Here is a 57,369-nt window from a genome sequence, read left to right as displayed (position 1 = left end):
ATCAGTGGTCGTGCCGTGGTTAGAGGTCGAACATTGCACAATAGCGGCGCTGGTGGTTTTGCGGGATGTCATGGATTCAAACCCTCCAGTGAACTGCGAACCGTCTAGCACGGCCTCAATGCTTGTGACCGGGAGCGGAGTGGTCATGGTCATGATTGTGCTCACTGTGGTCGTGGCCGCTGTGGTCCTGACGGCCTGTCGTGGGTTGCAGGCTGCAGATGTTCTCGTCAGCCTCCGAGTTCCAGTCGATTCCGACTGTGGCGTGTTCGATGCTGAACTGCTCTCGCAGCACCGCCTCGACGCGCTTGACCACAGCTCGCGCCTCCTCGTCCACGTTGGGTCGAACGTGTAGCGTGGCCATCGTGCGACCGGAAGTGAGTTGCCACACGTGAACATGGCTGACAGCCGCCAGGCCGGGCACAGTGCTCATCAGGCCTTGTTCCACCTTTTCCGGCGAAGCGTCCTCTGGCGCACCCTCCAACAGGATATGGATCGACTTGGCCAGGAGCTTCCAGGCGCTGCGCAGAATCAACGCCGCTACTAGAACCGACAGGATGGGGTCGATCGGAGTCCAGCCGGTGAAGTAGATGACGATCGCTGCAACGATGGCGCCGACAGAGCCGAGCAGGTCACCCATCACGTGGAGGATGGCACCTTTCACATTGACGTGATCGGTTTCGCCGCGGGTCATGATCCACAGCACGAGGACGTTGATCAGTAAGCCGAGCACGGCGACGATCATCATCGGGCCGGCGAGGATGACGGGCGGCGCCTGCAGCCGCTCCCACGCCTCGTAGGCGATCCATGCGACGATCGCGAACAGGGTCACGGCGTTCAGGAAGCCGGCGATGACCTCGAAGCGCAGGTAACCGAATGTGCGTTTGCTGTCGGCTGCGCGGCGACCGAATCGGAAGGCAGCGTAAGCCAGGGCAAGTGCCACGGCGTCGGTCAGCATGTGGCCAGCATCGGCAAGTAGGGCTAGCGAGCCCGACAGCACGCCGCCGACAGCTTCCACGAGCATGAAGCCGAAGATCAGGAAGAAGGAAACCAGAACCTTGCGCTCGTTGGCGCTCGTCACTGTGGGGGTGTGGTCGTGATCATGGTCGTGACCATGGTCATGTGCATTGGATTGGGACATGGGCGCCTCTGCTGGTTGAGTGTTTGACTATGGCGAAATATAACACATGAATATGTGTTCATGTGATATATTTTCGCTCACCCTTCTCAGCCTCCGAAGCCATGCGTTGTGATGCCGCAACGAGAAAATGTGCCTATCCTTTCGGCCAGATACGGTGCAGGTCATCCAGAATCAGCTGGTGATGGTGCCTGCCTTGGTCTGCGTGTGTGCGTAAATGAGGGTGATCCGGCGGCAAGCTGGGGTGGTCATGCGCCACGTCAGAAGGGTCGCTGGCCGGCCACAGCCAGAGCGTCAGCGCCACGCCGGCCAAGCCGACCAGGGACATGACAATGAAGGTCGATGGCAAGCCCATGACCGCGCCGAAGCGGCCGGCAAGTGGGTAGCAGATGAGCCAACAGGCGTGCGACAGCGCGAAGTGTGCCGCGAAGATCGCAGGACGGTCCTCGGCATGGGCCGAGCGGCGCAGAAGACGGCCGGATGGCGTTTGCGCCACGCTGTAGCCAAAGCCGATGATCAACCACAGCGGCAGCAACAATGCATAGCTCGGCAGCAGTGCGCCGATCCCCGTGCCCACGACCAGTACGGTAGCGCCGGTGAGCATCGCGGTTCGGTCGGCCACCTTTTCCAGTAAGGATGGCAGAACGAAGGCTGCCACCATCGAACCGCCTCCGAATGCCGCCAGTGCCGACGCCACTTCGACCTCGCCTAGGCCAAAGCGCGCCTTCACGAGAACCACCGTGTTCACGATCACCATGGCGCCCGCCGCCGAGACGGCCAAGCTGATCGCCAGCAGGCCCCGCAGGCGTGGCGTAGCGAGATAGATGCGTGTGCCGCGGGTCGTGCGATCCCAAATGCCGCGGCGCGGTCCGGGAATAGTTGTGGGCAACCGCACGCTGACCACGAGCGCGGCTGAAACGAGGAAACCGAGCACTGTTCCCGCGAACAGGTTGTGAAAGCTGATGACGGTCAGCAGCGCAGCAGCCAGCATCGGGGAAATCAGGCTTTCCAGGTCATAGGCCAGCCGGGACAGCGACAGCGCCTTCGTGTAGTCCTCTTCATCGGGAAGGATGTCCGGGATAGTGGCTTGGAAAGTCGGCGTGAAGCCGGCGGATGCCGCTTGCAGGACAAAGATCAGCAGATAGATCTGCCAGACCTCGGTGACAAAGGGCAAACAGATCGCGACAACCGCTCGTACCAGGTCCAGCGCTACGAGCAATGACCGTCGCGGGAACTGGTCGGCGAAGGCCTGTGCGACTGGAGCGACTCCCACATAGGCCAGCATCTTGATAGCCAGCGCCGACCCGAGCACCGCACCTGCATCGGCCCCGGCCAGCTCGTAGGCAAGTAGGCCGAGCGCTACCGTCATCAGGCCTGTGCCGACGAGTGCGATCACCTGCGCGGTGAACAGGTGGCGGTAGGTGCGGTTCTTTAGGACGGAGAGCATCGAGAGACCTCAGAGCAGTCTGGTTAGCGCCTTCATTTCGGCTAGAACGGAGTCCTCATCATGAGATAGGCAGTGGTCGATGTGGTCATGGATCAGGACGCGCTTGGCCGCTGTGACGGCGCTCTCCACCGCAGCGAGCTGGCGAGCGATGTCCAGGCAGGTTTCTTCTCCTTCGATCATCCCGATGACGTGTCGCAGATGACCCTCGGCGCGCTTGAGCCGTTTCACGAGATCTGGGTGGCTGGTGTGCTTGTGCATCTCTTTCATGCAGCAATCATATCCCCCCCCGGGGGATATGCTCAAGGAGTCTGCATAGCTGTTTGCGCAGTGGATTAGCCCCACCTCGCCTCTCGATGTCTTGCGCCCGACGCCCTCTCTAAGGCGATTGGTGCTCAAAGGATGTAAGGTTTTCTTTCCCATTCATATGAATAGATATACAATTGTTCATATCTAAGCCAGTGAACAGTGGCTTTTCAACGACAAGCACTTGCTCGGAAAGAGAACACCCAGCCGGGGGTAAGTACTGATGCAACACCGATGGAGAATTGAATGCTTCGCAAAGACATACGCAAGGGATGGATATGGGCGGTATCCACGCTTTGGGCCGGCACCGTGCTAGCCCAGCCAGTAGCCGCCCCTCACGTCCCATCCAGACCAGACAGCCACATGGTCGCCCAATTGTGGGAGTCAGCTTGGCAGCGGCAGCCAGAAGCCGCTGGAGAAGGCGCCTGGCAGCAGGCCGCCCAAGCACGCCAAGAGACGGCCGGCAGTTGGGTGGCAGGTCCGATGGCGCTGGAAGCCTCCACCAAAACTGATCGGTTCAACAACCGCAACGGACAGCGCGAATATGAAGTCGGGGTGGCTATTCCCCTTTGGATGCCTGGTGAGCGCGCCTCGTCGGCACGCTGGGCGGACGCGGAAAGCCTCGCGCTATCCAGCCGGATGCTGGCCGCCAAGCTACGCACGGCCGGACAGGTTCGCCAGGCATGGTGGGCATGGCAGCGTGCCCAGGCCGAATTGGTGGCGGCGCAGGATCGCACCCGCAGCGCGGACGAGTTGGCGCAAGATGTGGCTCGCCGGGTTCGCGCGGGCGACCTGGCGCAAGCCGACAGAAACCAGGCCGATGGCGCCTTGGCGTCGGCTCGTAGTGCCCTGGCCATTGCTCAGGCCGAAGAAATCACGCAGCGCGAGGCGTTGTTGGCACTGACCGGCATCGAGAGTATCCCGTCGCAGGCCGATTCCGCGCAGCCGGAGCAGTCAGGTGTCCGAGTTCAACCGGCATCGGCACAGCCGTCCGGCGCGTTGTTGGGTAACCACCCTGCGCTGCTGGAACTGCAGCACAAGGCGCTGGCGGCCCGCCGCTCTGCGGAACTGGTGTCCCATCAGAAGTACGCCAACCCCGAACTGACCCTGGCGACCACGCGGGATCGGGGCGGCTACGGCGAACGCTACAACCAGACGATCACGGTGGGTGTGCGCATTCCCTTCGGTACGGGTAGCCGTCATACCGAGCAATTGTCCAGCGCCAATGCGCAGGCACTGGAGGCTGAGTCGGCACTCGCGGCCCAGCGCACCCGGCTACTCTCGGAAATTCGAACTGCCCAATCGCGCGAACTGGCAACCAGCACCCAGATGCAGGCCGCTTCGGAGCGCCAGCGACTAGCCCAACAAACGCGCACCTTCTACCAAAAGTCGTTCGCGATGGGCGAGACGGACATGCCGACACGCCTTCGCATCGAGCAGGAGGCCACCGAGGCCGAGCGCGCGGCGCTGCTCGCCAAGGTGGAGCATGCCGCGGCCATCTCGTCCCTGTTGCAGGCACAAGGCACGCTGCCGCAGCCGACCGAGACTTTCACTGACATCTCCGGCACGCGCTGATCGGCGCGCGCTCAACCATCCTGGAACCTTAGAAATGTCGCAATCCTCTTTCTGGCGTGCAGCTGCCTTGTCCAGCCTCCTGCTTGGCAGTAGCGCAACGTGGGCCGGCGACGGCCATGACCATGGCGAAGCCGCTCCTGCCCCCGCAGCGGCCGCGCTTCCGCGCTTTGCCGCAGTTTCCGATGACTTCGAACTGGTGGGTGTGCTGAACGGCCAGCGTCTCACACTCTACCTCGACCATGCTGCCGACAACCGGCCGGTGACCGATGGCGAGCTGACCCTCGAGCTGGGTGGTCAACAGGTAAAGGTCAGCTCACACGGGGTTGGAGAGTTCGAGGCCGATCTGACTGAGCCGCTATCCGATGGCGAGACCTCAATCATGGCCACTATTACTGCGCAGGGCCAATCGGACCTGTTGACGGGCGTTCTCGATGTTCATAGCGAAGACGCCGAACACGAGCATGCCGTCGCATCCGGCCGTGTGGTCGTACTAGGTGGCGGTGCCGCAGTCCTCGGCGTCGGTGTCCTAGCGTGGGCGCTGCGCAGACGTACACGCACCAACGGTGCACTGCGAGGTGCAGCATGAAGCGCAACTTCCGTTTCCTAATGACGACGGCCATGGCGGCTGCATTGGCTCTGGCTGCTCCCGCGTTCGCTCACGACGGCCATGACCACGGCGACGAAGCGCCGGCTGCGTCTTCCAATGGCCCCCAGCGCCAGCCTGATGGCAGCGTGTTTCTTCCGAAACCGTCGCAACGTCAGATCGGTGTACGCACCCAGCTGATCAAGCAGGAGCCCTTGGCCCGCAGCCATGAACTGGCTGGCAAAGTAATCATGGACCCGACGACAGGCTGCAAGGTCCAGGCAATGGTAATGGGCCGGCTGGTGCCCGGGCCGGATGGTCTGCCGCAGATCGGCCAATCCGTGCGCAAGGGCCAGGTGCTGGCTTACATCGAACCGGCCAGCGGTGTGCTGGAGCGCTCAGGCCAGATGGCCCAGGTTGCCGAGCTGCGTGCGGGCCAAGCGCTCGCGCAGAAGCGCTTGGCCCGGCTGCGCGAGCTGTCGGAGACCGTGCCCCGCAAGGAGATCGAAGCAGCCGAAAGCGAAGTGAACAGCCTGACCGAACGCGCCCGCGCCTTGAGCGGGGGCCTCGCCGGCAGGGACGTACTGAAGGCCCCAGTCAGCGGCGTCATCGCATCCAGCCCCGCAGTTGCCGGGCAGGTCGTGGATGCGCGCGAACTGGTGTTTGAGGTGGTCGATCCGACCCAACTGCGCATCGAGGCGCTTGCCTACGATCCGGCAATGGCACAGAACCTGGCCGGTGCTGCACTCGCAGTAGGCGGTCAGAAGGTGCCGCTGAGCTTCGTCGGTGCCGCCAGCAGCCTGCGCGAGCAGGCCCTGCCCATGCTGTTCAAGGGCACCAGCGAAAGCCTCTCGCGCTTGGCGGTCGGTATGCCGGTGGTGGTCTTCGTGCAAGAGGCGACGACGGTACCTGGCTACCGCGTGCCTTCCGGTGCGCTGATGAAGAACCCTGCCAACCAGAACATCGTCTGGGTCAAAGACCAGGCCGAGCGCTTCGAGCCGCGTGTCGTGAACATCACTCCTTTGGATGGTGCATCCATCGCTGTCACTTCGGGCCTGGCGGACGGCGACCGCGTGGTTGTCGAGGGCGCGTCCCTGATCAATCAAGTTCGTTGAGGGGCACCATTCCATGTTCAAGTGGCTTCTCGAAAATAGCTTACGAAACCGGCTCCTGGTCATCATCGGGGCGCTGGTGCTGATGGCGTATGGCGCGTTCACCCTGACGCGCACGCCGGTAGATGTCTTTCCCGATCTCAACAAGCCGACCGTCACTCTCATGACGGAGGCTGGCGGCATGGCTGCCGAAGAAGTCGAGCAACTCATCACGTTCCCGCTCGAAACGGCCATGAACGGCCTGCCCAGCGTCGAAAGCGTGCGCTCGGTCTCCAGCGCCGGGCTTTCCTTCATCTACGTGACATTTGACTGGAAGACCGACATCTTCCGGGCGCGCCAGATGGTCTCCGAACGCCTGACGTCCATGGAGGAAGGGCTAGCCCCGGGCGTGACGCCCACTATGGGGCCAATCAGCTCAGTGATGGGCGAGATCATGCAGATTGCAATCCCCATCGGTGCCAAGCCCTCAGGGCAGAAGACCGCAGCCCCGCCGCTGTCGGCCATGGACACTCGCGAGTACGCGGACTGGGTGCTACGCCCCCGGCTGATGGCCATACCTGGTGTTGCCCAAGTCATCCCGATCGGAGGCGAGGTCCGTCAGTTCCAGGTCCAGCCCAACACCACGCGAATGTCAGAGCTGGGCGTGACTGCGTCCGATCTGGATGCGGCTCTCAAGGGCTTCTCCGCGAACACTTCCGGCGGCTTCCTGGAGATCAATGGCCGCGAGTACCTGATCCGCAACCTGGGCCGCACGTCCCGACTCGACGACCTGCGTAACCTGCCTCTCGCGGTGCGTGCGGGCCAACCCATCCTGCTCCACCAGGTCGCCGATGTTCAGTTTGCGCCAGCCATCAAGCGCGGCGATGCGGGCTTCGAGGGCCTGCCAGCCGTGATCCTGGGCATCCAAAAGCAGCCCACGGCCGATACGATTGCACTGACCCGCTCGATCGAGTCAGCGTTGGCGGACATGAAGGGCTCACTGCCGGCTGGCATGGCCGAGCCACAGGTGACCTTCCGACAAGCCAACTTCATCGAGGCGTCCATCAGCACGCTGCAAGGCAAGCTCATCGGCGCATCGGTCTTCGTGGCGGTGATCCTGTTCTTCTTCCTGGGCACTTTGCGCCCCCTGGTGATCGCGTTGACCGCGATTCCTGCCTCGATCTTCGTGACCGGGCTGGTGTTCCACTATTTCGGCCTATCAATCAACACCATGACGCTCGGTGGGCTGGCGATCGCCATCGGCGGTCTCGTGGACGATGCTGTGGTCGATGTGGAGAACATCATGCGGCGGCTCAAGGAGGACCGCACCCGCCACCCTGAGAACCGGCTGACGCCCCTGGTCATCGTTGCCAGGGCCTCGATGGAGGTTCGCTCGGCGATTCTCTACGCCACGATGATCATTGTGCTGGTGTTCCTGCCCCTGTTCGCGCTGCCGGGGATGGAGGGGCGCTTGTTCGTGCCGCTGGGCATCGCCTTCATCGTCTCCACGCTGGCCTCGCTGCTGGTCTCTGTGACGGTCACTCCGGTGCTTTCGTACTACCTGCTGCCCAAGATGAGGACGCTGGACCATGGCGACACTCGGCTTCTAGCCTGGTTGAAGACGCGCTATCAGGGCGGCCTGCAGCGGGTCTTGCAGCGGCCGCGTGCCGCCCTTGGCATGGCCGCTGTGGCTGTCACACTGGCTGTCGCCGCGGTGCCATTCTTCCCGACCACGTTCCTGCCCCCGTTCAATGAAGGAACGTTGCTGGTGGGCCTGCGCCTGAATCCCGGTGTGACGCTGGCCGAATCTTCGGCGCTTGCCCAGCAAGCCGAGCTGCTGGTCGCGCAGGTGCCAGAGGTGCAGCACGTGGGCCGGCGCAGCGGACGGGCCGAGCTGGACGAGCATGCCGAAGGCGTGCATGTCAGCGAGCTGGACGTGGGCCTGCTGCCCGCCTCGGAGCTAAAGCGCTCCATGGAGGAGATCACCGCCGACATCCGTTCGCGTCTGGCTCACTTGCCCGGCTCCATCGGCATTGGCCAGCCGATCTCGCACCGCATCGACCACATGTTGTCGGGGGTGCGCTCGCAGATCGCCATCAAGGTGTTCGGCGAGGACCTGGACGTCCTGCGCGGGCAGGCGGATCTGCTGCGCGCCAAGCTGGCCGGAATTCCGGGGCTTGCTGACCTGGAGATCGAAAAGCAGGTCCTAGCGCCGCAGATCAAAATCCGCGTGGATTATGCGGCGGCGGGACGCTACGGCGTGGCCGCACCGCAAATTCTGTCCACGCTGCAAAGCCTGGTCGAAGGCGAAAAGATCACCGAGGTCATCGAGGGCAACCGCCGCTTCGCGCTGGTGGTTCGCCTGCCCGAGCAGGCGCGGTCGATTGAGGGCTTGAGCCGCATCCTCATCGACACGCCCATGGGTCGGGTCCCGTTGTCGCGCCTTGCCACCATCGAAGACAGCGACGGCCCCAACCAGGTCAGCCGCGACGATGGCCGTCGACGCATAGTTTTGTCGGCCAACGCTCAGGGACGGCCGCTGTCCGAAGTAGTGGCCGACATACGCAGCGTCGTCCAAGAAGTGCGCTTGCCCGAAGGCTACTTCATCACGCTGGGCGGCCAGTTCCAGGCACAAGAGGAAGCCTCGCGACTGGTGGGCCTGCTGTCCATCGTCTCCCTGACGCTCATGTTCGTGGTGTTGTACACGCGCTACAAGTCGGTCGTCCTATCAGCGCTCATCATGGTGAACATTCCATTGGCCCTGGTCGGCGCCGTGTTGGGGCTGTGGCTGTCTGGCCAGCCGTTGTCCGTGGCCGCCCTGGTCGGCTTCATCACGCTCGCGGGTATTTCTGTGCGCAACGGCATCCTGAAGGTGAGCCACTACCTCAACCTCATGCGCATGGAGGGCGAGGACTTCGACCAGAAGATGATCGTGCGTGGCTCGCTCGAACGGCTTTCCCCGGTTCTGATGACCGCGCTGGTCACGGCCTTCGCGCTGGCCCCGCTGCTGTTCGAGGCGTCCCGACCCGGTACTGAGATCCTGCACCCCGTCGCGGTGGTGATCTTCTCGGGGCTGGTCAGCTCCACGCTGCTAGACACCTTCCTTACACCCGCCATGTTCTGGCTGTTCGGCCGCAAGCCTGCCGAACGCCTGCTGGACGACCGCGACGCGGAGGCATTCTGATGCAACGCCTTCTGTCACCCGATTTCAACCACCGTAACCCTATAGGAGCTTTCATGTCTGTTCGATTTCGTTCCCTCACGGCCGGCACCGCCCTCGCCCTGGCATCCGTCACCGCCTTCGCCGCAGGCGACCATGACCACGCGCATGACCACAAGCCGCTGCATGGTGGCGTCGTGACCGAAGTCCGGGACGTGGACTACGAGTTGGTCGTTCAGCCCGCAGCAGCGCAACTCTACCTGCGCGACCACGGCAAGCAGGTCAATGTAAGCAACACCAAAGCCAAGCTCACACTGTTGACCGGCTCACAAAAGCAGGAGGTGCAACTCACGCCTGCCGCGGACGGAAGCCGCCTCGAAGGCAGCGGGACCTTCGCCGCAGCCAAGGGCACGAAGGCCGTCGTCCAAGTCGAACGTGGGGGCAATACCGCGAGCGCCCGGTTCGTTCTGCCGTAGTGTTCAACGTGATCGTCAGGGAACGAGCTGTAATCTGGCGACCACCTGACAAAAGGCGCGACATAGGCGCTCACTATTTCCTCAAAAACTTTGGAGATGTAAATCATGGAAATGCATTTCGACGTCATTGTTATCGGTGCCGGCCCAGGCGGATACATCGCGGCCATTCGCGCTGCCCAATTAGGCATGAAGGTCGCTTGTGTAGATGCCTGGAAGAACAAGGACGGAAAGCCAGCACCTGGCGGCACCTGCAACAACATCGGTTGTATCCCTTCGAAAGCGCTACTGCAGTCGTCAGAGAACTTTGAACAAGCCAAGCACCACTTTGGCACGCACGGCATCTCCACGGGTGATCTGCGCATGGATGTGACCACGATGTTGGAACGTAAGAATCAGGTCGTGAAGTCCAGCAACGAAGGCATCCTTTATCTGTTCCGCAAAAACAAGGTCCAGTTTTTCAACGGCCTGGCGTCTTTCACCAGGACTGTCGATGGTGGCTTCGAGGTGAGCGTCGCCGCCGATGAGGCTGTTACCTTGGTGGGCAAGCAGATCATCGTTGCCACAGGCTCCAACGTGCGGCCACTCCCCAACCTACCGTTCGATGAGCGGGTCGTGCTCTCCAACGACGGCGCGCTGGACATCGCGGCCGTGCCCGATCGGTTGGCCGTCATCGGTGCCGGCGTGATCGGCCTGGAGCTGGGCTCCGTTTGGCGCCGCCTGGGGGCGGATGTCACGATCCTCGAAGGCTTGCCCAGCTTCCTGCCAATCGTCGACCAAGCCATCGCCAAGGAGGCGAAGAAGGCGTTCGACAAGCAAGGCCTGAAGATCGAACTAGGTGCGAAGGTTCGCGAAGTCAATGCAACCGAGGCTGGCGTGACTATTCACTACACCGACAGCCAGGGCCAGACGCAGTCCTTGCAGGCAGACAAAGTGATCGTGGCTATCGGCCGTGTGCCCAACACCGAAGGCCTGAATCCGGCCGCCGTGGGACTCCAACTGGATGAGCGCGGCGCCGTGCTGGTGGACGATGAATGCCGCACCAGTGTGCCCGGCATCTGGGCCATCGGTGACGTGGTGCGTGGCCCGATGTTGGCGCACAAGGCGGAAGAGGAAGGTGTCGCAGTGGCCGAGCGCATTGCCGGCCAGCACGGTCACGTCGATTTCAATACGATCCCCAACGTCATCTACACCAGCCCAGAGATTGCCTGGGTAGGCCGCACCGAGCAGCAGCTCAAAGAGCAGGGCACCGCCTATCGAATCGGTTCCTTCCCGTTCATGGCCAATGGCCGCGCGCGTGCGCTGGGCGACACGCCGGGCCTCGTCAAGGTGATCGCCGATCCTGCCACTGATGAGATACTCGGCGTGCATGTGGTCGGCCCGCAGGCCAGTGAACTGGTGGCCGAGGCCGTGATCGCCATGGCGTTCAAGGCCAGCAGCGAAGACATCGCCCGCATCTGCTTTGCCCATCCGACCCTCTCCGAGACGTTCAAAGAGGCCTCGCTGGCCGTGGACAAGCGCGCGCTCAACTTCTGATTGATCGGAAGCGGCATCCAAACCACCTCACCGAACGCAGCTGCGGGCGGTGGGGCGCATATCGCCATGGAACGTAGGCCACGCCGCAACGGCATGCTATGCCCAACAGTTACTCGTCGTTGTGGTCTTCCGCGATGTGGGTGGCCATATCCAGCAGCACCTGGTTCACGTGCTTGTCCGCCACCTCATAGAAGATCTGTTTGGCTTGGCGCACGCCCTTGACCAGGCGAGCACCGCGCAGCAGCCGCAGGTGGTGGCTCACCAGCGACTGCGAGAGTTCGAGGGTTTCAGCGATGTCCCCGACCGAGGAAGAGCCTTTCATGCAGCACAGCATGATTCTCAGCCGGGACGGGTCACCCAGGAGGCGGAATGTCTCAGCCAAGATGGTCACGTCATTCTGTGACAGCGATTCCAAATCGGCGCTGGGACCCTTCGGTGGGGTACTGAATGGCTTACTTGTATTCATTTTTAAAATATTTCCTAACCTCGAATGGCTGTTTTCGCCCTTCAGAATTAACAAGGCAGCGGCCGCTTAGGCGCGCGCAGCAAAGAACCAGTGCGAGCCTGGCAGGCAAGGCCTCCGTTCCCCGTGCACCGGGTCATTTCTGAAACCTGACAGCATCCGAAAAAGCGCTTGACCTTCCCACGATGGTAAACCCTAAGCTCCCTCCATGTCGAATTTCAACTATGGGAAGCACACCATGAGCATGGCAACAACGAGTAGTGCTGGCGCCCAAGCAGCGGCAATCAGCCTGCCCATCGAGGGCATGACCTGCGCAAGCTGTGTCGGCCGAGTCGAGGCCGCCCTTGCCAAGGTCGAGGGCGTGGCAAGCGTGTCTGTCAATCTCGCCACCGAGCGAGCGGACATTCGCCTGAACCGTCCTGTCGATCGCATGGCGCTGATCCAGGCAATCGAGAAGGTAGGGTACGACGTGCCTCAGGGCACCATTGAGCTGGCGATCGGAGGCATGACCTGCGCTTCGTGCGTGGGCCGCGTCGAGAAGGCGCTCAAGGCGGTACCGGGCGTCACTGAGGCTGTGGTCAACCTGGCGACCGAGCGCGCTACCGTACGCGGTGTGGCGTCCGTGCAGGATCTGATCGCTGCTGTCGATAAGGTCGGCTACGAGGCAAGCCCGGTCGATACTGGCATGCAGGCCGACGAGGAAGCCGCCGAGAAGAAGGATGCCGAGCGCGCCGAACTCAAGCGCGACCTGACCCTGGCCGCCGTGCTGGCGCTGCCTGTGTTCGTGCTTGAGATGGGTTCGCACATGATTCCTGGCATGCACGAGTGGGTGGCTTCCACCATCGGCATCCAGCAGAGCTGGTATCTGCAGTTCGTGCTGACCCTGCTGGTGCTCGCCATTCCGGGCTGGCGCTTCTACGAGAAGGGCTTTCCGGCGCTGTTCCGCCTGGGGCCCGACATGAACTCGCTGGTCGCGGTCGGCACGGCCGCGGCCTTCGGCTATTCAATGGTCGCCACCTTCGCGCCCAGCCTGCTGCCGGCCGGCACGGTGAACGTCTATTACGAGGCGGCCGCGGTCATCGTGGCGCTGATCCTGCTGGGCCGGTTTCTTGAGGCACGGGCCAAGGGCCGCACCTCCGAGGCCATCAAGCGCCTAGTCGGCCTGCAGGCCAAGGAGGCGCATGTGCTGCGCGACGGCCGCATCGTGGACATCCCGATCAACGACGTGGCGCAGGGCGACATCGTGGAAGTGCGCCCCGGCGAGCGTGTGCCGGTCGATGGGGAGGTGACCGAGGGCCGCAGTTTCGTGGACGAGTCGATGATCACCGGCGAGCCGATTCCCGTCGAAAAGGCGGAAGGCAGCACCGTGGTCGGCGGCACCGTCAACCAGAAGGGTGCGCTGACGCTGCGCGCGACCGCCGTGGGCGGCCAGACCATGCTGGCGCAGATCATCCGCATGGTCGAGCAGGCGCAAGGTTCCAAGCTGCCAATCCAGGCCGTGGTGGACAAGGTGACGCTGTGGTTCGTGCCCGCCGTCATGCTGGCCGCCGTGCTGACCTTCCTGGTTTGGCTGGTGTTCGGCCCGTCGCCCGCGCTGTCCTTCGCGCTGGTCAATGCCGTGGCGGTGCTGATCATTGCCTGCCCGTGTGCCATGGGCCTGGCGACGCCGACCTCCATCATGGTCGGCACGGGCCGAGGCGCCGAGATGGGCGTGCTGTTCCGCAAGGGTGAAGCCCTGCAACTGCTCAAGGACGCCAAGGTGGTGGCTGTGGACAAGACTGGCACGCTGACCGAGGGTCGCCCGGTCCTGACCGACCTGGAGATTGCCGACGGGTTTGACCGCAACCAGGTGCTGGCGAAGGTCGCCGCTGTCGAATCGCGCTCGGAGCATCCGATCGCACGCGCCATCGTCGAGTCAGCCGTGGAAGGTGGCATCGCGCTGCCGACGATGACAGACTTCGATTCGGTCACGGGCATGGGCGTGCGCGCCACCGTGGACGGCGCGCGTATCGAGGTCGGTGCCGATCGCTTCATGCGTGAACTGGGGTTGGATGTGGGCGGCTTCGCTCGCACGGCGGAGCGCCTGGGTAACGAAGGCAAGTCGCCGCTGTACGCCGCGATCGACGGCCGGCTGGCCGCTATCATCGCCGTCGCCGATCCGATCAAGTCCAGCACGCCCGCGGCCATTGCCGCGCTGCACCAGCTCGGCCTGAAGGTGGCGATGATCACCGGCGACAACGCGCGTACCGCGCAGGCCATTGCCAAGCAACTGGGCATCGACGAGGTGGTGGCCGAAGTGCTGCCAGAGGGCAAGGTCGAAGCCGTGCGCCGGTTGAAGGCCAGCCACGGCCAGATCGCCTACGTGGGCGACGGCATTAACGACGCCCCAGCGCTGGCCGAGGCAGACGTGGGCTTGGCGATAGGCACCGGCACTGACGTGGCCGTTGAATCGGCGGATGTGGTACTGATGTCGGGCAACCTGCAGGGCGTGCCCAATGCCATCGCGCTGTCCAAGGCGACCATCGGCAACATCCGCCAGAACCTGTTCTGGGCATTTGGCTACAACACGGCCCTGATCCCGGTGGCCGCGGGCGTGCTGTACCCCGCCTATGGCGTCCTGTTGTCGCCGATCTTCGCGGCCGGCGCAATGGCACTGTCCAGCGTGTTCGTGCTCGGCAACGCGCTGCGTCTTCGCCGCTTCCAGCCGCCGCTGGCGGCCGACACCGCTCAATGAGAAAGGAGGAACATGATGAACATCGGTGAAGCATCCAAGGCCTCGAAGGTCTCGGCCAAGATGATCCGCTACTACGAGCAAATCGGCCTGATCCCTCCGGCTGACCGCACCGACTCGGGCTACCGCGCCTATACCCTGGACGATGTCCATCGGCTGCATTTCATCCGGCGTGCTCGCGACCTTGGCTTCTCGGTGGCTGAGATTACGGATCTGCTAGGACTTTGGAATGACAAAGCGCGTCAGAGTGCCGACGTAAAACGCTTAGCCCAGCAGCATATTGACGAGTTGGACCGGCGTATCGAGAGCATGCTGGAGATGGCTGACACCCTCAAGGCGCTAATCCAGTGTTGCGCCGGTGACGAACGGCCCGACTGCCCGATTCTTCACACGCTTGAGCAGCCCGATACTAGCGATGACAAACCTGAGCCGCGCACCGGTGCTGTGCCGCGTCGCGCGCGAACCAACACATCGGCAAAAAAGCCGCGTTCACATTGATCGGCTAGGAGAGACATGCCTAAGATCACCGTCTTGCCCCATTCTGAACTGGCGCCCGAGGGAGTCGAGCTAAACGTGCCAACCGGTATCTCGATCTGCGAGGCTCTGCTGGACAACGGCATCGAGATCGAGCATGCCTGCGACATGAGCTGTGCATGCACGACCTGTCACTGCATCGTGCGCAAGGGGTTCGATTCGCTAAACGAAGTCGAGGAGTGCGAGGACGATCTGCTCGACAAAGCCTGGGGACTGGAGGCGCAGTCGCGCCTGAGCTGCCAGGCCATTGTTGCGACCGAAGACCTGATCGTCGAGATCCCCAAGTACACGATCAACCACGCCAAGGAGAACCACTAGGGCCGGGTATGCGGTCGCAGGAGCAGGAATGTGCTGGTGAACGCCGAGTGGAGGCTGTACCACCTGATGACCTACTGAGATCCAGATGCTTACACACCGTTGCGCTACTGCTTGTTAGGCTAAAGAGGTCGCCAAAGTCTTTCGATGACGGTCAGTGCTACGGCCAGTCCCTCGAAAGTCATACAGGAGAAGTCCAGCATGTCTGCGCCCAAACACGCCACGCTATATCGGATGGTCATGCCCGGCCATACCTGCCCCTATGGGCTGAAGTCGCTCGATCTGCTCGAACGCAAGGGCTACAAGGTTGAAGACAAGCATCTGGCGAGCCGGGAGCAGACGGATGCATTCAAGAAGGAATATAGCGTTGAGACTACGCCGCAAGCCTTCATCGACGAGCAGCGCGTGGGCGGCTACGACGACCTGCGAAAATTCTTCGGTATGTCCGTGAAGGACAAAAACGCTGTGACCTACACCCCAGTAATCGCACTGTTCGCCATGGCTGCTGCGATGGCGCTAGCGACGGGCTGGGCGGCCTCCGGCCAGTTCTGGGGCATGCAGGTGGCGGAATGGTTCGTGGCCTTTGCCATGTGTCTCTTGGCTCTGCAGAAGCTCAAGGACGTGGACGGCTTCACGACGATGTTCCTCAATTACGACCTGCTCGCCAAGCGCTGGGTTCGGTATGCCTACTTCTACCCGTTTGCGGAGGCCACCGCGGGAGTTCTGATGGTCGCGGGCGTGGGGATGTGGGTGTCGATTCCGTTGGCGCTGTTCATCGGGACCGTCGGGGCCGTGTCGGTTTTCAAGGCGGTCTATGTCGATCGCCGGGAACTCAAGTGCGCCTGTGTGGGCGGGGACAGCAACGTGCCGCTGGGCTTCGTGTCCCTGACCGAGAACCTGATGATGGTGGCGATGGCCCTGTGGATGTGGGCCAAGGTCGCCTACCTTGGGATGCACTGAGCGCCGCGCCAGGTACGGCGCAGCGCACGTGCTCGCATCGGCCGTCCTGTGTGCAGGCCGGCCACGACGCGGTGTTACTGCGCGCGCGGCGGGAAGCCAGCTTCGCTCAGGGCCGCGGCGATCTGCTCTTGCGAGGCCGAGGTCTGGACCTCGACACGGCGGGTCGGCGGGTCCGTGACGATCTTGGCGTTGGGGTCGATCGTTTGGATCGTTTTCGTAACGGTGCGGGCGCAGCCGCCGCAGGTCATGTCTTCGAGATGGAATTGCATGGAAAACTCCTTTCGGGTTGGGGTGTTTGAAGTCTGGTCCTTGCCACGGTTGGAAGGTCAAGCGCTATTTGCATCCCCGCTACACCAATCGGCCGAATGCTCATAGGGCAAGGCCGTGGTGCTCTTTACCCGATCCAGCACGAAGCTTGTCTTGCAGTCCTGCACGCTGGGGTGCTTGAGCAGCGTGTCGAGCACGAAGCGAGAGTAGTGAGCCATGTTCCTGACGACCACCCGCAGCAGATAGTCCATGTCGCCGGTCAGCGCATGGCATTCCACGACCTCCGGCCATTTCTGGACCGACGCGCGGAACACGTCCATGGGATTGCGCTTGTGCGAGTCGGAGTGCTTTTCGAGACGCACGTTCAGGTAGGCCGTGAGCGTGAGGCCGATCTTCTCCGAGCCGCTGCTCGGCCCGGTGTTCTTCGAGTTCATCGAGCGCAAGGGCAACTACCGCGAGGGCTTCGGCGAAGGTAACTTCGGTGCCTTGTTCGAGTCGATGGAGCGCGACCAGATCAACCGCGGCGCGCTGGAAATCAACCCAGCCTGATTCGGGCTTTCCCCCTGAAGGCATAGCACCTTCCGCATCTCGCGAGCCCCGGTGGGGCTCGCACTATTTTGGCAAGCGGCCTCCACGATGCCCATTGGCCCTCGTGCAGCTTGCACCATTCATCTCCTCACAATCGAACATCACCACGGCACGGTGCAGGCTTCTTTGACTAATATATGAACACATGTATAATTGTTTATTCAATATTTGGCCTCAGCTCGACTGGTGCTACAGCAGGCGTGCATCTCGTCCCCCGAATCAACATGGATCATGGAAGGACAAGACTATGGAACTTCGTCACTTGCGCTGCTTCATTGCGGTTGCTGAGGAACTCCATTTCGCCCGCGCTGCCGAGCGGCTGCACATCGAGCAGTCTCCACTGTCACGGGCCATCAAGGAACTGGAAGAAGAACTGGGCGTGATGCTGTTTGCCCGCACCACGCGCAGCACTCGGCTGACCCGTGCGGGCGAGCTGTTTCTGGAGCACGTGCGCCGCGTGCTCTCCGCCTTGGAGCAGGCACGCGATAGCGTGAAAGCGGCAGCAAACGGTTTTCATGGCCAGTTGCGCGTGGCATTGTCCGACGGCATCACGCCGTCGCGCCTTTCTGCGTTGCTCGTACTTTGCCGCCAGGAAGAACCCGAGGTCGAAATCCGGTTCTTCGAGGTGCCCCTATCGCAACAGATCAAGGGGCTGCATAGCGATCTGTATGACGTAGGGTTTGCTCAATCCGACGAAGTGGGCGACGGTATCGTCGCCACGCCCGCATGGAGCGATGCGCTGATGGTGGCCGTGCCAGCTCGGCATCCGCTTCTGGCCCACAAGCGCATCCCCTTGGATGAGTTGCTTCGCTATCCACTGGTTCTGTGCGATCCACAGGCATGTGAGGGCCATGCCAAGCAAGTTGAACGGGTGTTGCGCCGTGCGGATGTGGAGCCACTGATTGCAGAGAGGGTTTCGTCCACCGACCTGATGATGGCCCTAGTCTCGGCCGGTTTTGCGCTCGGCCTAGCAGGCAGTGCACACATTGCCGCCAGCCGTGAGCCGGGTGTAGTGGCCCGGCCGCTAGCTTCGCGCGTGTCGCCCCTCACGACCTATCTGTTGCGGCTGGACGGAGATCCGTCCGACGAGTTGGCGCGGTTTATTGAGCGCGCACAGGCCATCGAACAGCCGGAAACCCCCAGGCCCATACGAGGCCGTAATCCCGATCACCCGGAGGAACTGACGCCATGAAGAAGATCATCCCATTCTTGCTGGTTGCCGTGTTGACTGCCTGCGGCCAGTCCGATGGGCCACAGAAGTCCGCCGGTTCCGCAGCCAACATCCCGACAGTGGAAGAGCTGGCGGCCAACCCCGAACGGCTCAAGGAACTGCGCCAGCAGTGCAAGACCGACCGCCCCAAGCTGGGCGACGTGTTGTGCAACCGGGTGGCCGAGGCCACGCGCAAGCGGTTCTATGGCGACGGGGAAACGCCCTACACACCGCCGAAGGAGCCGCCTAAGTTTTGATCGTGGCCGCTTCGCCACGAATATTGGATTTCCTGACCGACACGCCGCAACGCGCCTGCGCTTGCGACGTTTTTCGTTGGCTCGCCACCGCGCTAATTCTTTCTTTTTGCTCGATCTTTCTGCTTAAAACGGTCTTTGACCGGCACTGACGCGGCACCGATCCTGACGCCTCCGGCACGTCCTTGTGCCGCTTTTTCCATGAGGAATCGGCGCAGGAGAAATCGGAGGCCAGGTCATGCAAGGGACGAACGTGCTGTTCGGTCAGATCGCCGTGGTATTCGGCATCGTGATCGCCGGAGTGTGGGGTGCCACACAATGGACAGCAGCAGCCCTTGGCTATCAAGTACGCCTTGGCTCGCCCTGGTTCGATCTTCTTGGCACGCCGATCTATCACCCGTGGAAGCTGTTTGAGTGGTGGTTTTCTTACGGCGCCTATACCCCGGAAATCTTCGACACCGGCGGAGCCATCGCTGGCAGCAGTGGCATGGTCGCCGTGGCCGTCGCCATTGCCATGTCGGTCTGGCGCTCGCGGCAGGCACGCCTTGTCACGACCTACGGATCGGCCCGCTGGGCGAACGCGCATGACATTCGCAAGGCGGGCCTCACGCAGCCAGAGGGCGTGTTCCTCGGCCAGCACGACCGCCAGTACCTGCGCCATGAGGGGCCAGAGCATGTCCTGACGTTCGCACCCACGCGCTCGGGCAAGGGCGTCGGCCTGGTGGTGCCGACGCTGCTTTCTTGGCCCGCGTCCGCCGTCATCCACGACATCAAGGGCGAGAACTGGCAGATCACCGCAGGCTGGCGCTCGCGCTTCTCGCATTGCCTGCTGTTCAACCCCACGGATGCGAAGTCGGCGGCCTACAACCCGCTGCTGGAGGTGCGGCGCGGCGCGCATGAAGTGCGCGACGTGCAGAACATCGCGGACATTCTGGTCGATCCCGAAGGCGCGCTGGAGAAGCGCAACCATTGGGAAAAGACCAGCCACGCGCTGCTGGTCGGCGCGATCCTGCATGTGCTCTACGCGGGCGAAGACAAGACGCTGCGCGGCGTCGCCAACTTCCTCAGCGACCCGGCCAGCCCGTTCGAGCTGACCTTGCATCGAATGATGACCACGCCCCACTTGGGCGAGGGGCCGCATCCGGTAGTCGCGTCGGCGGCGCGTGAAGTGCTCAACAAGTCGGACAACGAGCGTTCCGGCGTGTTAAGCACCGCCATGTCGTTCCTCGGCCTGTACCGCGATCCCACGGTGGCCGAAGTCACCTCGCGCTGTGACTGGCGCATCGCCGACCTGATCGCGGCCGAGCATCCGGTGTCGCTGTACCTGGTGGTGCCGCCTTCGGACATATCGCGCACCAAACCGCTCATCCGCCTGATCCTCAACCAGATCGGGCGACGCCTCACCGAATCGCTGGACGGCAGCGACGGCATCGAACGCCGCCACAAGCTGCTGCTGATGCTCGACGAGTTCCCGGCCCTGGGGCGGCTCGACTTCTTCGAGACAGCCTTGGCCTTCATGGCGGGCTACGGCATCCGCAGCTTCCTCATCGCGCAGTCACTCAACCAGATCGACAAGGCGTATGGACAGAACCATTCCATTCTCGACAACTGCCACGTCAGGGTGACGTTCGCCACCAACGACGAACGCACCGCCAAGCGCATTTCCGAGACGCTGGGCACTGCGACCGAGCTGCGCGCGCAACGCAACTACGCGGGCCACCGGCTCGCGCCGTGGCTGGGCCACCTCATGGTGTCGCGCCAGGAGACGGCCCGCCCGCTGCTGACGCCGGGCGAGGTGATGCAGCTTCCGCCGGACGATGCCGTAGTGGGGTTCTAGGGATTTTCCGTCCAAAAACGACAAAGTGCTCTGGAGGCCACGCCGTCCGCGGCCTCCAGAGGGGTATTACTTTTTTGGCGCTTCACATAGCCAGTCACAATAAATCAATCACTTAGCAGTCTGAATGTCGCATTTGGACGGAAAATCCCTAGAACCCCGCCTCAGAGCAGTTTGGTCAGCGCCTTCATTTCGGTCAGAACGGAGTCCTCGTCATGGGACAGGCAGTGGTCGATGTGGTCGTGGATCAGGACGCGCTTGGCCGCCGTCACCGCGCTTTCCACCGCCGCGAGCTGGCGGGCGATGTCGAGGCAGGTTTCTCCCCCTTCGATCATCCCGATGACGTGCCGCAGATGCCCCTCGGCGCGCTTGAGCCGCTTCACCAGGTCGGGATGGGTGGTGTGCTTATGCATGTCTTCCATGCTGAAATCATATCCCCCCAGGGGGGATACTGCCACTGGATGTTAGATCAACGGCTGCTTGCCAGGCGGGGGGAATGGTCGCCGAGCCAGGCTAAGGCAATTGCCCGGAGCGGCATCCCGGCCGTGGTGAGACGCGAACACAAATGTGTACAACAATTCACACGAAAACATGTTCATGTGTTATATTTTGAGCCACAGTCAAAGACCCAGTTTCCCGAGGCCCCATGTCCCAATCCCACGCACATGACCATGGTCACGATCACGACCATGATCATGACCACACCCCGACCGTGACCAGCGCCAACGAGCGCAAGGTCCTGCTGTCCTTTTTCCTGATCTTCGGCTTCATGGTCGTGGAGGCCGTCGGAGGCGTGCTGTCGGGCTCGCTGGCCTTGCTGGCCGACGCGGGCCACATGCTGACCGACGCCGCGGCGCTCGCACTGGCCTACGCAGCATTCCGGTTCGGCCGCCGCGCGGCCGACAGCAAGCGCACCTTCGGCTACCTGCGCTTCGAGGTCATCGCCGGTTTCCTGAACGCCGTGACCCTGTTCGCGATCGTCGCTTGGATCGCCTACGAGGCGTGGGAGCGGCTGCAGGCGCCGCCCGTGATCCTGGCCGGCCCGATGATGATCGTCGCCGTGCTCGGCCTGCTGGTGAACGTGCTCGTGCTGTGGATCATGACCCGCGGAGAGACCGATCACGTCAACGTGAAGGGGGCCATCCTGCACGTGATGGGCGACCTGCTCGGCTCGGTCGGCGCCATCGTCGCTGCGATCGTCATCTACCTCACGGGCTGGACGCCGATCGATCCCATCCTGTCGGTCCTGGTCGCGGCGCTGATCCTGCGCAGCGCATGGAAGCTGCTCGCCAAGTCGATCCACATCCTGCTGGAAGGCGCGCCGGAGGATGCTTCGCCGGAGAAGGTGGAGCAAGGCCTGATGGGCGCCGTGCCGGGCCTGGCGGCCGTCAGCCACGTTCACGTGTGGCAGCTCACCTCCGGGCGCACGATGGCCACGCTGCACGTTCGCCCCAACGTGGACGAGGAAGCACGCGCCGTGGTCAAGCGCGTCGAAGCGGTGCTTCGAGAGCAATTCAGCATCGAACACGCCACGGTCGGGATCGACTGGAACTCGGGCACCGACGAGAACGTCTGCAGCTTGCAGCCCACGTCGGAGCGTCAGGACCACAGCGGCCACGATCACAGCGGTCATGACCACAGCGGGCACGACCACAGCGGCCATGATCATGGCAATCACAAGCATGGCGGCGGGCACAGCCACGGCCATGACCACGACCATTCCGCTCCTGGTCACAGGCATTGAGGCCGCGCGAGCCGGCTCGCACTCCACTTGAGGATTTGCATCCATGACGTCCCGCAAAACCACCAGCGCCGACACCGCGCAATGCTCGACCACCAGCCACGACGCGGCGACCGATGCCCTCGCAATGTCGCAAAGTGACGTCGCTGTTCTGGCCGAGACCTTCCGCCTGCTGGGCGACCAATCGCGATTGAAGATCCTGCTGCAGTGCATGCATGGCTCGGTCGCCGTGGGGGACATCGCCGAAGCGCTCGACCTGTCGCAGTCTCTGGTCAGCCATCACCTGCGGCTGCTGCGCGGTGCGCGCCTCGTGCGCGGCGAACGCCAAGCCAAGCACATCTTCTACAGCATCGCGGACCAGCACGTCAGCCAGGTGCTGCAGGACATGGCGGTCCACATTTCCGAGGACAAAGCCGACGACTGACCAGGCCCAAGCACCCAGGCGAATGGCAGGTTGCGAGGCGCCGGTACCCACGCCGCCGGTTAGCCTCAAGGACGTCCTCGATGCGGCCTGGGCGCAACACCCTGAATGGGGTTCTAGGGATTTTCCGTCCAAAAACGACAAAGTGCTCTGGAGGCCGCGCCGTCCGTGGCCTCCAGAGGGGTATTACTTTTCGCTGACGGGTAAATATCCCTCGATTGAGCGCATAAGCTCCTCCAGATCTGGCAATTTTTCGCTCAATTCGAAGTGGTAAGTCCCCTTGAGGTTAATGTTGTGCCAGGCCACAGGGGATGCCTGTTTGACGATATCTATTCTCTTGGTATCTCCTTGGTATTCGAAGCTGGTCAACAGCTGGCTGAGTATCCTGGAGTTGAAGTAAACGATGGCATTGGTGACCAGGCGAGCGCACTCATTCCATAGCTGGATTTCTTCGTCTGAACTGCCCCGGAACTGATCCCCATTGACGCTGCTCACGGCCCGACGCAGTTGGTGATAGGCCTCTCCCCGGTTCAGCGCGCGCTGAACATAGTTTCTTAAACTGGCATCATCGATGTAGCACAGTAGATAATTCGCTTTCACCAGGCGATTGTATTCCGTCAGGGCTTCCAGCAGCGGGTGATTGCGCTTGTACTCCGAGAGCTTTCTCACCAAGGTGGCTTGCGTTGTTTTCCGCTGCTTAAGTGATACTGCAATCCGTTGGATGGTATCCCAGTGCTGCGCAATACGATGGGTATTGATTGGCTTTTTTAAGCACAGCTGAATTCGGTGTTCTTTGTCTTCCTTGACATCAAACATGTCATTGATCACTTTGCCAACCTGGGCATAGCGTGGGGCAAACTGGTATCCGAACAGATCCAGTAACGCGAAGTTCACATGGTTCACCCCATGGGTATCGGTTGAGAGCACATCCGGAATGATGTCTGACGTATTGCTCATCAACAAATCAAAGATGTAGTGCGATTCATGTTCGTTGGCGCCGATCACTCTGGCGTTGATCGCAGCGTGATTGGCGATCAAGGTCATGGCAGAAACACCTTTTTGAGTGCCAAAGTACTTCGACGAATAACGGGTTTTGAAGGTCTCGCGCCGGGCTTCGAACTTTTGACCATCGGCACTGGCGTGGATCACATCTTCCTGGATGTTGTAGTACCGGAAGATGGGTAGCTTGGCTGTCGCGTTATTGATGTTGTCGTTAGCAGCATTCAATGTTTCCAGGCGAAGATAGTTCGCCTGGATAGTGCTGAGCTGATCATAGGTACGATCAGAGATCTGTGCCATGCCGTAAATGCCTTGATTGGTTGCATTGCCGACCAGAATTGCCAACAGGTCATATTCATGGGAACGGCTTCTGGATTGGGAACCCAGCACATGAGCGAAGCAGTCAATGAAACCGGTGTCACGATCAACCATGCGCAGTACATCCGCAATCCCCGTTGTGGGAATTTGCTGGAAGAAGGGATTGTTGACCAGATGATGTTTGCTGGCCGAAGGCAGGCGCCAGAAGCGTTTACCCTGCGGATTACGCAAGATGATATTCCGGTTGTCTTCCTGTTCAAGATATTCGCCGACTTCGTACAAACGGGTATCCAATTCCATGGCCATCTGTTTGATCAGCTTTTCAGGCTCCTCCGCTAATTTTGTAAAATGGCTCTGTTGAAGCAGCGTATATTTGTTTTTTCGCCAATGTTCCCCGTCGATCAGGTCGGCGTCGAGTGCCCGGTATTTAGTGATATCAGGCAGCGTCAGCTGGCCATTCAGGCGATCAGGAATCTGTTGATAGAGGAACCACTCATAACGATCGATCAGGATATTCCCTTCACCATCCAGCAGGAATTCACGTGATTTTTTGGAAAGGAGTCTGGTGTCGGCAGTTTGCAACTGAGCGTCCTGGCCGTTGAGTTCGTTTTGTGTTTTCGCCAAGGCGGCCGCTAAGTGCTGGGTGCCGTCGCAGCCTTCGAAGCGCAGACATAGGAACAACTCTCGCAGCAAACCTTTCCGCAGACTTTCTTTCTCGTCGCAGTACTGCCACATGGCTTCATCGACCGATCGTCGCTGCTCGTTCAGGAAGAGACATACAGATTCCAGATCCCTTTTGGTCAGCAGGCTCAGTGCTTGCTGTCTTACTGTTGCAAACGGTAGTTGCAGATCAATGCTGTCATCAATGAACAGGTGCAGTACTTCAGCTGCCTTGCTGACATTTTTAGCTGCTTTTTGCCAATCCTTAAACACCGCTTCCTGCGCATAATCCTTTGCCTTCTGTTTGGTCTGTCTGACATGATGCACAAAGCCATCGGCAATACGTTCCAGCGCTTGCTGCCATCGCGTTTGAAGATAGCACAATAAATACAGCCATTGGCTGCCTACGGTTTGACGTTTCAGTTTGGCACCGTAGTAGTCGACTTTCTCTGCCAGGTGTTGCAGATTTTTCTGCGACAGTGATAGCGTGCTCAACAGCAGATCCACTTCCGGCATCCAATGCTGGATATGGCGATAGACAATCAGTTCTTTCTCCAACTCGGTTCCGGTGAAGTTACGAGCCGATTGTCGCAACTGTCGGAACGGCAGTGGACCTGTGCCGTTCACGAGCTCCGCCAGTGCTTGCTTAAGACCGCGTGACATTGCACGCTCAAGGTGCGCGGCCATGTGTTCCTGTTCGTCTCCCACCACCTGACTGATGATCTTTTGCAGCGTGCTGTAGGCAGGGATTGCGATCTTCTGCCCCGAACAATATTCAATGGCCGCATCGAAGAGGTGCCTAGGCGCTGTCCAGGCTCTGGCTTGCTGGGATAAGTAATCTCTCAACGCCGCTCCATGGTCTTTGACATTCCAGCGCTGGTAGTTGCAGAGCTGGAAAACACGTTGGTAAATCCGTTCGTTCTCTTTTGGCGTGAGATTAAAGGGTCTACAGCCTGGGCCTGGTAGAACGGTTTGATAAACGTATTTGAGGTCCTGCTTGATCTGATGAAAGCCGGGATTCAGCACCACCGGCTTGGCTTTGAAATAGCCCAGCAGTACCACCAGCATGTAACGCTGGCCCCGATGACGGAGGCTTTTAGCGATCGCCAGTTCCTTATCGTTCAGCGAGAAAAAGAAGCGTTGGTCGGCGGAGGTGAAAGCGGGGGGTCCATATAACTCATCTTGTTCTGCCTCGGACAAGATTTGGACACGTTCTTCGAATGCCATGGATTTAGCCCAAAAAGACTAAATCTTACTCAAACAGAGCCCAAATAGGGATCTCGAAAAAAGTAATACCCCTCTGGAGGCCACAGACGGCGGGGCCTCCAGAGCACTTTGTCGTTTTTGGACGGAAAATCCCTAGAACCCCAGCATGTCGGCATGCATCGCCAGCCCCTGCTTGGCTGGCGGCGGCCAGTTCACAGCGGAAAACACGTCTTTTCAAAGGGGGCTGTGCAGCGCGGCAAGACAGAGCAGGCGTTTTAAGGTAAATTTCATCAATTCCTTCAACAGGTTGAATCGTATGTCGGATCCGCACTCGGTGATTGTCTGTCCGGCCTGTGACTTGCTGATCGAACGCAAGTTGCTGCCGCTGCGCCGTCACGCCCATTGCCCCCGCTGTCATCAGCATCTGTATGGGCGCTATGCCTTTCGCCCTTCCCAGTTGATGGCGCTGACCATCACCGGATTCCTGTTGCTGCCTTCCGCGTTTTTTGAGCCTTTGATCTATCTTCGTCTGGCGGGCGTGAACTCGGACGCCAACCTGATCAAGGGAATTATGATGCTGTATGCCGAGAGCGAGCTCTGGGTGGCAACACTGGTGCTCTGGTGCGCCGTGCTGGCGCCGACAGGGCTGCTGCTCGGGATCTTTGCCCTCGCCTCCGGCCTGGCCAAGCGCTGGCATCTGCTGGCGTGGACCCTCAAAGCGGTCGAGGTATTTCGCCACTGGGCCATGCTGGAGGTGTACATCGTCAGCCTGCTGGTCGCCCTGTTCAAGCTTATCGACATCGCCGACGTGCGCCTGGGAGGCGGTCTGCTGAGCCTGGGTTGTCTGATGCTGCTCAACATGACGTTGCTGATCCTCTTTGATCCTGCCCCTTACTGGGAGCGGATTCCGCTGCAACATGCCTCCCGGGAGCCGGACCATGTCCCCGATCAGCGCCCGTGAACTGGGGCTTTGCCGCTGCCATACCTGTGGGTTGCTGGTGCGCCATCAACACGGCATGAGCTGCCCTCGTTGTCATACCCCCTTGCAGATGCGCATTCCCCATTCCCTCGCCTGGTCATGGGGCCTGCTGGCGCTGGCCACCTTCATGTTGTTGCCTGCAAACCTGCTGCCCATCACCCACTTCTACAACAAGGGATTATTGCAGTCCGATACCATTTTCAGCGGTATCATGGCGCTCTATCGCAGCAAGATGTCCGGCATCGCCACCATAGTACTGACCGCGAGCATCATCGTGCCCATCGGCAAGATCCTGGGTCTTGGCTGGATCTGCTGGCAGTTGCAGCGCAGCAAGCCGGTGCGCCGCAAACGCCAACTCGTCATGTACCGCATCATCGATTTCATCGGACGCTGGTCCATGCTGGACCTGTTCGTCATCTCGCTGATGGTGGCCCTGGTGGATCGCGGCGTGCTGCTCAATGTGCGTGCCGGCCCCGGGGCGACGGCGTTCGCCGGCGTGGTGGTGCTCACCATGATGTCGGCCAGGATGCTCGATACCCGCCTGTTGTGGGACAAGGCGGCCCGTTAATGTTTTTTGTGTCGAACGCGCTGTGCATCACAGCCAATGTAAGGAGTCGGTATGGTCGGGGCTGAGCCCGTCATTGAGAAGCACCGCTGGTTATCACCGGTCTGGTTGCTGCCCTTCATCGCCCTCTTGCTGGCGGGAGGCTTTCTCTACCAGCAGTGGACGAGCAGTGGTCAACTCATTCGCATCAACTTTGCCCAGGGCAACGGTATCTTGCCGGGCAAGACCCAGTTGCGCTATCAGGGGGTCGCCATCGGCGTGGTCCAGGAGCTGGAACTGGCACAGGATGGTCGCAAGATTGCGGTGCTGGCCAAGGTGGACAGCCGTGCCCGCTCCCTCATACGCAAGGGCTCCGACTTCTGGCTGGTGAGTCCGAAGGCGTCACTGACCGAGATCTCCGGCCTGGACACCCTGGTGTCCGGCAACTACATCAACCTGCAACCCGGACGGGAGAACAACCCGCTGGAGGATGAGTTCGATGCCCTGGATGGCCCTCCCCCTGGTTATCAGGCCCAGGGGCGAACCCTGCACCTGACAGCCGATTCTCTGGGGTCGGTGGGCATCGGTGCCAAGATCTATTTCCGCGGGCTGGAGGTGGGCAGTGTCATCAACACCCGTCTTGGGGAAGAGAACCAGAACGTGATCCTGGATCTGGTGATCGAGCCGCGCTTCGAGCACCTCGTCAAGGCGGATACCCGCTTCTGGAACATCAGCGGCATCAAGGGCTCCTTCAGCTTGGCTGGCGTCAGCGTGGAGGCGGGCAGTCTCACCTCCATCCTGAGCGGCGGCATTGCGTTTGACTCCCCCAAGGATTCTCCCGTGGCGCAAAAGGGGGTCAACTTCATCCTCTACAAGGGGCTGGCCGAGGCCGCCCGGGGTGAGCGCATCACCATCCAGGCGGGGACTCTGCCCATCAAGGAAGGGATGCCCATCCTCTATGAGGGCATCGAGATTGGACGCATCGACCCCATTCGCCTCACCGAACAGGGGCGGAGCGTGACGGCCCTCATCAACCCCGAGCAGGCGTTCCGGGTGACCGGCAAGAGTCGTCTGGTGTGGGAGACGGTCTCTCTCTCCCCTGCCGGGATCAAGCATGCGGATCGCCTGCTGGCCGGGCCCGCCATTCGTCTGGACTATGAACCCGGTAAACGGGTCAACACCATGACCCTGGAGAGCCAGGCACAGCGCGGCGGCATCAAGCTGACCCTGCAGGCAGAGGATCTCGCCGGTTTGAGCGAAGGGGCTCCGCTCTGGTTCAAGGGGTTGCAGATAGGTCAGCTCGGGGCACTGACCCTGGATGCCGGCGGCAATGCCAGTGTCGAGTTGCTGGTGAACGAGCGTTATCGCCATCTGCTGCAACGGGCTCGCTTCTATCGCGCCGCCCCCTTGCAGGTGGAGGCGGACCTCAGCGGTATCAAGGTGGAGACCAGCCCGGCCAGTGCCTGGTTGGCGGGGGGCATCAAGCTGGTACAGGCCCCGAAGGGTGACAGGATTGACCGCCTCTACCCCAGCCAGGAGCTGGCCCTGCTTGGGAGCCGCCATGCCAAAGCGGTCAGCTGGACGCTTCGTGCCGCTCAGGCTGATGGGATCGGTGTGGGCTCCCCCGTCCTCTATCTGGGACTGGAAGCGGGCAAGGTCAAGGCGCTGGATGCCGATGATCGCGGGGTGGCCATCACCCTGGAGATCGATGCCATCTATGCTCCTTTGCTCAAGCAGCAACCTCAGTTCTGGAAGAAGGCCGCCATCGACGGCAAGATCCGGCTCGACGGCGTGCAGGTCAAGATGGGGAACCTCGCCACCCTGCTGCGTGGTGCCATCGAATTCGACAAGCTGGGGACAGGTCGCAGCAGTCATCAGCTCTTTGACAGCAAGGAGCAGGCAAGCTCCCAGGTGCGTACCCTCACGCTCACGGCGGATCACAACCCGGGTCTCGGGGTCGGCAGCCCCATCCGCTATCGCGGAGTGGACATCGGCAAGGTGGAGCAGGTGGAACTGGATCCGACCCTGGGCCAGGTAAGCTTCAAGGCCGAGCTGAATGAGCAATATGCCGCGCGCTTCCTGCAATCCGGGGCGCGCTATGCACTGGTGCAGGCCAAGGTCGGGCTGGGAGGCGTTGCCCACCTCGATACCCTGATCAAGGGGGCCTTTGTGGAGGCGACACCGGGCCGAGGGGCTGGCAAGGAGACCTTCCCCTTGAGCCAGAGTGGCCCCGCCGGTCTTGCCCTGACCCTCAAGAGCCCCTCCGTCGATGGCATCAGCGTGGGCAGCCCCCTGCTGTTTCGCAAGATGGTGGTGGGCAGCGTCACCGGCGTGACCCTGGCCCGGGATGGCAGCGAGGTGCTGATCGATGTGAATGTGGATGGACAGTACGCCCATCTGATACGCGCCAACAGCCGGTTCTGGAATGTCTCCGGGGTCAAGGCCGATATCGGGCTGACCGGTGGCACCATCGAGGTCGAAACGGTGCAAAGCCTGCTGGCGGGCGGGATTGCCTTCAATACGCCGGAGCGGGAGATGGGCGCGACCGTCAAGGCGGGCCATCGTTATCCGCTTCATGCCAAGGCAGAGAAAGAGTGGCTGGAGTGGAGTCCCCGCATCTTGCCCTGAGTTATTCCCCTGCTCGTCAAAAACCGGCCTTGTGCCGGTTTTTTTATGGCCTCATGGACTCTCCCATCAAGAAGGGCGGCGCACTGTGGTAAGATGTCGCCCCTCATTTTGGGTCAGCGAGATTGCGCCGTGCACGACAACACCTACCTCCCCGATCACTTCCTGCGTCACATTGCGGAGTTCATGCCATCCCATCTCTCCATGGAGGCATTCGTGGCGAGTTGCCGGCAGCCGCTGCGGCGCAGCATCCGGGTCAACACCCTCAAGATCACGGTATCCGAGTTTGTCGCCCGCATGGCGCCGCTTGGCTGGCAGCTGGATCCCGTGCCCTGGTGTGAAACCGGCTTCTGGCTCACCCGCAGTGATGAGAGCGTCCCCCTTGGCAACACGGCCGAGCATCTGTGCGGCCTCTTCTATATTCAGGAAGCGAGCTCCATGTTGCCGGTGACGGCGCTCTTTGCCAGTGAGCAAACCAGAGGGGATGGCATGTTGCTGGACGCGGCCGCCGCCCCTGGCTCCAAGACTACCCAGATCGCGGCGCTGATGGAGAACCGCGGCATGCTGATCGCCAACGAGTTTTCCAGCAGCAGGCTGAAAGTGCTGAGCGCCAATATCCAGCGCTGCGGTGTGACCAACGTCGGCATGACCCATTTCGATGCCAAGGTCTTTGGCCAATGGCTGCCTGAAACCTTCGACGCCATCCTGCTCGACGCCCCCTGCTCCGGCGAGGGGACGGTGCGAAAAGATGAAGACGCGCTGCGCAACTGGAGTCTCGAGAGCATCGACGAGATTGCCGCGGTGCAGCGTGGCCTGCTGGAGAGCGCTTTTCACGCCCTCAAACCCGGCGGCGTACTGGTCTACTCCACCTGCACCCTGAGCCTGCAAGAGAATCAGGCCGTCTGTCAGTCGTTGCAGGAGAAGTTCGGTGATGCCTTCAGCTTTGACTCGTTGGCCGATCTCTTTCCGGGAGCGGAGAAAGCCTGTACACCGGAGGGATACTTGCACGTTTGGCCCCAGATCTTCGACAGTGAAGGATTTTTCGTCGCCCGGTTGCGCAAGCATCACTCCGTGCCCAACACCATGTTCAAACCGGGCAAGCTCGGCAAGTTCCCCTTCTCGCCGCTGCCAGAGAAAGAGGCTGGCCCCATGCTGCGGGAGATTGAAGGGAATTTTGGCATCGTGCCCCATGGCCAACTGTTTGGCCGCAATGACGAGATCTGGCTCTTCCCTCACGCCTTCGAGCAGGTACAGGGGAAGCTGCGCTTCGATCGCATCGGCATCAAGCTGGCTGAGACCTTCAAGAAGGGATATCGATTGACCCATGAATGGGCTCTGGCTTACGGCCATGAGGCGAGTAAGGGATGCGTCGAGCTGGATGCCTCCAATGCCCGTGAATTCATGATGGGACGAGATGTCTGGCCAGAGCAGGATGCCGGGACTGGGGAAGTGATCGTTCGTTACCAGGGGCACCCGCTCGGCATGGGGAAATGGGTGGGGAGTCGCATCAAGAATGCCCTGCCCCGGGAGCTGGTACGGGATAACAACCTGTTCAATGCGTGAGAGTGGGGTCGCTCGAGCAAAAATAGCGCCTGTTCGAGTCTGAAAAAAAACCACTCTGGTTGAACTTTTATCCGGTTCTTGAAATGCCTAGAGCCTTGTCTAAGCTTAAGGCTATCTGCATACCAGTTAGCGCACGGCTCTGCAAGGAGCCAATTCCCCTATGCCAGGTACAAGGAATTCGTACCTGGCTTTTTTTGTCTTCCTTTTTCAATCACGCCGGTTCGATACCATCGTCTATTCGAGTATGTCTGCCGACTCGGGGATATCGCTCTGCTGCGCGTTGGTCGTTTGTTGCAGTTCGTGCTGATAGAGCAGATCGATTGCCTGCTCGATGATGGAGGCCTGACTGTCTTCCAGTTGTTGCCCCAGCATGGCCAACCTCTCTGCATGACGATTGCTTATCCAGCATTGCAACCGGCTGTGGGTTTCCTGCTTGCGCTTCACGTGCTGGCGCTGCCGTTCGGCATTCTCTTGCGCAGCGCTTTTCTTCAATTCCTGGCTATCGTGACCTTCCGACATGTCTACATCGTGAATGTTATCTCTCATTTTTCATTGGCATCTTCTACGAAAGTAAATCGGATTACGACTCTCCCACCGTTATGATGTCTGTGGAGGACGACATGAATATATCACCAGATCAACAGGATATCATTTAACATAAAAAATGGAGAGGCGCGGTTCTCTATAACAACCCATCCAGGGCGTGATCGGAGAACTTGTGGGCATCGTCGAAATATTCCTGCAAGGTGCGCATGTCCTTGTGTCGGGTCACCTCGATGATCTTGTTCATCGGCTTGCCCGCCGTCACCGCCGAGGTGATGAACCCCCGCCGCAAACTGTGGCCACTGACGTGGAGATCGTCGATGGCCTGGCCGGTTCGCCGCTTGATCATCAAGTTGATACCTTGCGGCCCCAGGGGATCTGTCATCAGCTGTCCCCAGCGATTCATTCGACGAAACAGGGGGCCCTCAGCAATCCGGCTTTTTTTCAGCCATTGTTGCAGTGCAGAGACCGGGCAATACCGGGTTCCTGGAATGAGTGCTATCTCCGATTCATGGAGCTGATGTTTGCTTGGTTTGAGACAAAGGCGTATCCCCTGCCCCACAAACTGCACGTCATTCACCTCGATCCTGGCCGCTTCCGATCGACGCAAGGCGCCACTGAACATCAGGAGCAACAGGGTGTAATCTCGAAGCCCAGCCAGGTTGCTGGTGTCTATCTCGTCCAATACGCAGGCCAATGGTTTCAGGGTCAGCGCCCCCGTTTTGCGTTTGCGGTTATCACCGAGCCGTACTATGCCCCGCATCATCTCCTTTATCTCCGCATGCTCTGTCGGCATGGGGTGGATCCCCTTCTGCTTGAAGGCATAACGAATGCCGGCAAGCCGTCTTACCAGGGTGGCCGGTTTGCGAGGTTCCCCGTTGCGAAGTTCCCCCTTTCCTTCTTCCTTGTCCAGCCAGACCCAGTTGGCCAGGATGCCGTCGGCCTGATCCGCCAGAAAATTCATGATGTCGTGATGTGTTGTCTGCAAGGGATCCAGCCCATGGAGTTGGCACCAGGAGACAAAGATACGGGTATCTGCCTGATAGGCATTGAGGGTGGAGTCGGCTTTAGCGCTGCGCAGGAAGCGTCTTGCCCGGCTGTTCAGCTGAGGATCGAAGACGCTTTGCAAGGATTGCTGAACTGGGTTTTGAAGGCTTGGGTAGTTCACTTAACTCTATGATTTAAAGCGGAGTTTCGGTGGATCTTACAGGATCATTCAGATCTATCAAGTATCGATAATGAATATTATCGATACTTAGGAAGAGTACTTTTAACCCATTTCAGCTCCCTCATTTATTTCTCAAGTACCCTGTCATCCCTGCTCCGTTTTATCAGGATTGTGGATTTAATCTCATCAGTATCCACCGCAAAAAGTGAGAGATAACAACTTGGCATGGTTGTTTTTGGATGGGTAATGATAGTGCTGATTGTCATAGTAAAACGCCCCGCTATGCGGGGCGTTGTCTGTTATCGCTTTGCCAACTTGAACAATTCGAAGAAATTGTGGCTGGTGGCCTCCGCCAATTCGGCGAGCGGTATCTGGCGAAGATCCGCGATAAATTGGGCGACGTCGCGAACAAAGGCCGGCTCATTCTCCCTCCCCCGGTGGGGAACCGGTGCCAGATAGGGAGAGTCGGTTTCAACCAGCAGTCGCTCCAGGGGCAACGCCTTGACCACGGCCTGCAGGGCTGAGGCGTTCTTGAAGGTGGCTATCCCCGAGATGGAAATATAGAACCCCATGGCCATCGCGGCCTCGGCCATCTCGAGGGACTCGGTGAAGCAGTGCAGCACTCCGCCCACCTGTTCGGCCCCCTCCTCTCGCATGATCCTCAAGGTGTCTTCCTGGGCATCCCGGGTGTGGATGATGAGCGGTTTGTTCAGTGCCCGGGCTACACGAATATGTTCGCGGAAAGAGGCTTGCTGTACATCCTTGTTTTCCGGTGAATAGAAGTAGTCGAGCCCGGTTTCGCCGACGGCCACCACTCTCTCATCGGCCGCCTGAGTCATCAGCAAGTCAGCATCCACCCCGGGATCCTGATTGAGCGGGTGGACACCACAGGAGGCAAACACCTGGGGATAGGGAGCGATGGCCTCCATCATGGTCGGGAACTGGGCCTGGGTCACACTCACGCAGAGAAAATATCCCACGCTCTGCTGCGCCGCCTTGGCCAGGACATCGGCCATGTCGGTCTGCTTGGAGCCATAACTCAAGCGATCGAGATGGCAATGGGAATCAACGAGTAACATAGACAACCTTGTTTATAACCAGCGATTGAGCCAGTTCATCAAATGGATGGTGGGATTGGAAAGCTGTCCAGGCTGACAAGCCTCTTTCAGCACAACCAGCTGCTGTTCAGCTTCCAGGAGCCGTTCGCTGGAATGTCTCTCAGCCAGTTGCTGGCTGAGTGATGCAAGATCCGGCATCGCCAGTTGATGATGACCGCAGCCAGCCTGAAGCTTGAGGGCATCGCACAGGAAGAGCTGCAACCAGTGCAGCCGGACCTGATTATCCTCGGCCAACTGGGCGCAGACATTCGCCGCACGGGTGGGGGCCGATGCCAGCGAGACAAATCCGTCGAGCAATGCCCGTCTGGCATCATCTTGCTGTGCTTCGATATAGCTCAGCACCCGCAGCGGCGCACCCTGGCAGATCCGCACCTGGGCCTGGGTGGCCTGATGGCCCTGCTCGGCGAGCCAGGCAAGGGTCTCCCCCTCAGAGGGGAGCTGGCAGACATGCTTGTGACAACGGCTCAAGATGGTGGGGAGCAGGCGAGATACCCGGGATGCGATGAGCAGCAACAGACTGTCGCCAGCCGGCTCTTCCAGCGTCTTCAGCAAAGCATTGGCGGCAGACTCCGTCATGCGCTCCGCCTCCTGAATGATCACCGCCTTGCCGCGACCGAGCTGGGATGTGCTCTGGAGGCGGCTGCAAATCTCCCGGATGGCTTCGACACCTATGGTCTTGCCCTCGGGCCCCAGGGTGCCAAGATCCGGGTGATGCCCCTTCTCAAACAGTTGGCAGGAGTGGCACTGACCGCAGGGTTCACCTCGTTGTGGATGCTGACACAGGTGCAGTCGCGCCAGTCGCTCTGCAAGCTGCTCCTTGCCAAGACCAGGATCTCCTAGCAGCAACCAGGCGTGCCCGAGCCGTCCGGCCCGGGCCGTCTCGCTCAGGGCATGCCAATCCGGGATCAGCCAGGGATACATAGCCCCTCGCTTGCCAGATAATGCTCAAGGGCAGCCTCGATGGCGGCTTTGACTTGCGCCGGGGGCAACCCGGCATCGATGACCTGGATGGAATCATCGGCGGCCGCCAACTCGAGGTAACGCTGGCGGGTACGTTCAAAGAAGCCGATCTGCTCCAGCTCAATCCTGTCCAGCTCGCCGCGATGGCGGGCCCGCTGCAGGCCGATGGCAGGATCGATGTCCAGATAGAGCGTCAGATCCGGCTTGAAATCCCCGAGGACCGCCCGTTTGATGGCGCCGATGAGGTTCGCATCGATGCCGCGGCCACCCCCCTGATAGGCCTGGGAGGAGAGATCGTGGCGATCGCCCACTACCCAGATGCCGTCTGCCAAGGCAGGCTTGATCCGGGTCTCCACCAGTTGTACCCGGGAGGCGTACATCAACAACAGCTCGGCCTCGACGGTCAGGCGCTCGTCATGCACTTCCTTGACAATGGCCCGCATGCGTTCCGCCAGCGGCGTACCTCCTGGCTCCCGGGTGCACTCGATCCGCGCAACTCCGTGGGCTTGCAGATAGTCGGTGACATAGCGCACCGCAGAGCTCTTCCCTGCCCCTTCCAATCCTTCAATCACGATAAATTTAGACATTAGGGTTTCTTCAATATGTATTCACGCACCGCCCGATTGTGTTCATCGAGGGTCTTGGAGAAGTAGTGGGCACCGCCCCCCTTGGCAACGAAGTAGAGATAGTCGGTCGATTTGGGGTTGAGCGCCGCCTCGATGGAGGCCTTGCCCGGCATGGCGATGGGCGTCGGAGGCAGACCGTCGATCACATAGGTGTTGTAGGGGTTAACGTCGGTCAGATCGCTGCGGCGAATGTTGCCATCGTACCTGTCCTTCACCCCGTAGATGACGGTAGGGTCGGTCTGCAACTTCATGCCAAGGCGTAGACGATTGACGAACACAGAGGCAATCTGGGCCCGTTCATCCGGTTGGCCCGTCTCTTTTTCGATAATGGAGGCCATGATGAGCGCCTCATAGGGTGTCTTGTAGGGCAGATTGGCCTGACGCTTCTCCCAGGAAGCCTCCAGGAACGTTTTCATGTCCTGATAGGCGCGGCGCAGGATGGAAAGATCGCTGGCATGAGTGGTATAGGCGTAGGTTTCCGGCAGGAACCACCCCTCCAGCTTGCCATTTTCGATGCCGAGTTCCTGAGCCAGCTCGGTTTCGCTCTGCTCCAGAGTCAGGCGCTCCAGATAGGGGGCGCTGGAAAGTTGCTTCAGCCAATCCTCAAAACGGGACCCTTCGACAAAGGTCAGGCTGAAGTGAAACTCCTTGCCGGAAGCAAAGAGAGAGAGAGTCTCCTTGAGCGGCGCCCCTTCCTTGATTTCATAGGTGCCGGACTTGATGGCCACCAGTTCGGGATGACCGCGCAACCAGAGGCGCACCGCCCAGGGGCTGGTTTCCCCCTCCCCCAGTTCGGCAATCAGGCGCGCCGCATGGGCGCCTTTTTCGACGGTAAAGAGGCGGGTTGGCCCCTTGTTGGTGAGCGTCTCCACCTGTTGCCACTTGTGATACACGTACCCTCCGGCAACAGCGACAGAGAGTGCCGCCCCCGCGAGCAGGGTGTAAAGCCGATTAAACTTCAATGACCAAGCGCTCCTGTAAACGGCGGATCAATACCGGGCTGGGATAGTGCATATCCCCGATGCGGGTGACCGGGACTATGCCCATCAGGGTATTGGTCAGCCAGACTTCTTCCGCCTGCCAGAGTGACTCCAATGGAGCCTCGACGACACGCAGTTCAATGCCCATCTGTTTAAGCATCGTCATCACGCGCTTGCGCATGATGCCATCGATCCCGGCGCGGGTGAGATCCGGTGTGAACACCGTCCTGCCGCGACGCCAAAACAGATTGGCGCTGACCCCTTCTACCAGAAATCCCCGGCTGTTCAAGACTATACCTTCGACCCCGCCGCGCGCAGCAAGTTCGCGCTTCAGCATCACTTGTTCGAGGCGCCCCAGCGTCTTGAGACCGGCGAGCATGGGACTGTCCCCAAGCTGCTGCTGGCATACCAGGGCATTGATGCCGGTTTGCTGCCAATCATGATAATGCTCGGGATAAGGTGCCAAAGAGACGATGCGAGTGGGCGTGTCACAGCCTGCGCCGTCATATCCCCGCCCACCGGCGCCCCGGGTCAGCATTATCTTGACGACAGCCTGTGTCTGCCCAGAAGCCAGCTGCGCCGCCTCGTCGGCAAGCAGGTCCCAGGAGTGCTCGCCAAAACCAAGCCGGGCGTTGGCATGTTGCAGCCGGGCCAGGTGGTCCTGCCACCAGAGTACCTTCCCTTCCCTCACCAGCATGGTGGTGAAATGACCATCACCGTATGCCAGTCCACGATCCCTGGCTGACAGTGTTTCTGTGGGTATTCCATTAATCAGCAAGGGGATCCCTCCGATAAAAAAGGCCCGATACTGCCGTATCGGGCCTTATCATTCGCCCAGAGCGAATTATACGCGTTTGAAGATCAGGGAGCCATTGGTGCCGCCAAAACCGAAGGAATTGGAGAGGGCATATTCGAAGCTGCCGGCCTTGGCAACATGCGGCACCAGATCCAGGTCGCACTCATCATCCGGGTTGTCCAGGTTGATGGTGGGAGGCACCATCTGATCACGCAGAGAGAGCACGGTGATGATCGCCTCGATGGCGCCAGCCGCACCCAACAGGTGGCCTGTCATGGACTTGGTGGAGCTGACCATCAGGGCGCTGGCATGTTCACCAAACACCTTCTTCATGCCGCGCAGCTCTGCCACATCCCCAAGGGGGGTGGAGGTACCGTGGGCATTGATGTAACCGATCTGCTCGGGTGCAATGCCAGCATCCTTGATGGCGTTTTTCATGGCGCGTGCGCCACCATCGCCGTCCGAGGGAGGGGCCGTCATGTGATAGGCATCCCCACTCATGCCAAAGCCGACCAGCTCGGCATAGATCTTGGCGCCGCGGGCCTTGGCATGTTCATACTCTTCCAGCACCAACACGCCGGCACCATCGCCCAGTACGAAACCGTCGCGATCCTTGTCCCAGGGGCGGCTCGCCTTCTGCGGTTCGTCATTACGGGTGGAGAGCGCCTTGGCAGCGGCAAAGCCGCCCATGCCCATGGGGGTGGAGGCTTTCTCGGCACCACCGGCGACCATCACGTCCGCATCGCCATAGGCGATCATCCGGCCAGCCATGCCGATGGCATGGGTACCCGTGGTACAGGCGGTAGTCACGGCGATGTTCGGGCCCTGCATGCCTTTCATGATGGAAAGATGACCGGACACCATATTGATGATGGTGGACGGAACGAAGAAGGGGCTCAGCTTGCGGGGGCCGCCATTGATGAGGCTGCTGTGGTTCTGCTCAATCAGACCCAGACCGCCGATACCGGAGCCGATGGCAACGCCTACCCGCTCCGCGTTCTCTTCGCTGATGACCAGGCCGGAATCTTCCAGGGCCTGAACACCCGCCGCCACGCCATACTGGATGAAGAGATCCATCTTGCGGGCTTCTTTGCGGTTGATGCCGAACTCTTCGGGGTCGAAATCCTTGACCAGGCCTGCGAAACGGGTTGCGAACTCGCTTGCATCAAAGTGGTCGATGAGGGAAATGCCGCTCTGCCCGTTGAGCAGGGCTTGCCAGCTGGATTCGGCAGTGTTGCCTACCGGGGAAAGCATCCCCAAGCCGGTCACCACGACTCTGCGTTTTGACACTGAGGTAGTCTCCGAGAGGTGTTTTGAAAGGGGTAAACATAAAAGAAGCGGCCCTTGGGCCGCTTCTTTCAGAACAGGAACTTATTCCTGATTAGCGGTGATGTAGTCGATAGCCGCTTGAACAGTGGTGATCTTCTCGGCTTCTTCATCAGGAATTTCGGTATCGAATTCTTCTTCCAGCGCCATTACCAGTTCAACGGTATCCAAAGAGTCAGCGCCCAGGTCGTCGACGAAGGAGGCAGCGTTCTTCACGTCTTCTTCTTTAACACCCAGTTGTTCGATGATGATTTTCTTTACGCGTTCTTCGATGTTGCTCATGACCTGAATTTTCCTTTAAAAATACGCTATTGCGTCTGGTTGGGGTAGTGTATTCAATTGACGTGAGTTTGCAAGTGACTTGCCGCTGGTCAAACCACGAAATTCGCCAAACTTCGGCGTATTATCGCAAATTTGAACAGAACTCACGACAAATTGATTACACCATGTACATCCCGCCATTAACATGCAGGGTTTCGCCGGTAATATAGGCGGCATCATCCGATGCCAAGAATACCACAGCGGCAGCAATTTCTTTCGGATCGCCCAAACGTGCAGCAGGCACCTGATTCATGATGCCGGCGCGCTGCTCTTCATTGAGCGCCTTGGTCATGTCGGTCTCGATGAAACCGGGAGCAACCGCATTCACCGTGATGCCACGAGATGCCACTTCACGGGCCAGCGACTTGGTAAAGCCAACCAGACCCGCCTTGGCAGCAGCATAGTTGACCTGACCGGCGTTGCCCATGGTGCCGACTACGGAACCGATGCTGATGATGCGACCGTTACGTTTTTTCATCATGGCACGCAATACCGGCTTGCTCAGACGGTACAGGGAGGTGAGATTGGTGTCGATGATCTCGTTCCACTCGTCATCCTTCATCCGCATCAGCAGGTTGTCGCGGGTGATGCCGGCGTTGTTGATCAGGATGTCGATGTCGCCAAAACGCGCCTTGATGGCGGCGAAGACGGTTTCGATAGATTCCTGACTGGTCACGTTCAGTGCCATGCCGCAGCCTTGCTCACCCAGGTAAGCACTGATCGCTTCGGCGCCGCTCTCGCTGGTCGCAGTACCCACGACCTTGGCACCACGAGCAGCAAACGTCTCCGCAATCGCACGACCAATGCCACGGCTGGCACCAGTGACCAACACAACCTTATCGGTAAAACTCATGACTTGCTCCTGTTTACTTGATCTGGGCCAGCGCCTGCTCGAACGAGGCGGCGTCGTTGGCGTGAATACCTTCCACTCGCGCATCGATACGCTTGGCCAGGCCGGTCAATACCTTGCCCGGGCCCATCTCGATTTCGAGGGTAACACCGTCGTTTGCCATGCGCTCTACCGTTTCAGTCCAGCGAACCGGGCTGAACAGCTGACGCACCAAGGCTTGCTTGATGGCGGCAGGATCCTGCTCACAAGAGACGTCAACATTATTGATGACGGCGATGGCAGGAACCTTGATCTCGATCCCATCCAGGGCGGCGGCCAGCTTTTCTGCGGCCGGTTTCATCAGGGCGCAGTGGGAGGGCACGGAGACCGGCAGCGGCAGGGCACGCTTGGCACCTGACTCTTTCATCAGCACGTTGGCACGCTCGACCGCCTCTTTGTGGCCGGCGATGACCACCTGACCCGGAGAGTTGAAGTTGACCGGAGAAACCACCTGCCCCTGGGCCGCTTTCTCACAGTTGGCAGCGATGCTTTCGTTGTCCAGACCGATGATGGCAGCCATGGCGCCAGTGCCTTCCGGTACGGCTTCCTGCATGGCCAAACCACGCAGCTCGACCAGCTTGACGGCATCGGCAAACGCCAGCGCGCCGCTGCACACCAGGGCGGAGTATTCCCCCAGGCTGTGGCCGGCCATCACGGCAGGGGTTACCCCGCCTTGTTGTTGCCACAGGCGCCACAGCGCGACGGAGGCGGTCAACAGCGCTGGCTGGGTACGCCAGGTTTTGTTGAGATCCTCGGCCGGGCCTGCCATCACCAGGGCAAACAGGTCATAGCCCAGCACCTGGCTCGCCTCGGCGAAGGTCTCTTTAATCACTGCGTGTTGCTCGGCCAGCTCGGCCAGCATGCCGACGCTCTGGGAGCCTTGTCCCGGGAAGGCAATGGCAAATCGGGTCATCATTGATTCCTTTAAGGTAAGACGAATTCGGTAAGCGGGCGCCCGAGGACCGGGCACCGCTCGGTATCAGAGGCGAACCAGCGCAGAGCCCCAGGCAAAACCGCCGCCGAAGGCTTCCAGCAGGACCAGCTGGCCGGGTTTGATGCGACCATCGCGCACCCCTTCATCGAAGGCGATGGGCACGGAGGCCGCGGAGGTATTGCCATGACGATCCAGGGTCAGGATCACCTTGTCGAGCCCCATGCCGAGTTTCTTGGCGGTGGCATTGATGATGCGGAAGTTGGCTTGATGGGGCACCAGCCAGTCCAGCTCGCTCGGCTCGACGTTGGCCGCAGCCAGGGTTTCGGTCACGATCTCGCTAAGGCGTGTCACCGCCACCTTGAAGACATCGTTGCCCTTCATGTACATGTAGGCTTCGAGCTCAGCACCCGGCATGCCGCGACGGGGCTGCGGCAGTTTGAGCAGCTCGCCATAACGGCCATCGGCATGCAGATGGGTGGAGAGGATCCCAGGAGTGTCGCTGGCACCGATGACCACGGCCCCTGCCCCATCCCCGAACAGGATGATGGTGCCGCGATCCTCGGGATCGCACATGCGTGACAGCACGTCCGCACCGACAACCAGCACGTGGCGAGCAGCGCCGGATTTGACGAACTGATCGGCGATGGCGAGAGCATATGTAAAGCCGGCACAGGCGGCGGCTACGTCAAACGCCGGGATCCCCGGTACGTCAAGCAGCCCCTGCAGTTCACAGGCAGCAGCTGGGAAGGCATTCTCTGCGCTGGTAGTGGCCAGCACTATCATGTCCAGATCGGCGGCAGTCAGACCTGCCGCATCAAGCGCACGCAAGGCCGCCTGATGAGAAAGGGTCGCGACGGTTTCGTCGGCTCCGGCGATACGGCGTTCACGGATCCCGGTGCGTTCCACGATCCATTCGTCACTGGTTTCAACCATCTGTTCAAGATCGGCGTTGGTACGAACCGAACTCGGCAGATAACTGCCAGTACCCAGAATTTTGCTATGCATAGAGTTTTATAAATCCCTGTCGGAAAAGACAGATTCAAGGCGATCTGCAATTTGCAATGGAAGTTGATGTCTGGCTTCTTGTGCGGCCAGCAGAATCGCATGACACAGAGCGCGGCGCTCGGCCCGCCCATGGCTTTTTACCACAATGCCGCGCAATCCTAACAGACTCGCGCCATTATACTGGTCGGGGTTCAGGTAAGAGAAACGCCGTTTGAACATAAATCCGGCGAGTCGACCAAGAAAACTGCGTTTTTTGCGCGGATATCCGGCCAGTTCGGCCATCATCCGCACCACCCCCTCCGCGGTCTTGAGCGCCACGTTGCCCACGAAACCGTCGCAGACGATCACGTCGCACTCGCCGCTGAAGATCCTGTCCCCCTCAATGAAACCGACAAAATTCAGGGCGGAGCATTGGCGCAGCAACTCGGCGCTGTGGCGCACCAGGTCGTTGCCCTTGATCTCCTCCTCCCCTACGTTGAGCAGTGCCACTCTGGGTGAAGGTATCCCCTCCACCTTCTCTGCGACTACGGCGCCCATCACGGCAAATTGCAGCAGGGTGTCGGCATCGCAGCTCACGTTCGCACCCAGATCCAGCATCACGGTCCGCTTTCCACTCAATGTGGGCAGCGCCTTGATGAGGGCTGGCCGGTCAACACCGGGCAAGGATTTGAGCACGCACTTGGCCATGGCCATCAAGGCACCGGTGTTGCCTGCACTGACACAGGCATCGGCAGCGCCGCTCTTGACCAGATCCAGGGTCACGCGCATGGAGGAGTCTTTCAGGGTACGTAGCGCCACGATAGGCTTTTCGCCCATGCCCACGACCTGGGAGGCATGCACGAGACGAACGCGAGGGTGATTAAGCAGGCCATGTTGCTGCAGAAGAGGGGCAGTCTGGTGTTGATCACCGACCAGAACAAGTTTTAGCTGGGGTAGAAGAGACAGTGCCTGCACGGCGGCAGGCACTGTTTCCGAGGGGCCGATATCTCCCCCCATTATGTCTAGCGCGACAGTTTGCGTAGACAAAGGCAATCCTTAAGCGATTACCTTTTTACCGCGGTAGAAACCATCGGCAGTCACGTGGTGACGACGATGAATTTCGCCACTGGTCTGATCAACAGTCAGGGCAGCGGTGGTCAGCGCATCGTGGGAACGACGCATGCCACGCTTGGCGCGGGTTTTACGGTTCTGTTGTACGGCCATGGTAGGCTAACTCCTAAAATTCACTTACGTTTGAGCGCTTCAAGAACTGCAAAGGGATTCGGCCGCTCATCAGCAGGTTCGATTTCACCCCAGGTCATCTCCATGTTTCCTCTGGGACACACATCCACCGGATGCATGGCTACTTGAGGCAACGAGAGGATGAGTTCATCCTCCAGGATTTGATGAAGATCTATCTCGCCGTTTTCGTCCAACTCAATGGGCTCATAAGCTTCCGGCAGTTCTTCCTCGTTTGTTCTTTCGAACAGCGGAGTGTAAATAAAACTAGCTTCACAAAGGTGTTCAAACGTCTCACCACAACGCTGGCAAACCAGGTCGACCTTGGCATGGGCAGTGCCTTTCATAACGGTCAACTTCTGGACATCTTTGCCAAAGTGCAGTGTGACATCCACATCACTTCGCAAGCCTTCGGTTGATTCCTCCAGCCTGGGCATCTGCGACTTTTCCACTATCCCGACATAATCGAGTAGCTTCAAGGCATTACGGACTGGATCAACCTTAACGGGCAACTTCACCTTTTGCATAGGGCGCGAATATTATAGGTCCAACAAGGGATAGTCAAAGGAAAAAGTCCTTACCGCCGATGATTTTACCTTCACAGGCCCCTGCAAGAGGAACTTGTGCTCATCGGTGGCCGATTATGCCATATCGTGCAGGATCTAGCACAGGATCCTGTTCCCCTCCCCTGTCTGTCCACCGGATGTGCTCCTTGGTGTCTCATCAGGTGGCAGAACAGCGCGGGTCGCTCCCCAGCAGGCCTGATGTCGCAGCCACTCTGGGCTCGGCTTCCATCAGTCGGCGTATGGCTTTGAAACTGCCCACGGCAGCCTTGATGGCAATGGGATTGACCAGCCAGCCCGGCAAGTTGTTGCCCGGGTTGGTATAGGTTTCGAGCCGAACGAGTGTGCTGCCATCCCGTTGGGGTAGCGCCTCCCACCGTCCGGCGCTTTCCTGGATCCGGAACAGCCCTGCATGCAATGGCAGGGCATTCGGCTCTGCCCACACCTCGAGAGTCAGGCCGCAATCGATGCGTCGACTCAAATGGGAGCGGGTGATGAGCTCCCTGTCTTGCACCGGCCAGGGAGACGCCAGGCGGGTATAGACCAGATCATCGTCGGGACCAGATCTGGCCAGCACCCTGACTTCACGGCTCTGGGGCAACCACTCTTCATGGCGCGCCGTGTTGCGCAGCACCGTTATCAGCGTGCCAGGATCGGCATTCACGCGCATCTCCAGACGTAAGGCCTGAAAAGAGGTCGGAGGATGTGGCTGGGTCCAAAGCATCACCCCCTCATCCCCCTGACGAAGTTGCCATGTTCCTGCCCAGCTGGCGAAGGAGATCAGTGCCATGACCAAGGCCGCATATCGTGTCATCACGCTCAATTCCGATCTCTTGTGTTTGTGCTGTGGTTCCATCAGCATGCATGCTTCCCGCTAATTAGGCGAGTCCCGCTCTAGACATCTCCTGTTTGCGTGGCCCCATCTGCACAGATAGAATCAACCAATTGATTTATAAATGGATATCATCAAAACATGCAGCCTTCCTTGATCCTCGCGTCCACCTCGTCCTACCGCAAGACCTTGCTGGAAAAACTCGGTCAGCCATTTCACTGTGCTGCGCCTCAAGTCGATGAGACAGCGCGACACGGAGAGACCGCGGAAGCCCTGGTCAGCAGATTGGCGTTTGCCAAGGCGAGTGCGGTTGCTGCTGATCGTGATCAAGGATTGATCATCGGTTCAGATCAGGTGTGCGTCTGTGACGGGCAGATCCTCGGCAAGCCCGGCACGGCGGAAAAGGCGGTCGAGCAGTTGCTGCAGGCCCAAGGCAAGCGCGTCATCTTTTACACCGGGCTGTGCGTGATCAATGCTGCGAATGGCCATGCCGAGCAGCTCGTCGAGCCTTTCACCGTGCATTTTCGCTCGCTCGACGAAGCCGCTATCCGTCGCTATGTGGAGGTCGAACGTCCTCTGGATTGTGCCGGCAGCTTCAAATGCGAGGGAATGGGCATCGTCTTGTTCAAGGCGCTGGAGGGGCGCGATCCCAATACCCTTGTCGGTCTTCCCCTGATAGGCTTGGTTGATCTCCTGGGTCGCCACGGCCTGGCTCTGCCATAACAAGAACTCTGCCATGAAAAACGGGAGCCAAGGCTCCCGTTTTTCATGGCTGTCAGCGTGGCAGCTTGGCGAGAAACGCCTCAAGTTCCGGTGACAATGGTGCTTCCACCTGGATCTCCCGATCATCCACCGGATGAGTAAAGGTGAGCTTCCAGGCGTGCAGGAACAGACGCTTTAGCCCCTGCCCTCGCATCTTTTCATCAAAACCGGCCTCACCATATTTGTCATCGCAGGCGATGGGATGGCCGGCGTGCTGGGTGTGGACACGGATCTGGTGAGTACGGCCAGTGATGGGGCTGCACTCGACCAGGGTCGCCTCGGCAAACTGACGTGCAATCCGGAACCGGGTCTCGGAGGGCTTGCCATCGCTGCTGACCCGTACCACCCGCTCGCCGGATTGCAGATCATTTTTGCGAAGTGGCGCATTGACCACCTTGACGTGGGGTTGCCACTGGCCGCGCACCAGCGCCAGATACTGCTTGCGCATGGTCTTGACCCGCAGCTGCTCGTGCAGGCTGCGCAGAGCACTGCGCTTCTTGGCAACCAGCAGTACGCCGGAGGTGTCGCGATCCAGCCGGTGCACCAGTTCGAGGAAACGGGCTTCGGGGCGCAGGGCACGCAGCCCTTCGATGACGCCAAAACTGAGGCCGCTGCCGCCGTGCACTGCCATGCCGGACGGCTTGTTGAGCACTATCATGGCGTCGTCTTCAAACAGGATCTGGCTCTCCAGACGCTGGATGCTGCCGAGGTTGGCAGAAGGCAACTCATTCTTCTCGGCCACACGCACGGGGGGCACCCGCACCTCGTCACCGGCACAAAGCTTGTATTCCGGTTTGATGCGCTTCTTGTTGACCCGCACCTCCCCTTTTCGAAGGATGCGATAAATCAGGCTCTTGGGGACGCCCTTTAACTGAGTCTTGAGAAAATTGTCGATGCGCTGCCCGTCATGCTCAGCTTCGATGGTGAGCAGCTGCACTTGTTGATGTATCTGTGTCATGGCGCGGATTTTAACACCGCCGACAGCCCTTGGCTGCATGCTTTGTTAAAAAATGGCGTCTTGCTATAAAAGTGGTTTAAATGGGATAATAAACAAGGTTTTGTCATTGTGTTCAAGCCTTGTACTAAGTGGCCAAAATGTATGCCACCCAATCCCGAAACACCGTGTATACAAGAACATGACGGTTCCCGGGTGCGAGGTACAACGCATGGAGAACACAAACAGAGCCGACGTAAATTGTCTCCACATCGGTATCCTTAATTCACGCCCTCTCGAGAAGGCTGAACCAGAGTGCCCTTAGTTTGCGCCTCATGCATACCCCAACCGGGAGGTTGCCCCAGCATGCTGAAGACCCGAGGCCGGCGCCGGCAGGACCCAGTGGAGGAATCAAAATGACAAAATAATGAGAACTCAATGAAAAGAATGCTAATCAACGCGACTCAGGAAGAAGAGTTGCGCGTAGCGCTGGTTGACGGACAACAGCTCTACGATTTGGATATTGAAAGTCCGGGACACGAGCAGAAAAAAGCGAACATTTACAAGGGCAAGATCACCCGAGTAGAACCCAGTCTCGAAGCTGCTTTTGTTGACTATGGCGCCGAACGCCACGGTTTCCTGCCGTTAAAGGAAATCGCCCGCAATTACTTCCCCTCCGGTTACTCCTATCAGGGTCGTCCCAATATCAAAGAAGTGGTCCGCGAAGGCCAGGAAGTGATTGTCCAGATCGACAAGGAAGAGCGTGGTACCAAGGGTGCAGCCCTCACCACCTTCATCAGTCTGGCTGGCAGCTACCTGGTGCTGATGCCGAACAACCCCCGTGCCGGCGGCATCTCCCGTCGCATCGAGGGTGACGAGCGGACCGAGCTGAAGGAAGCCCTGAGCGGACTGACCGTGCCGGACGGCATGGGCCTCATCGTGCGCACTGCCGGTGTGGGCAAGTCCCCGGAAGAGCTGGAGTGGGATCTGAACGTTCTGCTCAATCACTGGGACTCCATCCACAAGGCGTCACAACAACGTTCCGCTCCGGTGCTCATTCACCAGGAGAGCAACGTCATCGTGCGCGCCATCCGTGACTATCTGCGTCGCGATGTGGGCGAGATCCTGATCGACAACCCGGTCATCTTCGAGCGCGCCAAGTCGCATATCGAGCTGGTCCGCCCCGATTTCCTCAATCGCGTGAAGCTGTACAAGGGCGATGTCGCCCTGTTCAACCACTTCCAGATCGAGAGCCAGATCGAATCGGCCTTCCAGCGCGAAGTGCGCCTGCCCTCCGGCGGCAGCATCGTCATCGACCCGACTGAAGCACTGACCTCCATCGATATCAACTCCTCCCGCGCCACCAAGGGCGGCGATATCGAAGAGACCGCCCTGCAGACCAACCTGGAAGCGGCCGACGAGATCGCCCGCCAGCTGCGCCTGCGTGACCTGGGTGGCCTGATTGTCATCGACTTCATCGACATGACCCCGGTTCGCAATCAGCGCGAAGTGGAAAACCGTCTGCGTGAAGCTGTGCATCAGGATCGTGCCCGCATCCAGCTGGGCCGTATCTCCCGTTTCGGTCTGCTGGAGATGTCTCGCCAGCGTCTGCGTCCCTCCCTCAACGAGTCCAGCAGCCATATCTGCCCCCGTTGCCAGGGTCAGGGGGTCATCCGTGACAATGAATCCCTCGCCCTGTCCATCCTGCGTCTCATCGAAGAAGAGGCCATGAAGGACAATACCGAGCAGGTGCATGCCCAGGTGCCGGTCGATGTGGCCGCCTATCTGCTCAACGAGAAGCGTACCTCCATCGCCAATCTGGAACAGCGCAATGATGTACGTGTCTACATCATTCCGAACCAGCATCTGGAAACCCCGCACTACGAAGTGACCCGCATCCGTCAGAACGAGATCCCGGAAGCGGCCAGCTACGAGCTCAAAACCGAGATTGCCAAGCCGGTCTATCAGCCGCGCCAGGCTCAGGTAGTCGAGCGTGAACAACCGCTGCTGCAAGGGTTTGCCCCGGCTCCTCAGCCGGTTGCGCCCGCCGCTCCGGCTCCTGTTGCGACTCCCGCTCCGGTTGCAGAACAAGTCGGCTTCTTTGGCAAGCTGGCCAAGGCCTTCTCCGGCCTGTTCGGTGCCTCTTCCGATGCGGCTCCGGCCGAGGTGAAGGCGCCTGCCGACAAACCGGCCGCCCAGCGCGAAGCTCGCAAGGATGACGGGCACCGTCACCAGCGCGATGAATCCCGCAGCCGTGGTCAACGTGGTCGTCGCGACGACAACCGCGGCAGTCGCAATGCCGAGGCCGGCGAGAAGCGTGAAGGCGCAGCCAGCCGCGAGAGCAGTGATCGTAATCGTCGCCCGCGCAAAGAGCGGGAACCGCGCCAGGAACGGGAACCCCGTGGCGAAGTGCGCACCGAACAGCGCATGGAGCGTGAGCCTCGCGAACCCCGCCAGGAGCGCGAACCTCGTGCCCCGCGTCCGGCTCGTGAACCTCGCGCCCCCCGCGAACCCCGTGCCGAGGTGATCGTCGAGGCGGTTGATACCGTTGATACTGCGGTCACCAGCGCTGAACCGCGTCAGGAAAAAGAGCAAAAAGTGGCCGAGCGCCGCGAACGTCGCCAACTGCGCAAGCAGATCCGTGTCGATGTCGCCGCGACCGACACCCCTGCCCTGCCGACTGACGAGCAAATCATCGATGTCGCCGACGTGCAAGCCGCCGCTGAGCAGCAAGAAGAGCAAGGCGAAGGTCAGCGTCGTTCCCGCCGTACCCCGCGCAATCAGCGCATCGAAGGGCAACGTCGCAAGCGCATCAACGAAGAGGCTCGTGGCCAGCGTGAAGACGAAGCACAAGGTGAAGTGCAGCTGACTACCGCGGCCCAGGCCGATGCGGCTCAGGTGAAGGTGGAAGAACCGGTTGTGCCTGTCATCACCATTCCGAGCGCAGAAGCGGTTGCAGCCGCCCTGCAGGCCTCCGCCGCACTGACCGAACACGTGGTGGCTGAAGCCGTTGCTGAGGAAGCGGCAGAGCAAGCACTGACAGCCCAGGCTGTGGACGCGCCCTCCACTGACGAAGTTGAGCGGGCTGCGCAAGCAGACCCTGAACCCGTGGCCGAAGTGGCAGTTGTCGAACCCGAGATGGTCGAACCTATCGTCGACACCGCCTCTCATGACGAACCTGTCGCCGTGATCGATGCTGTCGAGCAGACCCAGCAAGTGGAGGCCATCCCAGAAGAGGTTGCACCGGTTGCTGAAGCGGCACCTGTCGTGATCGCTGAGGAGACGGCCACCGCCGAGGCGGAGGTCGTCGAGATGCCGGCTGCCGTGGTGCAAACCGAGCCAGCAACCAGCCCCGAAGTGAAGGTCAGCAAGGGTGCCGGTGTATTGGCCCGTGCCCGCAAGGCCTATGCCCCCATGGCAACGCCGGCTGCGGCGCCTGCCCCGACACCCCGTGAACCCGTGGAGTACGCTCCCCTGGTACGCAGCGAAGTCGTGACCTCCGGTCGCCACGGTGGCAGCACCGCTGCCAGCAACGTGGCAACCAGCCCGGCCGGTCGCCCCTGAGCAGACTCGTTAGTCTGAATAAAGAGCCACACAATGTGTGGCTCTTTTTTTGTCTCTTTTTTGGGGCTGACATCGCCTTGCTCTCCCCCCCTGCCCGTTCGATATCCGCCGCTTTCCCGATGTTCAGCGATCACACACACAGTCCAAGCAAGACGTGAATAACGCACCAGACAGAGGATTCATCTCTGTCAACGCACCACGACATGCTCTGGTTTGTCGATAAGGTCCGTGCGTTGACAGCATATGATGCCATTGGCAAACAGTCTGGCAGCGTTCCCCCTTTGGTTCACAGTCGGTGTGTTCAGTGGTGGCTGAGACAGCCCAAGTTGAACGGGAATGCCAGACATAGGGCGACCTGTGGCGCTCTTCACTCTCATCATTTCTGGTGAGGATCATAGACCCGTTGAACGCCCTCCCTTCAGCTTCACGTGCAAGGGTCGGCTCGTAACAAGGCGTCACACAGGCAGGTTCCCCTCACTGTGCACAACGAGTGGTTGAGGGATGTAGAGAAGCTAAAGAGGTGATAGATAATGTCATTCAACTTCTTGTCTGATGGCATATAGCTATTACTCATTGAACTATTGCCGCATGACGTGACATTCACCAGGCAACAAAAAAGGGCCCGAAGGCCCTTGTTTCATTTCCAATGACTGTCGCGCTTATCCGCCAAAGAGATGGTTGTTCAGCAGGAAGAGACCGCCGGAGAGCAGCATGGTGAGCGGCAACGTCAGCACCCAGGCCAGCAGAATGGTCTTGATGGTCTGGCTCTGCAGGCCGGACTTGTTGGCCACCATGGTCCCCGCCACCGCGGAGGAGAGAATGTGGGTGGTGGACACCGGCATCCCGGTCAGACTCGCAATCCCGATGGACGCGGCGGCCGTGATCTGGGCTGCAATGCCCTGGCTGTAGGTCATGCCGGAGGAACCAATCTTCTCCCCTACCGTGTAGACGATACGACGCCAGCCCACCATGGTGCCGCAACCGAGCGCCAGCGCGATGGACACGATGACCCAGGTCGGCGCATATTCGGCCGTGGCGGTCAGATCCTTGCGCCATTTGGCAAGATCGGTCAACTCCTTGGCCGGCAGCGGCAATTTGGAGACCTTGCGGGCAGTGTCGTCGATGCACAGCAGCAGGCGACGCACTTCGCGGCGATCCACCAGATTCATCTCCTCGTAGGTGCGCACTTGGCCCAGACGCTTGTCGAGGGTCGCCATGGCCTGCAGGGCCTCCCCTGCCGCACAGTGGCTCATCAGCTCCTCCTGGGCTTTGGCAGGGACACTGAAGTTCACCAGATGGGAGACCTGATCCTGGTTACGCTGGTAGATCTCCATAATGCGCTGGTTGGCATCCTGGGTTCTGTCCAGATCATAGGAGCGGCTGTTCATGTCCAGCGCAAAATAGGCAGGCGCCATGCAGATCAGCACCAGCATCACCAGACCGATGCCTTTCTGACCATCGTTGGAGCCGTGCACGAAGCTCACCCCCATTGCGGAACAAATCAGAGTGACACGTGCCCAGAACGGTGGATGCTTCTTGCCGTCCACCAGCAGGCGCTCTTCCGGGGTCTTGTGGATCTTGCTGCCAAGCCATACGCGCTTCATGGCGAACAGCAGCAGGGCGGCAATGATGAAGCCCACGGTGGGAGAGATGATGAGAGAGAGCATGATGTCGATGGCTTTGCCGACGTTGATACCCTCTTTCAGGGGTTGATGGCTGATCAGGGCATAGGCGCCGCCTACCCCCAGGATGGAACCGATCAGGGTGTGGGAGCTGGATGCCGGAATACCGAAGTACCAGGTTCCCAGGTTCCAGACGATGGCCGAGAACAGCAGGGAGAACACCATGATCAGACCCTGGGTGGAGTCCATGCCAAGCAGCAGATCGATGGGCAGCAGATGAACGATGGCGTAGGCCACCCCCAATCCACCCAGCATGACACCGGCGAAATTGAACAGACCGGAAGCCACCACCGCCATATGAGCCGGCATCGCCTTGGTATAGATAACCGTTGCTACCGCGTTGGCGGTATCGTGAAAGCCGTTGATGAATTCATAGGCCAGCACAAAAAAAACGGCCAATACCAAACCGATTGACCACCACAAACCCAAACCACTAAACATTTCAAACATAAAAACGAACCTGTTTATGAGTTGCGGCGGATTATGCCAGAAGGCTCGATGCGCCATACCCGTTGTTGAAATATTTCAGCAAAAAAAAAAAAGGGCATTCCGTCAGAAAATGTCTTAGGGCCTGTAGGAACGGGGCTTGTCGAGGATTAATTTAAGTCCATTCCATTGCTGTGGATAGGCGCCAATCAAAGCCTGAGCATGGCTCAATGTCCCGAAAAAGGCCGCTTTTCAACCCGCTCGGCACGCCCGTTTCCTTTTGTCAGATAAAAAAAGAGGGTGCCTTGGCACCCTCCTCGATAGACAAGCCGCACGGTGCGGGGATCAATCCTGGTTGATCCGGCTGGCCACAGCCCCTTGCTGACTCTTGTATTTGGCATTTTCCCGTTTGTTGTACGGGCGAGCCGCGGTACCTGACAGCATCTCGAAGTTCAGGGCACCGATCTTCATCTTGGGACGCAGGGCCAGAGGCAACTTGCCGCCGTTGTAAAACTCCAGCACGATGCGACCGGACCAGCCCGGATCGATGCGGTGGGCGGTGACGTGCACCATAAGGCCCAGGCGAGCCAGGGAGGAGCGACCATCCAGCCAGCCGACGATATCGGCGGGCAAGGTAACCGATTCATAGGTCACCGCCAGCGCCAGCTGACCCGGGTGCAGATAGAAGGCTTCACCGTCCGGCACGTGGATCTCCTCGCTCATCACCCGCTCGATGGCATCGGCCATCTCGATACTGGTACCGCCAAGGTCGATATAAGGCGCGGTATGATCGCGAAACACCCGAAACTCGTTGCCCAGCAGCACATCGACGCTGACGCCGCTGATCCGCTCAACACCGGGCCGCGGCTCGATGACGATCTTGCCTTCATCCAGGTGCCGTTCGATATCGGTATCACAAAGACGCATTCTGCGACTCTCCTGACAAAAGATTCATTAAAAAAAGCCGGGCATCACCCGGCTTGTTTTCTCTCAACCAATCAACATATGGCGGATACGCGCCTTGAGCATGTCGATGGCGATGCGGTTCTTGCCGCCACGGGGCACGATCACGTCGGCATACTGCTTGGACGGGTCGATGAACTGCATGAACATGGGACGCACAGTCTTCTGATACTGCTTGAGTACGGAGTCCATGGTACGACCGCGCTCCTGCACATCGCGCACCAGACGGCGCAGCAAACAGATGTCGAGCGGGGTATCCATGAAGATGGAGGCGTCCATCAGTTCGCGCAGGCGGCTGTCGGTCAACAGCAGTATCCCTTCGAGGATGATGACACGGCGCGGTGCAAAGGTAGTGACCTCGGTCATGCGCGTGTGCTCGGTATAGGAGTACTGGGGGATGTTGACCGCCTCCCCTTGCGTCAGCTGGGTCAGATGCTGCACCAGCAGATCGTGATCCAGGGCATTGGGGTGGTCATAGTTGGTCTTGACCCGCTCTTCCATGGTCAGGTGGGTCTGATCACGGTAGTAGCAATCCTCGGTGATCACACCAATCTGACCCGCTCCCAGCTCGGCCACCAGCTCTTCATAGATGGTTTGGGCGATAAGACTCTTGCCGGACGCGGATGCACCAGCAATACCGATGATCACGCAGGAATGTTGAGTATCAGACATTGAAAATACCTAAAGAGAAGAGCACTGGGGATTGTTTAAACCGATCCATTATATGAAAAAGGGGTGGCCATGCCCACCCCAAATCCGTCCCCCTTGGCCGAACGCCGATTATTCGTCCAGCGCCACCGTGTAGAGCGGGGTCGCAATCGGTTTTGCGCTGAAATAGAGCTCGGCCCCTACCCGGCGAGCCAGTTTCAGGTAAGTCTGTGACAGCTCGCCATCCGGCGCACCGAACACGGTGGGGCAGCCTTCATCCATGTGCTGGCGAATGTCGATATGCAGCGGCAACTGACCAAGCAGCGCCACGTGATACTGCTCCGCCATCTTCTGACCACCGCCGGTACCGAACAACGGCTCGTGATGCCCGCAGGCGCTGCAGACGTGGTAACTCATGTTCTCGACGATGCCAAGCACAGGCACATTGACCTTGTTGAACATGGCGATCCCCTTGCGGGCATCTGCCAGCGCCACATCCTGGGGCGTCGTGACGATCACCGCCGCCGTGGTGGGCACCTGCTGGGCCAGCGTCAGCTGGATATCGCCGGTGCCCGGGGGCATGTCCACCACCAGGTAGTCCACCTCGCCCCAGCGGGTCTCGTGCAGGATCTGCCCGAGTGCCTTGCTCGCCATGGGACCGCGCCAGATGGTGGCATCCTGCTCGGCCACCAGATAACCGATGCTGTTGCTCTTGATGCCGCAGGCCATCACCGGCTCCATCAACTTGCCATCAAAGCTGACAGGGCGCTCCTTGAGGGTCCCCGTCATGGTCGGGATGGAGGGGCCATAGATGTCCGCATCCAGCAGGGCGACCCGCGCCCCCTCTTTTTGCAGCGCCAGCGCCAGGTTGACCGCGGTAGTGGACTTGCCCACCCCTCCCTTGCCGGAGGCAACCACCAGGATATTGCGGATCCCCTGTACCGCCGCCAGTTGCTGCGCGCGGGGCATGCTGGCCACGTCTATCTCCCCCGTCCAGTCGATGCGGGTCGCACCGGTTGCGCTGCGCAGCCGGGCATCGAACTCCTCTTTGATCTGTTCAAACAGGGACTGGCCGGCAAAGGGCAGCACCAGCGTGATGGCCAGGGTCTGTTCGTGCCGCTCGACGGAACGCACAAAACCGGCCGCGACCAGATCCTTGCCCCATCCTGCCGGCTTAAATTCGGCCAGGATCTGTTTTACTGAATCAATCACCATTAACTCCCCATTATGTTGTCGTTATGCTGAGGTGAACGGTTACCGCACATAAATCAGTGGCTTGCCGACGTCATCGTGATGCCGCCAGTCAGGGCACCGGGGGCCACAACCCTAGGCAGGCCGCCCCCAATTCGGGTAACATGCACGGCACTGTATCATCCCAACAGGCACATAAAGAACGTATTATGGCAACTGATCCTCGTAGAATGCTGGTAACCTGCGCCCTCCCCTATGCCAACGGCTCCATCCATCTCGGCCACATGCTGGAACACATCCAGGCCGATATCTGGGTTCGTTATCAGCGAATGCGTGGCCATCAGGTGCATTTCGTCTGTGCCGACGATGCCCACGGTACGCCCATCATGCTCAAGGCTCAGCAGATGGGGATCTCGCCGGAAGAGATGATTGCCGCCGTCTCCCAGGAGCACCAGGGGGATTTTGCCGGTTTCAACATCAGCTTCGACAACTACCACTCCACCCACAGCGACGAGAACCGCGAGCTGGCGGGCGTGATCTATGGCCGCCTCAAAGAGTCCGGCAAAATCAAGATCCGCACCATCTCCCAACTGTTCGATCCGGAAAAATCCATGTTCCTGCCGGATCGCTTCGTCAAGGGCACCTGCCCCAAGTGCAAGTCCCCCGATCAGTACGGTGACAACTGCGACGCGTGCGGCGCCACCTACAGCCCGACCGAGCTGATTGATCCGAAATCCGCCGTCTCCGGTGCGACCCCGGTGATGAAGGACTCAGAACACTACTTCTTCGACCTGCCCCAGTTCGAAGCCTGGCTCGCCGACTGGGTACGCGGCTCCGGCGCCATCCAGGAAGAGATGGCCAACAAGATGCAAGAGTGGTTCGAAAGCGGCCTGCAGCAGTGGGACATCACCCGTGACGCCCCCTACTTCGGCTTCGAAATTCCCGGTGCCCCCGGCAAGTACTTCTATGTCTGGCTGGACGCCCCCATCGGCTACATGGCGTCGTTCAAGAACCTGTGCAACAAGCGCGGCGACATCGACTTCGACAGCTACTGGAAAGCGGACTCCGACGCCGAGCTCTATCACTTCATCGGCAAGGACATCGCCTACTTCCACTGCCTGTTCTGGCCGGCCATGCTGGAAGGCGCGAACTTCCGCAAGCCGACCAAGGTCAACGTGCACGGCTATGTGACCGTCAACGGCGCCAAGATGTCCAAGTCCAAGGGCACCTTCATCAAGGCGTCCACCTATCTCAAGCACCTAGATCCGGAGTGCCTGCGTTACTACTACGCCGCCAAGCTCAACAGCCGCATCGACGATCTGGACTTGAACCTCGAAGACTTCGTCTCCCGCGTCAACGCCGATGTGGTCAACAAGCTGGTCAACCTGGCCTCTCGCAACGCCGGCTTTATCGCCAAGCGTTTTGACGGCAAGCTGGCCGCCACCTGCGCCGAGCCCGCACTCTACGCCGAGTTTGCCAACGCCAGCGCCAGCATCGCCGAAGCCTATGAAGCGCGCGAATTCAGCCGAGCCATCCGCGAGATCATGGCCCTGGCCGACAAGGCCAACCGCTATGTGGACGACAAGGCTCCCTGGGTCATCGCCAAGCAGGAAGGGGCGGATGCCGAGCTGCAAGCCGTCTGCTCCGTCGGCATCAACCTGTTCCGCGTGCTGATGGCCTACTTGAAGCCCGTCATGCCGCAACTGGCCGAGCGCGCCGAAGCCTTCCTCGGCGAGACCCTGACCTGGGACGGCATCGCCGCCCCTCTGGTCGACCACGGCGTCGCTCCCTTCAAGGCGCTCTTCTCCCGCATCGAGTCCGCCAAGGTGGATGCCATGGTGGAAGCGTCCAAGGAAGATCTCGCCAAGGAGCAGAGCAAGAAACCGGCAGGCCCCCTGGTGGACGATCCCATCAGCGAGACCATCACCTACGACGACTTTGCCAAGATTGACCTGCGGGTGGCGCTGATCAAAAAGGCCGAAGCGGTGCCGGAAGCCGAGAAGCTGCTGAAGTTGCAGCTGGACATCGGCGGCGAAACCCGTCAGGTGTTTGCCGGTATCAAGTCTGCCTACAACCCGGAAGATCTGGAAGGCAAGCTGACCGTGATGGTGGCCAACCTGGCCCCGCGCAAGATGCGCTTTGGCATGTCCGAAGGCATGGTGCTGGCGGCAGGTCCAGGTGGCAAGGATCTCTGGATCCTCGAGCCCCAGGAAGGTGCCCAGCCGGGCATGCGCGTGAAGTAATACGCCTCTTCCCGGACAGTCCCAATAAAAAGAGAGGCCAATGGCCTAATGCCAGTCAGTTAAGCCTGACTGGCATTGTTTTTACTAGGTTTTCTCGTCGCATACTTCTGTGGTTTGGCTTTGATGCACCTTGGGTAACTTCGTTCTCGGCGGGCGGGTAAC

53 protein-coding genes and 1 pseudogene (1 of these 54 only partly in view) are annotated in these 57,369 nt (G+C 60.0%); 23 read left to right on the top strand and 31 right to left on the bottom strand.

Annotated features, from left to right (window positions below; genetic code table 11):
* From PG896_RS01650 to PG896_RS01635, 4 genes are all read right to left on the bottom strand, one after another.
* On the bottom strand, positions 1–153 hold the beginning of the coding sequence (locus PG896_RS01650; protein WP_439328552.1) for an ArsR/SmtB family transcription factor. It extends 306 nt beyond the left edge of the window; 153 of the gene's 459 nt are visible here — the first part of the coding sequence; the start codon lies at positions 151–153; its stop codon lies off the left edge, out of view.
* Positions 116–1,138: a cation diffusion facilitator family transporter gene (locus tag PG896_RS01645; RefSeq protein ID WP_003821153.1), complete on the bottom strand. Its 1,023-nt coding sequence runs from the start codon at positions 1,136–1,138 to the stop codon at positions 116–118. The genes PG896_RS01650 and PG896_RS01645 overlap by 38 nt, the downstream gene beginning before the upstream one ends.
* Before the next feature lie 133 nt (positions 1,139–1,271).
* Positions 1,272–2,582, bottom strand: a complete 1,311-nt coding sequence (locus tag PG896_RS01640; protein WP_003821155.1) for an MFS transporter — start codon at positions 2,580–2,582, stop codon at positions 1,272–1,274.
* A 9-nt stretch (positions 2,583–2,591) separates the two neighbouring features.
* Complete coding sequence (locus tag PG896_RS01635) at positions 2,592–2,849, bottom strand: metal-sensing transcriptional repressor (protein ID WP_003821156.1); 258 nt, start codon at positions 2,847–2,849, stop codon at positions 2,592–2,594.
* Positions 2,850–3,248: 399 nt separating this feature from the next.
* Here PG896_RS01635 and PG896_RS01630 point away from each other — a divergent pair, with 399 nt between their 5' ends.
* From PG896_RS01630 to lpdA, 6 genes are all read left to right on the top strand, one after another.
* Positions 3,249–4,460: a TolC family protein gene (locus tag PG896_RS01630; protein WP_223656232.1), complete on the top strand. Its 1,212-nt coding sequence runs from the start codon at positions 3,249–3,251 to the stop codon at positions 4,458–4,460.
* Between the two features lie 34 nt (positions 4,461–4,494).
* A complete protein-coding gene (locus tag PG896_RS01625) occupies positions 4,495–5,046 on the top strand; it encodes a hypothetical protein (protein WP_015912829.1) in 552 nt (183 codons plus the stop codon).
* Positions 5,043–6,158 carry an efflux RND transporter periplasmic adaptor subunit gene (locus tag PG896_RS01620; RefSeq protein ID WP_270835327.1) on the top strand — a complete coding sequence of 372 codons (1,116 nt, stop codon included), beginning with the start codon at positions 5,043–5,045 and terminating at the stop codon, positions 6,156–6,158. Before PG896_RS01625 ends, PG896_RS01620 begins: the two co-directional genes overlap by 4 nt.
* Before the next feature lie 13 nt (positions 6,159–6,171).
* Complete coding sequence (locus tag PG896_RS01615; protein ID WP_270835326.1) at positions 6,172–9,318, top strand: efflux RND transporter permease subunit; 3,147 nt, start codon at positions 6,172–6,174, stop codon at positions 9,316–9,318.
* 53 nt (positions 9,319–9,371) lie between these two features.
* A complete protein-coding gene (locus tag PG896_RS01610) occupies positions 9,372–9,770 on the top strand; it encodes a hypothetical protein (RefSeq protein ID WP_015912828.1) in 399 nt (132 codons plus the stop codon).
* 105 nt (positions 9,771–9,875) lie between these two features.
* Entirely contained in the window at positions 9,876–11,303 is a 1,428-nt protein-coding gene (gene lpdA, locus PG896_RS01605; RefSeq protein WP_015912827.1) for a dihydrolipoyl dehydrogenase, read from the top strand.
* 109 nt (positions 11,304–11,412) lie between these two features.
* Here lpdA and PG896_RS01600 read toward each other — a convergent pair whose 3' ends face one another.
* Positions 11,413–11,769 (bottom strand): ArsR/SmtB family transcription factor, encoded by a 357-nt coding sequence (locus tag PG896_RS01600; protein ID WP_015912826.1) that lies wholly within the window; start codon positions 11,767–11,769, stop codon positions 11,413–11,415.
* A gap of 235 nt (positions 11,770–12,004) precedes the next feature.
* On the opposite strand from PG896_RS01600, the gene PG896_RS01595 reads away from it, so the two are divergent.
* The 4 genes from PG896_RS01595 (at position 12,005) to PG896_RS01580 (ending at position 16,306) form a co-directional block, all read left to right on the top strand.
* On the top strand, positions 12,005–14,500 hold the full coding sequence (locus tag PG896_RS01595; RefSeq protein ID WP_196739817.1) for a heavy metal translocating P-type ATPase: 2,496 nt from the start codon (positions 12,005–12,007) through the stop codon (positions 14,498–14,500).
* 12 nt (positions 14,501–14,512) lie between these two features.
* Positions 14,513–14,995: a Cu(I)-responsive transcriptional regulator gene (gene cueR, locus PG896_RS01590; protein ID WP_442866189.1), complete on the top strand. Its 483-nt coding sequence runs from the start codon at positions 14,513–14,515 to the stop codon at positions 14,993–14,995.
* Positions 14,996–15,010: 15 nt separating this feature from the next.
* Positions 15,011–15,349 (top strand): ISC system 2Fe-2S type ferredoxin, encoded by a 339-nt coding sequence (fdx, locus tag PG896_RS01585; protein ID WP_196739815.1) that lies wholly within the window; start codon positions 15,011–15,013, stop codon positions 15,347–15,349.
* 198 nt (positions 15,350–15,547) lie between these two features.
* Positions 15,548–16,306, top strand: coding sequence for a MauE/DoxX family redox-associated membrane protein (locus tag PG896_RS01580; RefSeq protein ID WP_210538756.1), 759 nt, complete (start codon positions 15,548–15,550; stop codon positions 16,304–16,306).
* Between the two features lie 74 nt (positions 16,307–16,380).
* Here the strand turns inward: PG896_RS01580 and PG896_RS01575 are convergent, their stop codons facing one another.
* Positions 16,381–16,575 (bottom strand): heavy-metal-associated domain-containing protein, encoded by a 195-nt coding sequence (locus PG896_RS01575; RefSeq protein ID WP_003821167.1) that lies wholly within the window; start codon positions 16,573–16,575, stop codon positions 16,381–16,383.
* Positions 16,576–16,632: 57 nt separating this feature from the next.
* Positions 16,633–17,007: an Lrp/AsnC family transcriptional regulator gene (locus PG896_RS01570; protein ID WP_008786746.1), complete on the bottom strand. Its 375-nt coding sequence runs from the start codon at positions 17,005–17,007 to the stop codon at positions 16,633–16,635.
* Here PG896_RS01570 and PG896_RS01565 point away from each other — a divergent pair.
* From PG896_RS01565 to PG896_RS01555, 3 genes and pseudogenes are all read left to right on the top strand, one after another.
* Positions 16,982–17,122 (top strand): annotated as a pseudogene (locus tag PG896_RS01565) (4-hydroxyphenylpyruvate dioxygenase); the annotation flags it as partial. The gene PG896_RS01570 and the pseudogene PG896_RS01565 sit on opposite strands and share 26 nt — an antisense overlap.
* 286 nt (positions 17,123–17,408) lie before the next feature.
* Positions 17,409–18,353: a LysR family transcriptional regulator gene (locus tag PG896_RS01560; RefSeq protein WP_008786747.1), complete on the top strand. Its 945-nt coding sequence runs from the start codon at positions 17,409–17,411 to the stop codon at positions 18,351–18,353.
* Positions 18,350–18,628 (top strand): EexN family lipoprotein, encoded by a 279-nt coding sequence (locus PG896_RS01555; protein ID WP_008786748.1) that lies wholly within the window; start codon positions 18,350–18,352, stop codon positions 18,626–18,628. Before PG896_RS01560 ends, PG896_RS01555 begins: the two co-directional genes overlap by 4 nt.
* Here the strand turns inward: PG896_RS01555 and PG896_RS01550 are convergent.
* A complete protein-coding gene (locus PG896_RS01550; protein ID WP_124014400.1) occupies positions 18,618–18,869 on the bottom strand; it encodes a hypothetical protein in 252 nt (83 codons plus the stop codon). The two genes, PG896_RS01555 and PG896_RS01550, sit on opposite strands and share 11 nt — an antisense overlap.
* Here PG896_RS01550 and PG896_RS01545 point away from each other — a divergent pair.
* The gene (locus PG896_RS01545; protein WP_442866188.1) at positions 18,864–20,462 is read left to right on the top strand and encodes a conjugal transfer protein TraG; all 1,599 of its coding nucleotides are present in this window, start codon (positions 18,864–18,866) and stop codon (positions 20,460–20,462) included. The two genes, PG896_RS01550 and PG896_RS01545, sit on opposite strands and share 6 nt — an antisense overlap.
* Positions 20,463–20,623: 161 nt before the next feature.
* On the opposite strand, the gene PG896_RS01540 is transcribed toward PG896_RS01545, so the two are convergent.
* A complete protein-coding gene (locus PG896_RS01540; RefSeq protein ID WP_019396551.1) occupies positions 20,624–20,881 on the bottom strand; it encodes a metal-sensing transcriptional repressor in 258 nt (85 codons plus the stop codon).
* Between the two features lie 224 nt (positions 20,882–21,105).
* Here PG896_RS01540 and PG896_RS01535 point away from each other — a divergent pair, with 224 nt between their 5' ends.
* Positions 21,106–22,203: a cation diffusion facilitator family transporter gene (locus tag PG896_RS01535; protein WP_008786738.1), complete on the top strand. Its 1,098-nt coding sequence runs from the start codon at positions 21,106–21,108 to the stop codon at positions 22,201–22,203.
* Between the two features lie 43 nt (positions 22,204–22,246).
* On the top strand, positions 22,247–22,624 hold the full coding sequence (locus PG896_RS01530) for an ArsR/SmtB family transcription factor (RefSeq protein WP_008786737.1): 378 nt from the start codon (positions 22,247–22,249) through the stop codon (positions 22,622–22,624).
* A 183-nt stretch (positions 22,625–22,807) separates the two neighbouring features.
* On the opposite strand, the gene PG896_RS01525 is transcribed toward PG896_RS01530, so the two are convergent.
* The gene (locus PG896_RS01525; RefSeq protein ID WP_021740570.1) at positions 22,808–25,825 is read right to left on the bottom strand and encodes a Tn3-like element IS3000 family transposase; all 3,018 of its coding nucleotides are present in this window, start codon (positions 25,823–25,825) and stop codon (positions 22,808–22,810) included.
* A gap of 295 nt (positions 25,826–26,120) precedes the next feature.
* On the opposite strand from PG896_RS01525, the gene PG896_RS01520 reads away from it, so the two are divergent.
* From PG896_RS01520 to rsmF, 4 genes are all read left to right on the top strand, one after another.
* Positions 26,121–26,765, top strand: a complete 645-nt coding sequence (locus PG896_RS01520) for a paraquat-inducible protein A (protein ID WP_010674754.1) — start codon at positions 26,121–26,123, stop codon at positions 26,763–26,765.
* Entirely contained in the window at positions 26,743–27,351 is a 609-nt protein-coding gene (locus PG896_RS01515; RefSeq protein WP_010674753.1) for a paraquat-inducible protein A, read from the top strand. The genes PG896_RS01520 and PG896_RS01515 overlap by 23 nt, the downstream gene beginning before the upstream one ends.
* A gap of 51 nt (positions 27,352–27,402) precedes the next feature.
* Positions 27,403–29,955, top strand: a complete 2,553-nt coding sequence (locus tag PG896_RS01510; protein WP_010674752.1) for an MlaD family protein — start codon at positions 27,403–27,405, stop codon at positions 29,953–29,955.
* 129 nt (positions 29,956–30,084) lie between these two features.
* Positions 30,085–31,515, top strand: coding sequence for a 16S rRNA (cytosine(1407)-C(5))-methyltransferase RsmF (gene rsmF / locus PG896_RS01505; RefSeq protein WP_029314541.1), 1,431 nt, complete (start codon positions 30,085–30,087; stop codon positions 31,513–31,515).
* Positions 31,516–31,749: 234 nt separating this feature from the next.
* Here the strand turns inward: rsmF and PG896_RS01500 are convergent, their stop codons facing one another.
* The 16 genes from PG896_RS01500 to PG896_RS01425 form a co-directional block, all read right to left on the bottom strand.
* Positions 31,750–32,034, bottom strand: a complete 285-nt coding sequence (locus PG896_RS01500; protein WP_041201618.1) for a RepB family protein — start codon at positions 32,032–32,034, stop codon at positions 31,750–31,752.
* 163 nt (positions 32,035–32,197) lie between these two features.
* Complete coding sequence (locus PG896_RS01495; protein WP_143237541.1) at positions 32,198–33,226, bottom strand: tyrosine-type recombinase/integrase; 1,029 nt, start codon at positions 33,224–33,226, stop codon at positions 32,198–32,200.
* 299 nt (positions 33,227–33,525) lie between these two features.
* On the bottom strand, positions 33,526–34,305 hold the full coding sequence (locus tag PG896_RS01490) for a TatD family hydrolase (RefSeq protein ID WP_201956758.1): 780 nt from the start codon (positions 34,303–34,305) through the stop codon (positions 33,526–33,528).
* A 12-nt stretch (positions 34,306–34,317) separates the two neighbouring features.
* Positions 34,318–35,265 (bottom strand): DNA polymerase III subunit delta', encoded by a 948-nt coding sequence (gene holB / locus PG896_RS01485; protein ID WP_262512560.1) that lies wholly within the window; start codon positions 35,263–35,265, stop codon positions 34,318–34,320.
* Positions 35,250–35,891 (bottom strand): dTMP kinase, encoded by a 642-nt coding sequence (gene tmk / locus PG896_RS01480; RefSeq protein WP_042017643.1) that lies wholly within the window; start codon positions 35,889–35,891, stop codon positions 35,250–35,252. The genes holB and tmk overlap by 16 nt, the downstream gene beginning before the upstream one ends.
* Positions 35,891–36,892, bottom strand: coding sequence for an endolytic transglycosylase MltG (gene mltG, locus PG896_RS01475; protein WP_042017642.1), 1,002 nt, complete (start codon positions 36,890–36,892; stop codon positions 35,891–35,893). The genes tmk and mltG overlap by 1 nt, the downstream gene beginning before the upstream one ends.
* The gene (pabC, locus tag PG896_RS01470; protein ID WP_045524866.1) at positions 36,882–37,688 is read right to left on the bottom strand and encodes an aminodeoxychorismate lyase; all 807 of its coding nucleotides are present in this window, start codon (positions 37,686–37,688) and stop codon (positions 36,882–36,884) included. Before pabC ends, mltG begins: the two co-directional genes overlap by 11 nt.
* Before the next feature lie 66 nt (positions 37,689–37,754).
* The gene (fabF, locus tag PG896_RS01465) at positions 37,755–38,996 is read right to left on the bottom strand and encodes a beta-ketoacyl-ACP synthase II (RefSeq protein ID WP_270835325.1); all 1,242 of its coding nucleotides are present in this window, start codon (positions 38,994–38,996) and stop codon (positions 37,755–37,757) included.
* An 81-nt stretch (positions 38,997–39,077) separates the two neighbouring features.
* Positions 39,078–39,314: an acyl carrier protein gene (acpP, locus tag PG896_RS01460; protein ID WP_005300909.1), complete on the bottom strand. Its 237-nt coding sequence runs from the start codon at positions 39,312–39,314 to the stop codon at positions 39,078–39,080.
* Between the two features lie 157 nt (positions 39,315–39,471).
* On the bottom strand, positions 39,472–40,206 hold the full coding sequence (gene fabG / locus PG896_RS01455; protein ID WP_039041169.1) for a 3-oxoacyl-ACP reductase FabG: 735 nt from the start codon (positions 40,204–40,206) through the stop codon (positions 39,472–39,474).
* A gap of 13 nt (positions 40,207–40,219) precedes the next feature.
* The gene (fabD, locus tag PG896_RS01450; RefSeq protein ID WP_010674741.1) at positions 40,220–41,155 is read right to left on the bottom strand and encodes an ACP S-malonyltransferase; all 936 of its coding nucleotides are present in this window, start codon (positions 41,153–41,155) and stop codon (positions 40,220–40,222) included.
* A gap of 66 nt (positions 41,156–41,221) precedes the next feature.
* Entirely contained in the window at positions 41,222–42,181 is a 960-nt protein-coding gene (locus PG896_RS01445) for a beta-ketoacyl-ACP synthase III (RefSeq protein WP_010674740.1), read from the bottom strand.
* A gap of 6 nt (positions 42,182–42,187) precedes the next feature.
* A complete protein-coding gene (gene plsX, locus PG896_RS01440; protein WP_045524864.1) occupies positions 42,188–43,207 on the bottom strand; it encodes a phosphate acyltransferase PlsX in 1,020 nt (339 codons plus the stop codon).
* A 9-nt stretch (positions 43,208–43,216) separates the two neighbouring features.
* Positions 43,217–43,384, bottom strand: a complete 168-nt coding sequence (gene rpmF / locus PG896_RS01435) for a 50S ribosomal protein L32 (RefSeq protein WP_005300935.1) — start codon at positions 43,382–43,384, stop codon at positions 43,217–43,219.
* A 20-nt stretch (positions 43,385–43,404) separates the two neighbouring features.
* Positions 43,405–43,926 carry a 23S rRNA accumulation protein YceD gene (gene yceD / locus PG896_RS01430; RefSeq protein WP_029314532.1) on the bottom strand — a complete coding sequence of 174 codons (522 nt, stop codon included), beginning with the start codon at positions 43,924–43,926 and terminating at the stop codon, positions 43,405–43,407.
* A gap of 196 nt (positions 43,927–44,122) precedes the next feature.
* Positions 44,123–44,686 carry an START domain-containing protein gene (locus PG896_RS01425; RefSeq protein ID WP_406568991.1) on the bottom strand — a complete coding sequence of 188 codons (564 nt, stop codon included), beginning with the start codon at positions 44,684–44,686 and terminating at the stop codon, positions 44,123–44,125.
* 249 nt (positions 44,687–44,935) lie between these two features.
* Here PG896_RS01425 and PG896_RS01420 point away from each other — a divergent pair, with 249 nt between their 5' ends.
* Positions 44,936–45,517 carry a Maf family protein gene (locus PG896_RS01420; RefSeq protein WP_113978916.1) on the top strand — a complete coding sequence of 194 codons (582 nt, stop codon included), beginning with the start codon at positions 44,936–44,938 and terminating at the stop codon, positions 45,515–45,517.
* A gap of 52 nt (positions 45,518–45,569) precedes the next feature.
* Here PG896_RS01420 and rluC read toward each other — a convergent pair whose 3' ends face one another.
* Positions 45,570–46,514, bottom strand: coding sequence for a 23S rRNA pseudouridine(955/2504/2580) synthase RluC (rluC, locus tag PG896_RS01415; RefSeq protein WP_204509413.1), 945 nt, complete (start codon positions 46,512–46,514; stop codon positions 45,570–45,572).
* 414 nt (positions 46,515–46,928) lie between these two features.
* Here rluC and rne point away from each other — a divergent pair, with 414 nt between their 5' ends.
* A complete protein-coding gene (gene rne / locus PG896_RS01410) occupies positions 46,929–50,054 on the top strand; it encodes a ribonuclease E (RefSeq protein WP_113978919.1) in 3,126 nt (1,041 codons plus the stop codon).
* A 659-nt stretch (positions 50,055–50,713) separates the two neighbouring features.
* On the opposite strand, the gene PG896_RS01405 is transcribed toward rne, so the two are convergent.
* From PG896_RS01405 to apbC, 4 genes are all read right to left on the bottom strand, one after another.
* The gene (locus PG896_RS01405) at positions 50,714–52,186 is read right to left on the bottom strand and encodes an inorganic phosphate transporter (RefSeq protein ID WP_029314527.1); all 1,473 of its coding nucleotides are present in this window, start codon (positions 52,184–52,186) and stop codon (positions 50,714–50,716) included.
* 321 nt (positions 52,187–52,507) lie between these two features.
* Positions 52,508–53,089 carry a dCTP deaminase gene (gene dcd, locus PG896_RS01400; protein WP_045524859.1) on the bottom strand — a complete coding sequence of 194 codons (582 nt, stop codon included), beginning with the start codon at positions 53,087–53,089 and terminating at the stop codon, positions 52,508–52,510.
* Between the two features lie 63 nt (positions 53,090–53,152).
* Positions 53,153–53,797 carry a uridine kinase gene (gene udk, locus PG896_RS01395; protein WP_010674731.1) on the bottom strand — a complete coding sequence of 215 codons (645 nt, stop codon included), beginning with the start codon at positions 53,795–53,797 and terminating at the stop codon, positions 53,153–53,155.
* Positions 53,798–53,905: 108 nt separating this feature from the next.
* A complete protein-coding gene (gene apbC, locus PG896_RS01390) occupies positions 53,906–54,988 on the bottom strand; it encodes an iron-sulfur cluster carrier protein ApbC (protein ID WP_109112458.1) in 1,083 nt (360 codons plus the stop codon).
* Positions 54,989–55,173: 185 nt separating this feature from the next.
* Between apbC and metG the strand changes: the two genes are divergently transcribed.
* Positions 55,174–57,207 carry a methionine--tRNA ligase gene (metG, locus tag PG896_RS01385; RefSeq protein WP_041215171.1) on the top strand — a complete coding sequence of 678 codons (2,034 nt, stop codon included), beginning with the start codon at positions 55,174–55,176 and terminating at the stop codon, positions 57,205–57,207.
* Positions 57,208–57,369: the final 162 nt, after the last annotated feature.

It is taken from the genome of Aeromonas sp. QDB30 (genome assembly GCF_027707645.1).
Classification (GTDB): domain Bacteria; phylum Pseudomonadota; class Gammaproteobacteria; order Enterobacterales; family Aeromonadaceae; genus Aeromonas; species Aeromonas caviae.
The sequence above is the reverse complement of the archived record's forward strand: the minus strand, read 5'-3'. Positions and strand labels throughout refer to the sequence as shown.

Coding starts and splice junctions, on each gene's coding strand:
- PG896_RS01645 (WP_003821153.1), bottom strand. CDS start 1,138: ATGTCCCAATCCAATGCACATGACCATGGTCACGACCATGATCACGAC.
- PG896_RS01640 (WP_003821155.1), bottom strand. CDS start 2,582: ATGCTCTCCGTCCTAAAGAACCGCACCTACCGCCACCTGTTCACCGCG.
- PG896_RS01635 (WP_003821156.1), bottom strand. CDS start 2,849: ATGAAAGAGATGCACAAGCACACCAGCCACCCAGATCTCGTGAAACGG.
- PG896_RS01630 (WP_223656232.1), top strand. CDS start 3,249: ATGGTCGCCCAATTGTGGGAGTCAGCTTGGCAGCGGCAGCCAGAAGCC.
- PG896_RS01625 (WP_015912829.1), top strand. CDS start 4,495: ATGTCGCAATCCTCTTTCTGGCGTGCAGCTGCCTTGTCCAGCCTCCTG.
- PG896_RS01620 (WP_270835327.1), top strand. CDS start 5,043: ATGAAGCGCAACTTCCGTTTCCTAATGACGACGGCCATGGCGGCTGCA.
- PG896_RS01615 (WP_270835326.1), top strand. CDS start 6,172: ATGTTCAAGTGGCTTCTCGAAAATAGCTTACGAAACCGGCTCCTGGTC.
- PG896_RS01610 (WP_015912828.1), top strand. CDS start 9,372: ATGTCTGTTCGATTTCGTTCCCTCACGGCCGGCACCGCCCTCGCCCTG.
- lpdA (WP_015912827.1), top strand. CDS start 9,876: ATGGAAATGCATTTCGACGTCATTGTTATCGGTGCCGGCCCAGGCGGA.
- PG896_RS01600 (WP_015912826.1), bottom strand. CDS start 11,769: ATGAATACAAGTAAGCCATTCAGTACCCCACCGAAGGGTCCCAGCGCC.
- PG896_RS01595 (WP_196739817.1), top strand. CDS start 12,005: ATGAGCATGGCAACAACGAGTAGTGCTGGCGCCCAAGCAGCGGCAATC.
- cueR (WP_442866189.1), top strand. CDS start 14,513: ATGATGAACATCGGTGAAGCATCCAAGGCCTCGAAGGTCTCGGCCAAG.
- fdx (WP_196739815.1), top strand. CDS start 15,011: ATGCCTAAGATCACCGTCTTGCCCCATTCTGAACTGGCGCCCGAGGGA.
- PG896_RS01580 (WP_210538756.1), top strand. CDS start 15,548: ATGTCTGCGCCCAAACACGCCACGCTATATCGGATGGTCATGCCCGGC.
- PG896_RS01575 (WP_003821167.1), bottom strand. CDS start 16,575: ATGCAATTCCATCTCGAAGACATGACCTGCGGCGGCTGCGCCCGCACC.
- PG896_RS01570 (WP_008786746.1), bottom strand. CDS start 17,007: ATGAACTCGAAGAACACCGGGCCGAGCAGCGGCTCGGAGAAGATCGGC.
- PG896_RS01560 (WP_008786747.1), top strand. CDS start 17,409: ATGGAACTTCGTCACTTGCGCTGCTTCATTGCGGTTGCTGAGGAACTC.
- PG896_RS01555 (WP_008786748.1), top strand. CDS start 18,350: ATGAAGAAGATCATCCCATTCTTGCTGGTTGCCGTGTTGACTGCCTGC.
- PG896_RS01545 (WP_442866188.1), top strand. CDS start 18,864: ATGCAAGGGACGAACGTGCTGTTCGGTCAGATCGCCGTGGTATTCGGC.
- PG896_RS01540 (WP_019396551.1), bottom strand. CDS start 20,881: ATGGAAGACATGCATAAGCACACCACCCATCCCGACCTGGTGAAGCGG.
- PG896_RS01535 (WP_008786738.1), top strand. CDS start 21,106: ATGTCCCAATCCCACGCACATGACCATGGTCACGATCACGACCATGAT.
- PG896_RS01530 (WP_008786737.1), top strand. CDS start 22,247: ATGACGTCCCGCAAAACCACCAGCGCCGACACCGCGCAATGCTCGACC.
- PG896_RS01525 (WP_021740570.1), bottom strand. CDS start 25,825: ATGGCATTCGAAGAACGTGTCCAAATCTTGTCCGAGGCAGAACAAGAT.
- PG896_RS01520 (WP_010674754.1), top strand. CDS start 26,121: ATGTCGGATCCGCACTCGGTGATTGTCTGTCCGGCCTGTGACTTGCTG.
- PG896_RS01515 (WP_010674753.1), top strand. CDS start 26,743: ATGTCCCCGATCAGCGCCCGTGAACTGGGGCTTTGCCGCTGCCATACC.
- PG896_RS01510 (WP_010674752.1), top strand. CDS start 27,403: ATGGTCGGGGCTGAGCCCGTCATTGAGAAGCACCGCTGGTTATCACCG.
- PG896_RS01500 (WP_041201618.1), bottom strand. CDS start 32,034: ATGTCGGAAGGTCACGATAGCCAGGAATTGAAGAAAAGCGCTGCGCAA.
- PG896_RS01490 (WP_201956758.1), bottom strand. CDS start 34,305: ATGTTACTCGTTGATTCCCATTGCCATCTCGATCGCTTGAGTTATGGC.
- holB (WP_262512560.1), bottom strand. CDS start 35,265: ATGTATCCCTGGCTGATCCCGGATTGGCATGCCCTGAGCGAGACGGCC.
- tmk (WP_042017643.1), bottom strand. CDS start 35,891: ATGTCTAAATTTATCGTGATTGAAGGATTGGAAGGGGCAGGGAAGAGC.
- acpP (WP_005300909.1), bottom strand. CDS start 39,314: ATGAGCAACATCGAAGAACGCGTAAAGAAAATCATCATCGAACAACTG.
- fabG (WP_039041169.1), bottom strand. CDS start 40,206: ATGAGTTTTACCGATAAGGTTGTGTTGGTCACTGGTGCCAGCCGTGGC.
- fabD (WP_010674741.1), bottom strand. CDS start 41,155: ATGACCCGATTTGCCATTGCCTTCCCGGGACAAGGCTCCCAGAGCGTC.
- PG896_RS01445 (WP_010674740.1), bottom strand. CDS start 42,181: ATGCATAGCAAAATTCTGGGTACTGGCAGTTATCTGCCGAGTTCGGTT.
- rpmF (WP_005300935.1), bottom strand. CDS start 43,384: ATGGCCGTACAACAGAACCGTAAAACCCGCGCCAAGCGTGGCATGCGT.
- yceD (WP_029314532.1), bottom strand. CDS start 43,926: ATGCAAAAGGTGAAGTTGCCCGTTAAGGTTGATCCAGTCCGTAATGCC.
- PG896_RS01425 (WP_406568991.1), bottom strand. CDS start 44,686: ATGCTTTGGACCCAGCCACATCCTCCGACCTCTTTTCAGGCCTTACGT.
- PG896_RS01420 (WP_113978916.1), top strand. CDS start 44,936: ATGCAGCCTTCCTTGATCCTCGCGTCCACCTCGTCCTACCGCAAGACC.
- rluC (WP_204509413.1), bottom strand. CDS start 46,514: ATGACACAGATACATCAACAAGTGCAGCTGCTCACCATCGAAGCTGAG.
- rne (WP_113978919.1), top strand. CDS start 46,929: ATGAAAAGAATGCTAATCAACGCGACTCAGGAAGAAGAGTTGCGCGTA.
- PG896_RS01405 (WP_029314527.1), bottom strand. CDS start 52,186: ATGTTTGAAATGTTTAGTGGTTTGGGTTTGTGGTGGTCAATCGGTTTG.
- dcd (WP_045524859.1), bottom strand. CDS start 53,089: ATGCGTCTTTGTGATACCGATATCGAACGGCACCTGGATGAAGGCAAG.
- udk (WP_010674731.1), bottom strand. CDS start 53,797: ATGTCTGATACTCAACATTCCTGCGTGATCATCGGTATTGCTGGTGCA.
- apbC (WP_109112458.1), bottom strand. CDS start 54,988: ATGGTGATTGATTCAGTAAAACAGATCCTGGCCGAATTTAAGCCGGCA.
- metG (WP_041215171.1), top strand. CDS start 55,174: ATGGCAACTGATCCTCGTAGAATGCTGGTAACCTGCGCCCTCCCCTAT.